The sequence below is a fragment of the Streptomyces sp. NPDC043427 genome (assembly GCF_056436655.1).
The window spans coordinates 90313-147476 of sequence record NZ_JBWKCC010000004.1; the positions used below are offsets into that span (position 1 = coordinate 90313).

The following is a 57164-nucleotide window of genomic DNA, read 5'->3' on the forward strand; positions in this document are numbered from 1 at the left end:
CTGTCGCAGGCGGCGGCGGGCGAGCAGCTGCCGACGCTGCCGGTGGTCCTGGCCTATGTGCGGGCCTGCGGCGGCGAGACGGCGCAGTGGGAGGCCCGGTGGAAGGAGGCGGTGGAGGAGTCAGCCGGTGACGGCTCTCGGGCCGACGACGGATCACGCGCGCCGTACCGGGGGCTAGCACGGTTCGAGACCGGTGACAGCGCCTTGTTCTTCGGCCGGGCCCAGCTCACCGCCGACCTGGTCGACGTGCTGCGCCGTCGGCGGTTCGCGGCGGTCTTCGGCCCCTCCGGAAGCGGCAAGTCCTCCCTGCTGCGGGCCGGCCTGATACCTGTCCTCCGGCAGGCCAAGGAGCCGGACCTGCGTCCGGCCGCGATCCGGATCCTGACACCGGGCGAACGTCCCGCCCGCACCCATGCGGCCCTCCTCACACCCGCGGTTCCCGGCCACGGCAGCACCGGGACGGACACGTTCGTGATCGTCGACCAGTTCGAGGAGGTCTTCACCCTCTGCCACGACGCGGCCGAGCGCGCCGACTTCATCGACCTGCTGCTGACGGCCCGCCAGCCCGAGAGCCGCCTGCGGGTGCTGTTGGCGGTGCGCGGCGACTTCTACGGCCGCTGCGCCGAGCACCGAGACCTGGCCGACGCGCTGCGCGACGCCAATCTGCTGGCCGGTGCGATGAGCCCGGCGGAATTGCGCGACGCCGTCGTCAAGCCGGCCACGGCCGCCGGGCTGACCGTGGAACGCGCCCTGACCACCCGGCTGGTCAAGGAGGTCGCCGACGCGTCGGGCGGGCTGCCGCTGCTGTCCCACGCGTTGCTGGAGACCTGGCGCCGCCGCCGCGGCAAGACCTTGACCATGGCGGGCTACGAGGCGGCCGGATGCCTGGACGGCGCGATCGCCAAGACCGCCGAGGAGGTCTACGGCCGGTTCGATGAAGACCAGGCGACGGCCGCCCGCCGGGTGCTGCTGCGCATGGTCGCCCCCGGCGACGGCACCCCCGACACCCGCCGTCCCGTCGATCGCGCGGAAGTGCCCGGCACCGGCCGGGACGACACTGCTCAGGTGCTGGAGGCACTCGCCGGAGCGCGGCTGCTCACCCTGGACGGCGACACGGTCGAGATGGCCCACGAGGCCCTGATCACGGCCTGGCCCCGGCTGCGCGGGTGGATCGAGGAGGACCGCGAGCGCCTGCGCGCGCACCGGAACCTGACCGAGGCGGCCCACGCTTGGCAGGAACTGGGACGCGACATGGGCGCCTTGTACCGGGGGAGCCGGCTCGCCGTCGCCCAGGAACACTTCGGCGGCGCACCGCGCGAGGACCTGACCGACTTGGAGCACGCCTTCCTCGACGCCAGCCGCGGCCACGAGCTGAAGGGCCGTCGCCGGTACCGGCTGATGCTCACGGCGGTCACGACCGCCCTGTGCCTCGCCCTCGTCGCCGCAGGCCTCGCCGTGCGGCAGTGGCAGAGCGCGGTCACCGCCCAGCACCTGGCCCAGTCCCGGCAACTGGCCGCCCAGTCCCGTGCACTGCTGGACACCGAACCCGACCTCGCCTCACTGCTCGCTGTCCACGCCTACCGCACCAGCCCGACCCGCGAAGCCGCCGCCGCTCTGTACGCCGCCGCGGCGCTGCCGCTGCGCAAGCGCCTGATCAGCGGCAGCAAACCCGTGTATTCCCTCGCTCTCAGCCCGGACGGACACACGCTCGCCAGCCACAGCGGAGACGGCACAGTACGGATCTGGAACCTGCCCGGAGGCCGGCTCCGGCACACGTTCACCGGCCGCGGCATCAGCGAAGTCGTGGCGTTCAGCCCCGACGGACGCACCCTCGCTGTCGCTACCGCCGGTGACACCGGCGGGTCGGTAGGCCTGTGGGATCCGGTCACCGGCGGGAAACTCAACGCCTTCGCCGTCCCCGACGGTTCGGTACGCGGGATGGACTTCAGCCCCGACGGCCGTACCGTGGCCGTCTCCTCCCCGGCGGCTGTACGGGTGTGGGACGTGGCCACCGGCCGCGGGCGGCACAGCTTCACCGGTTTCCCCGACCCGCAGAGGGTCGCCTTCGGCCCCGACGGACGTACCGTCGCCGCGGCAAGCCTCAGCGGACAGGTGCGGGTGTGGGACGTGGCCACCGGCCGCACACGGACCACCCACGACAGCCGAATCGAGGGCGATGCGGCGGATTCAAGCCCTGGCCGCCTCGATGGCGATGCGGTGGTTTTCAGCCCTGACGGCCGAACTTACGCGGTTGTCCGCGCCGACGGTCTGGTGCGGCTGCGGGAGGTCGCCACCGGCATCGTCCGGCGCACCATCAGGGGCGGCGGTCCCGTCGGGTTCAACGAGGTGGCCTTCGCCCCGGACGGGCGGACCCTCGCCATCCCGGGGCTCGGGGACACGGTGCGGGTGTGGGACACCGTCTCCGGCACAGCACGGGCCGCCGTGACCGCCGGTCACCACGGACGCGGGGCCATGAAGGTGGCCCTCGGCGCGGACGGCCGCATCCTGGTCACCAGCAGCAACCTGGACCCCACCATCCGCGTCCACAGCCTGTCCGCCGATCACCCGCAGACCACTTTGCCGGGCCGTGCCGACACGCCCGTCGCCGACATCGCATTCAGTCCGGACGGACGCACGGTGGCCACGGTTCACCAAGGGCCGCCCGGCCGTGGGTCGGTACAGCTCTGGGGTGTCAGGACCGGCGATCGTGAAGCCGCACTCGCGCTCGACACCGACCCGGCACCCCGGAGAAAGCAGCTGCCTTTCCCGGTTGTCCGCCTCGGGGCCGTGGGGTTCAGCCCGACCGGGCGCGCCCTGGCTGCCAGGACAGTCAAGAACCGGGTGATCGAGGTCCGGGATGTCGCCACGGGCCGCCTTCTCCGAAGCCGTGCCCTGGGCGGAATCGATACGGCGGTCTTCAGTCCCGACGGAACGCGGCTCGCCCTTGTCGGCTTGGAGGGATCGGTGCGGATCTGGCACCTTTCCACCGGCGCGCTGCACACCGCCCGCACCGGCCGCAGCCAGTCCGTCAGGGCGATGGCGTTCACCCCGGACGGCCGCACACTCGCCGTCGTGGACATCGAGGCCGGCGACGAACGGGTCACGCTGCTCGACGCCGCGACCGGCCGCACACAGCGCACCATCGAGCCGGGCGCCCGGAGCTCGCTCTCCCTCGCGTTCAGCCCGGACGGGCACACCCTGGCCACCGCGACCAGGAGTACCGGCTTCGTGAAGACGTGGGATGCGCGCACCGGTCAGTTCCTGGACAGCTTCGGTGTCAGTGGTGGGGTGGCGTCGCTGGCCTTCAGCTCCGATGGACGCACCCTGGCCACCAGCGGCGCCGGCGAAGTCCAGCTGTGGGACCTCGCCACCAGCCGGACCAGGATCACCGTGCCGACCGGCTCGCGCTCAGCTGTGGCGTTCAGCCCGGACGGACGCACCCTGGCCATCGGCACGGGCACCTCCGTCGGGCTGTGGAAGGTGGACCTGCCCGACCCGGCCCGCGCCATCAGCGACATCTGCGAGGCCGTCGACACCACGCTCACCCCTGTGGAACGGTCCCGTTACCTGCACGACCAGTCCGCTGAAACCGGCTGCCGGCCGACCGCGCGCTAGGCCCTCGCCGCATCACCACGCTTGGCAACCCCGGGTCGCGAAACCCGTGAGACTGAGCACGGTAGGTGTCGTCATCTTCCCGTCCCGACCTGGCCTTTCGTAAGACTGCGGTCGGCGACCGCTGAAACGCGGCTGACGTCATGCCCCACGAGCAGTCGGCGCTCTCCACGGTGATGCCGAGTACCTGGCGACGGGCGGCGGCACGATCTCGCCGGCTGCCAGGCCTTGCAAGTACTGCAGGCCCGTCAGTTCTCCTTTGAAGGCGAAGAGCGGCCCTGGTTCCCTCCAGGACAGGATGGTGGAACGTTCCGTGTCGGTGTTCTGCTGAGTCATGCCGTCCCTTGATCGAAGTCGGACCAAGCGTGCTTCGAATATCAAAGCACTGTCGCAGGCTGGACGCTGCCTCTTCGAAATCCGAAGCAGAAGGATTGGCGGAGGTTTCGCACCTGCCCCCCGGCGCTCGGCCGAGCCGCGGCAACCTCGTGACCCGGCGGCCTCGCCCCGCCTCCGATGCGAGTCGGGGCGTCAGTCCACGGAGTCCCTCTCCGGCGTCCCGGCGCCCACGGTGTCCGGATGTGAGACGCGGCTGGCGGACTGGTCGTCGGTGTGGTCCGCCCCTTGCGGGTCGATCGTGGCCGCCCAGCGTTCCGCCCAGCGGGCGAGGGGGTTCAGGGCGTGGCGCGCCTCCTGTCCCAGCGGGGTGAGCTCGTAGCGGCTGTCCGGTAGTTGGTGAATCACCTGGGCGTCCAGCAGTTCGGTCAGGCGCTGCCGCATCACGCTGGAGGACATGTCGTCGCACAGCTTCTGCAAGGGGCGGAATCCAAGCGGACCCGCGCGAAGCTCCCACAGGATGCGCAGACTCCACCGCCGCCCGAACAGATCGAGTGCGGCCATGAGGGGGCGGCCGGTGGTCGAGCCGCGAACAGGGTTGCCAGGTCTGGGTGTTGCCATGTGGGGATGTCCAGCTTTCCAGAGTTGATGCTTCGAATACCGACACGCTAGCATCGGCGACCGCTTCGGAAATCGAAACGAAGGAGGCTGTTGTGGCACCTGCCCCGACGACCTGGGTGAGAGGCGTTCCTGAAAGCCCGGGTCGACGGAGGCGAGACCGGCCGGGAGGACCGGTACATGCGCAAGGTGCCCCGAGTTCGACGTCGGCGCCGAGTCGCACGGACGGCTCACCGGAACCTGTTCGTGGCGGGGGACGGGTGACCGGTACGCGGGAGATCGAGTGCAGGATCCACCAGGTCCTGTGAACCGGCCCAGCGGAACTTCAGTGCTGCCTCGTCAGCGGTTGCCACCACCAAGCCAACGTCCACTCAGAGCTGGAGACCAGATGACCACGACCGAGTTTCCCTCGGCGGCAGCACGGGCCGCCGCCGCTGCCGCCCTGGCCGAGGACGCGTCAGGGAAGGACATCACCACCGTGTGGAGCGTTCCCGAGGACCTGGCGGCCACAGCCGAGATCCGCACCCGGCACAGCGGCGTCGCCGCCGGCCTCCCCGTGGTCGCCGAGGTCTTCGCGCAGGTCGACCCCGAGGTCAAGGTCGAGCCGGCCGTCGCCGACGGCGCCCGACTGGCCGACGGCCAGGTCCTGGTGCACCTGTCCGGTTCGGCGCGCAGCCTGATCACCGGGGAGCGTACGGCGCTGAACTTCCTGCAGCGCATGTGCGGCATCGCGACGCTGACCGACCGCTACGTCCAAGCTGTGGCAGGGACCAGGGCGCGCATCCTGGACACGCGCAAGACGGCGCCGGGCCTGCGCGCCCTGGACAAGTACGCGGTCACCGCCGGCGGCGGCCACAACCACCGCCTCGATCTCGCGGCGATGGTCCTGCTCAAGGAGAACCACATCGCCGCGGCGGGCGGGGTGACCGCCGCGATCGAGGCGGTCAGGCGCGGGATGGCGCGCACCGGGCAGACCGTGGAGAGCGACGTCGAGGTGCAGACCGTCACCCAGGCCGTCGAGGCCCTCGACGCCGGAGCCCGCTGGATCATGCTCGACAACATGCCGGTGGCCGACATCGAGCAGGTCGTGAAGGTCCGGGCCGGGCGGGCCGACGCTTCCCGGATCCTGCTGGAGGCCTCGGGCACCATCCGCCTGGACACAGTTCCCGCCATCGCCGGGACGGGCGTCGACCTCATCTCGGTCGGGGCGTTGACGCACAGCGCGCCCGCACTGGACCTGACCATGCTGCTGACCACCGGCCCGGTGCCATGTCCGAGGTAGCGGTCGTCGACGCGTGTCAGCGAGACGGCGCGGGTGGCAGCCCGACCGCCGTTCTGGATGACGCGCCGTTCACCGACGAGGAGCGATGCCGCATTCCCACGGAGTGGGGAACATCGCACGCCGTCTTCCTCCGCGCGACCGGAATCGAGCGTCGTCAGCCCGCGTACACACTGCGGTTCTTCACCGCCCGGGGCGAACTGCCCGCCTGCGGACACGGCACCGTCGCCGCCCTCGCCGTGCTCGCCGAACGCGAAGGCGGCGACCACGACTACCGCGCCGTCCTGCGTACGGCCCACCGCAGCTTCGACGGTCGGGCAAGCCGAAACGGTGACGGCCTGACCGCGTCGTTCGACCCGGGCCCGGTCAGCCTGCGCAGCGCCGGTGGACCCGAACTGAGGGCAGTCGCAGGCGGCCTCGGACTGACGGAGGACGCGGTCGCCGGCGACGCCTGCGTGGCGTCGAACGGACGGCCGAGGCTTCTGCTGCCCATCCGATCCCGCGCCGCACTGGCCGAACTCACGCCGGACTCAACCCTGTTGCGCGCAGCCTGTGACCGCTATGGTCTGCTGGGCTGCTACGCCTACTCGCCCCCGGACCGACACGGCCGAGCAGCAGCCCGGATGTTCGCCCCGTCGATCGGCGTCCCCGAGGACATCGCCAACGCCAACAGCACGGCCTGCCTGGCAGCGCATGCTGCCGGGTTCGGCACACACCGCCTCGCTGTCGACATGGGTGACCACCTCGGCAGCCCGTCCACCATCACAGCGACCGTCCACCGCGACCGCACGGGACACCGGATCCGAGTCGGCGGCCAGGCAGCGATCGCGCGCACGGTCATGCGATGAGGCCCGCGCGCTCAAGGCGAGGGTGCCTGTGCGCAGCAGGTCCAACTGCTCCGGTGAGAGCCCGGCCAGTTCTGGCGGCATCTGCGGCAGCGGCTCAGGGTTGATGGCCGATCACGCCGTACTGGTGCGACTCGTACCTACTTGTCGGCTCCTCTTCGTTCAAGTTCAGGCCGCCGCCCTTCCGGCGAGGCCGGTCATCGACTCGACCGGCTCTGGCTCGTCCTCGCCCGCCGACGCTCACCCGAGACCAATCCGATCGCAGCCCCAGCCGGTTGATCGAAGCCGTCCGACTTCGACGCCGTCTCCGTCGGCTCGCTGACCCACAGCGCGCCGGCCATGGATCTGAGCATGCTTCTGATCATCAATTCCGAACACAGGAGGTACCGTGGCCAAGGGCTACTGGGTCAGCGTCTACCGCACCATCGCAGACCCCGAGAAGGTGGCTGCCTACGACAAGCTGGCCGGTCCAGCCGTCAAGGCCGCGGGCGGGCGGACGCTCTCCCTCGGCAGCCGGGTCGTCGCACACGACGCCGGAATCGCCGAGCGCACCGTCCTGGTCGAGTTCGACAGCTTCGAACAGGCGGTCGCCGCACGCGAGAGTGCGGCCTACCAGGAGGCGCTGGCCGTACTTGCTGACGGCGTCGAGCGCGACTTCCGCATCATCGAAGGCCTCGACTGACGACCGATGCCGCGTCAGGGAGGAACACGACGCCGGCGCGATACCTGCTCCGACCGTCGGTGGACGAGGATCCGTCCACGCTCATCACGACACACCGTCACGGCGACCCGGTGCAGCCAACCCTCGGATGGCCTCCCGACGGCTGACCACCCCCAGCACGCGATCTCGACCGTCGACACGCTCCACTGATTCATCCACGACGCACACCCTGGCAGAGCCCACCGACAACGCCGTTTCTCGGCGACTCGCGGAGGCTGGCCCCAAAGCACCTGCACCAGGAGGCCGGAGGCGGATGACGACAGTTGTCCTGCAAATACGACACCTATCGTGCTCAGCCTCACCCGGGGGAGGGTGGTGTGGCGCACTATTGCAAGCAGGTGCTTGCAATAGTTAGCGACGATGGTGCAAGGTGGAGGCATGGCATCGCTCAACGTCGGCAATCTCGGTGAGTACCTGCGCGAACAGCGGCGCAACGCGCAGCTGTCGCTGCGGCAGCTCGCCGACGCCGCCGGGGTGTCCAATCCGTATCTGAGCCAGATCGAGCGCGGGCTGCGCAAGCCGAGCGCGGAGGTGCTGCAGCAGGTCGCCAAGGCCCTGCGCATCTCCGCCGAGACCCTGTACGTACGCGCCGGCATCCTCGACGCCGAGCGCGACCGCGACGAGGTCGAGACGCGCGCCGTCATCCTCGCCGACCCCACGCTGACCGAGCAGCAGAAGCAGGCGCTGCTCCAGATCTACGAGTCCTTCCGCAAGGAGAACGGATTCGAGGTCGTCGCCGTCCGCAGCGCGGAGAGCGACGGCGCGTCGGGCGGCCAGGACGGCGACGCCGCGATACGCGAAACCCGCACACCCGACGACGGCACCGCCGTACGCCGTACCCGCACGACCGACGGCAGCGACGCCGATCCGCAGCAGACGGCCAGTTGACCGGACCAGGGGACCGGCCGCCCGACTGCGGACCACCAAAACCCTCAGCCGAACGTGAATCCGGGAGGACCATCACCATGGCCATCACCGACGACCTGCGCAAGACCCTCACCGACCCGACCCCCCTCTACTTCGCCGCCGGCACCGCCGACCTGGCCCTCCAGCAGGCCAAGAAGGTGCCCGGCCTGGTGGAGCAGCTGCGCACCGAGGCCCCGGCCCGCTTCGAGGCCGTCCGCAGCACCGACCCGAAGGCCGTGCAGGAGAAGGCCGCCGCCCGCGCCAAGGAGGCGCAGGAGACCATCCAGTCCAAGGTCGGCGAGTTCATCGGCACCATCGACGTCGACCTGAAGAAGCTGGGCAGCAACCTCGACGCCGACCTGAAGAAGATCGGCGAGACCGCCCAGGACTTCGCCCTGCGCAGCGTCGGTGTCGCCGCCGAGTACGCGGTCAAGGCCCGGGAGACCTACGAGAAGGTCGCCGAGCACGGTGAGCAGGCCGTGCGCACCTGGCGTGGCGAGGCCGCCGACGAGATCGAGGAGCTCGCCATCGTCGTCGAGCCGGAGCCCGCGCCGAAGGCCGAGCAGAAGTCCGAGCCGAAGACCGAGGCGAAGCCCGCGCCGGCCGCGGTCAAGGCGGTGCCGAAGCCCGCCGAGGCCAAGGCCCAGCCGGCCCCGGCGAATAAGCCCGCCGCGCAGAAGGCCCCGGCCGCCCGCAAGACCACCGCGAAGAAGACCACGCCGCCGGCCAAGTGACGCCAACGCGTCGGATCAGTGGCGACGGGCCGGGCACTTCCCCAGTGTCCGGCCCGTTGTTCCGGGTAGTGGGCTTGCGGTTGCGGGTACGGTGACCGCGTAGTGACGAGCCGATACAGGTGGTGGACGTTGTGCTGATGCAGGGGTTCGCGGGGTTCATGTGGCTGCTGAGTGTGGCCCTGATCCTCTTCAGCGGCTTTGCCTTGATCGACGCCGCCACGCGCCGCGAGGACGCCTATCGCGCGGCCGACAAGAAGACCAAGCCGTTCTGGCTGATCATCCTCGGTCTCGCCTTCGTGGTGAACCTGATCTTCAACATCCTGTCGTTCCTGCCCATCATCGGACTGGTGGCGACCATCGTGTACATGGTCGATGTGCGCCCGGCCTTGCGAGGCCTCCCGGGCGGCGGCCGCAGCCGCAGAGGCTCGAGCAGCGACGGACCTTATGGGCCTTGGAACGGCGGTCGCTGAAGCGCCCTGAAAGGGGCGCGGGGCAGTACCGGTACACGGCTCCGCCGCGGGGCGTGACCAGCCACAACACACCAACAGCCGGCGCACAACACAATCAGCGACGGCGAGACTCCGTCTCAGCCCGCGCGCTCCAACATCAGCACGGCCACATCATCCGTCAGCTCTCCCCCGTTGAGCCGGCGCACCTCGTTCACCGCGGACCGCAGCAACTCCTCTCCCCGCAACCCCTCGGACAGCTGCCGGCGCACGAGTGACACCATGCCGTCCTGACCGAGCCGCTCCCGGCCCTCACCGATCCGGCCCTCGATCAGCCCGTCGGTGTACAGCATCAGGCTCCACTCCGAGCCCAGCTCCACCTGCATGCGCGGCCAGCGCGCACCCGGCAGCAGCCCCAGCGCGGGGCCGTTGTTGTCGTACGGCAACAGCTGGGCGGGCCGTCCGGGACGGGCGATCAGCGGAGCCGGATGGCCGGCCAGGCACAGGCCCGCACGGCGACCGTCCGGTGCGATGTCCACCGTGCACACCGTCGCGAAGATCTCTTCGTCGGAGCGCTCGTGCTCCAGGACCTGCTGAAGCGTCCCCAGCAGTTCGTCGCCGCACAGCCCCGCGAGCGTCAGCGCCCGCCACGCGATGCGCAGCTCCACACCGAGCGCGGCCTCGTCAGGACCGTGCCCGCAGACGTCGCCGATCATGGCGTGCACGGTGCCGTCGGGCGTGCGCACGGTGTCGTAGAAGTCACCGCCGAGCAGCGCGCGCGAGCGGCCGGGGCGGTAGCGGGCGGCGAAGCGGAGCGAGGAACCCTCCAGCAGGGGCGTGGGCAGCAGGCCCCGCTCCAGGCGACGGTTCTCCTGGGCGCGCACCCGGCCCTCGGCGAGCCGCCGCTCGGCGGAGTCGGAACGCTTGCGCTCCACCGCGTACCGGATCGCGCGGCTCAGCAGCCGTCCGTCCAGTTCGTCCCGGAAGAGGTAGTCCTGGGCGCCGACGCGCACCGCCTCGGCGCCGCGCTCGGCGTCGCCGGACGCGGTGAGGGCCAGCACGGCGTGGCGGGGCGCGAGCTCCAGTACGTGCCGGAGTACGGCGAGTTCGTCGTCGCCCGCGTCACGACCGGGCGCGGGCAGCGCGAGGTCGAGCAGGATGCAGTGGACGTCGTCGGTGAGCAGTCGCTCGGCCTCGGTGAGGTTGCGGGCGGTGCGCACGCGGATCGGTTTGCCGGCCGAGTCCAGCAGATCGGGCACGATCGGCGAGCCGCCGGGATCGTCCTCGATCAGCAGCAGTGTCAGGTTCGTCTGGGTGGCACCGTCGGCCACGTCTTCCTTGCTCGTGGCTTCTTCCTTGGAGGGAGCGACGCCTGCCGGCGCGGCCTGCGCCTGACCACACTCCACGGCCGGGATCGCTCTCTGCCGCGGTATTGGTACGGGCATTGTCCTGAGTTCCTTCCCTCCCCCCGAGGGCTGGCAAGGGCGAGGGACCTCGCCCCACCGACGGGGACCATAGCGGTAGAGAGTGCCGCAGCGGAATGGCGTGAGACACCCGGCTTCACGTCAGGCCACTGTCATATGCCGCTTTATGGAGCGCAGTTGGACAGGTAGGTCACCAGGGAGGGATGACGAAGGTCACGTCCACCCGGGGTTTGGTGGCCGATTTGCGTGGGCTAGGTCACGTGGTCCGGGTCTCATCTCCGCGCAATATGTAGCCAGATGGGTCGTATGGTCCGAATTGGCGCGGCTCGCATCCGGATGCCCCGGACCTCATGCGTCCGGCCGCACCACGCCCAGGATCGGCATCGAGCCCGCCCCCGCGATCGTCACGGTCCGCCCCGGCCGGGGGGCGTGGACCATGGCGCCGTCGCCGATGTACATCGCGACATGGCTGGCGTCGTCGAAGTAGATGATCAGGTCGCCGGGACGCATGTCCTTGACGTCGATGTGCCGCAACTGCCGCCACTGTTCCTGCGAGGTACGCGGGATGCCGTGGCCGGCCGCCGCCCATGCCTGTGAGGTCAGCCCGGAGCAGTCGTACGAATCCGGCCCCTCGGCGCCCCACACGTACGGCTTTCCTATCTGGGCCGTCGCGAACTGCACGGCCTTCTGGCCCTGCTCGGTCGCCGTGCCGCCGACCTCCTCGACGGCGCCCGAGTCCAGCCAGGCGTTCTGCGCCTTGTCGGCGGCCTCCTTCTCCAGCTGGGCCAGGCGTTCCTTCTCCTTCTTCTCCAGCTGGGACTCGAGCTTCTCGGCCGCCGAGATCTGCTTCTCGATCTCCTTCTGCGCCTCGGCCTTGGTCTTGCGGCTGGACTCCATCTTCTGCCACTGGGCGGAGGCGTCCGCGGAGTACTGCTCCATGTCCTGCTGGGTGCGGGTCAGTTCCGCGAGGAGCCCCTTCGTGGCGCGCTGCCCCTGCTGTACGCGGCCCGCGCCGTCCAGGAACGCCTGCGGGTTGTCGCTCAGCATCAGATGTGCCTCGTCGGGCAGTCCGCCCGTGCGGTACTGGGAGCGGGCCGCGGCGCCCGCGCGGTCCTTCAGCTCGTCCAGCCTCTCCCGGCCTTTGACGATCTTCTTGGCCAGCGCGACGATCTCGGCCGACTGCTTCTCGGCCTTCTCCTCGGCGGCGTTGTAGGCGTCGGTGGCCACGGCCGCGTCGTGGTAGAGCGCGTCCAGCCTCTCGCGGACGGCCTCGAGGTCCTTGCCGGGCTTGGGGGCCGGGGCCGGGGTGGTCGAGGGCGGTGTGGGGGTCGGCGACGGCGTGCCGGCCGGAGTCGGCGTACGGAGCGGGCTCGCGAACGCCATGCCGGGTGCCCCGAGCACGGTGACCGCGCAGACGGCGGTCACAGCCATCGCCAGAAGGCCGCGCTTGCCCCGTCCCATACCTCGTCCCCCAAACTGATTAACCGTCAGTAACATACGGCCGCCTGAGGGATCGTGCCATGGCACGGCGCAAAACGACAGGGGAAAGGCTTCCCTCGTTTCCCTCCCCGCTCCCTGCCCTTTTTCCTCCCCCGCGGGGCGATCTCCCCACCTGCTCCCCGCCTGTGTGACGAACGACTCACGGAGATCGTTCCCGGCAGGTCAGAGAGGGCGGGCAGCGTGCCGGCCGGCGTCAGGCGCGCGGCGCCAACGCCCCCCACGGCACCGTCACTTCCCCCTGCCGCCAGCGCACCGGCCCGTCCGTCACGGGCCAGTCGGCCGTGAGGTCCCGTACCGCCCTGATCCAGCGCTGGCGGGCACCGTACGAGGCGTAGGGCGCGGCGGCCGCCCAGGCGCGGTCGAAGTCGCGGAGGAAGGCGTGCACGGGTTCGCCGGGAACGTTGCGGTGGATGAGTGCCTTCGGCAGGCGCTCCGCGAGGTCCGAGGGCCGCTCCAGGGAGCCCAGCCGGGTCGCGAACGTCACCGTGCGCGGGCCCTCGGGGCCGAGCGCGACCCACACGTGCCGCCGCCCGATTTCGTCGCACGTCCCCTCGACCAGCAGCCCGCCCCGCGTCCCCCGTGCCGGGTCGGCCGGCGCGAGCCGCGCGCGCAGCCGCTCCCAGACCGCGGCGACCTCGTCCTCGTCGTACTGCCGCAGCACATTGGCGGCGCGCACGAGGTGCGGTCGTTCGGGGATCGGGATCTCGAAGCCGCCGTGCCGGAAGGCGAGCCCCTCGCGCGCGTACGGCCGCGCGGCCGCCACCCGGGCCGGTTCGATCTCGACGCCCACCACGCGCGCGTGCGGTGCGACCGAGCGCAGACGCGTGAGGAGTTCGACGGCGGTCCAGGGAGCCGCTCCGTACCCGAGGTCCACCGCGACGGGATCGCCGGCCCGCCTCAGCTCACCGCCGTGCGCCGCCGCGATCCAGCGGTCCATGCGACGCAGCCGGTTCGGATTGGTGGTCCCGCGCGTGACCGTGCCCACGGGGCGGGGGGCGGTGCGGGATGGCATGCGTATGAGGGTAGGCGGAGGAGGAGGGGAGTAAGCGGCGAAGCGCCACGTGACGCACGCCACGGCCTCTCGTGACACACCTCATGCTCGAACGGTTGAGCGAAGTCTGGTAATGCCCCGGCAAAAAATGCGACAGACGGAATGGCAACTGCTTCCTCCGGTGTTGCACCCCCTTGGAGGGCTGTCGGCCGGGTGTCGCCCACCCTCCTCCCGCCTGCCCGCAGCAAGGAGGAACGCCAGGTGAGCCACTACGCCAGCAGGCTCGGGCGTCGCTCCCCGGCGGCACCCTCGCGGCTGCGCCTGCACCGCCGCCCCCGCCGCGTCGCGATGCTCTCCGTGCACACCTCCCCCCTCCACCAGCCCGGCACCGGTGACGCCGGCGGCATGAACGTCTACATCGTGGAGCTCGCCCAGCGCCTCGCCGCCCTCAACATCGAGGTCGAGATCTTCACGCGGGCCACGACGGCCGCCCTCCCGCCTTCCGTGCAGATGGCCCCCGGCGTGCTCGTCCGCCACGTGGACGCGGGCCCCTACGAGGGCCTCGCCAAGGAGGAGCTCCCCGGCCAGCTGTGCGCCTTCACGCACGGCGTGATGCAGGCGTGGGCCGGCCACCGCCCCGGCTACTACGACCTCGTCCACTCCCACTACTGGCTCTCCGGCCACGTCGGCTGGCTCGCCGCCCAGCGCTGGGGCGCCCCCCTGGTGCACGCGATGCACACCATGGCCAAGGTCAAGAACGCCAACCTGGCCGACGGCGACACCCCCGAGCCCGCCGCCCGCGTCATCGGCGAGACCCAGATCGTGGACGCCGCCGACCGCCTCATCGCCAACACGGCGGAGGAGGCCGACGAACTCGTACGGCACTACCACGCGGACCCCGACAAGGTCGCCGTCGTCCATCCCGGCGTCAACCTCGACCGCTTCCGCCCCGCCGACGGCCGCGCCGCCGCCCGCGCCCGTCTGGACCTCCCGCAGGACGCCCTGGTCCCGCTCTTCGCGGGCCGCATCCAGCCCCTCAAGGCGCCCGACATCCTCCTGCGCGCGGTGGCGGTGCTGCTCGACGAGCGCCCCGAGCTGCGCTCCCGCATCGTCGTCCCCGTGGTCGGTGGCCCCAGCGGCAGCGGCCTCGCCAAGCCGGAGGGCCTGCAGAAGCTGGCCGCGCGCCTGGGCATCGCAGACGTCGTACGGTTCCGCCCGCCCGTCGGCCAGGACCAGCTGGCGGACTGGTTCCGCGCCGCGTCCCTCCTGGTCGTCCCCTCCTACAGCGAGTCGTTCGGCCTGGTCGCCATAGAGGCACAGGCGACCGGCACGCCGGTGCTCGCCGCCTCCGTCGGCGGCCTGCCGGTGGCCGTACGCGACGGGGAGACCGGCTTCCTCGTCCAGGGCCACGAACCCGCCGCCTACGCGCGCGTGCTGGCCGATTTCGCCGACCGCCCGGGGCTGGAGTCCCGTATGGGCGCGGCCGCCGCCCGGCACGCCCAGTCCTTCGGCTGGGACACCTCGGCCGCCGCCACCGCCGACGTCTACACGGCCGCGATCCAGGCCCACCGTCGTCGCGTACGCTCCCACCATGGGTGATGTCGAGAAGACCGCACAGCTCATCGAGGAGTTCCTGGCGGACGCCGAACTCGAGTGGGAGAGCCCCGGCCCCGGCACCTACGTCGTCCAGCTCCCCGGCACCCGCAAGCTGAAGACGACGGTCTCCCTCCTGGCGGGCCGCCACTCCCTCTCCTTGAACGCCTTCGTCATCCGCCACCCCGACGAGAACGAGGCGGGCGTCCACCGCTGGCTCCTGGAGCGCAACCTCAAGCTGTACGGCGTGAGTTACGCCGTCGACCACCTCGGCGACGTCTACGTCACCGCCAAGCTCCCCCTCTCCGCCGTGACCCCCGACGAGATCGACCGCCTCCTCGGCCAGGTCCTCGAAGCCGCCGACGGCGCCTTCAACACCCTCCTCGAACTCGGCTTCGCCACCGCCATCCGCAAGGAGTACGCATGGCGGGTGTCGCGCGGCGAATCGACCCGCAACCTGGACGCGTTCGCGCACCTGACGCGGCGGGCCGGGTCGGGGGAGTGAGGCGAGCGCCGACCGCCTGACCCCGGGCCGGCGGCCGGCCCGGGGTGCCTGACCTGATCAAGCGAGCCGGGTCACTCGGGACGGGACGGCTCGGGGTCGGGTCGGTCGGGCTTGTCGAGCTGATCGGCGAAGGCACGCAGCGCGTCGGCCAGTTCCTTCTTCGTGGGCAGCTGGTCGACCTTCCGGTCGAGTTCCGTGATGCGCCGGTTGATCTCGTCCAGGTCGGCCGGCGGGTTGCTGGGGTCGGGGGCGCCCGGGTCGTCCGACGGTGTCGGCGGGTCGCTCACATCGGTGGTCGGGCTGGGCCAGGGCTGGCTGGGGTTCGGGCTCGGCACGTCGCCGCTGCTTCCGTCGCCTCCGCCGCTGCTTCCGACGGTGCCGCCACTGCCGCCGTCGGGCTGGTCGCCCTGCGGTTCGCTGTACGAGGAGCTCGGTTCGGGCGACGGACTCCCGTTCGACGTGGCCGCGAGGGCCACGCCCACACTCAGGGCCACCAGGGCCGCCGCCCCCGCGACGGCGGCCGAGGCACGCCGGACCCGCAGGGTGCGCCGGGCGGACGAGGTGGGGGACTCCTGCGGTTCGTGTACGCCTTGTGAGTTCTGTGTCTCATCCATGAATACGACGCTATCCGCCGGTCCTCAGCGGACGTACGGCTTCCGCCGATCCCCGTACCTCCCCGGCGTCACCCCCACCACCTTCCGGAAGTGACGGGTGAGATGGGCCTGGTCGTAGAACCCGGCCGCCGCGGCCACCTCCGCCGGGGGCCGCCCGTCGAGCAGCAGCCGACGGGCCAGGTCGACGCGGCGGGCGGTGAGGTACTGGTGCGGTGCGATGCCGTACGCGCCGCTGAACGCCCGTACGAGATGGGCGGGATGGGCCTGGACGACATCGGCGGCCCGCTCCAGGGAGATGCCCTGGACGACGCACGCGTCCAGGAGTTCGCGCAGCCGGCGCGCGAGGGCGGGGTCGGGGCGCGGGGCCCCTACCGTGCGCCGGAAATGATCCCGCAGCCGTTCCCCGATCAGCGTCAGCCTGCTGTCCGCCTCCAGTTCGTCGCCGGGCCGGGCCAGCACCGCGTGCAACTGGCCCACCCGCCGCCGCAGTACGGGATCCCTCAGGTCGGGCGCGTCGACGGCGGGCCCGATGAGGTCGTCGGTGAGATGGGTGGCGTCGAGGTAGAGAACCCGCTTGCGGAAGCCGTGCGGGGTGGCGGGCGAGCCGTTGTGCGGGACGTGCGGCGGCAGCAGGGACACCGTGTCGTGCGGAGTGCCGTGCTCGTGCCGGTCGAGGTCGTACCGTACGGCGCCGTCGTCCACGATGAGCAGCGTCCACGCCTCGTGCACGTGCATCGGGTAGGCGTGCTCGGTGAAGTGGGCGTGGAAGACCTCCACGACACCCGGGATCCGGGGGCGCCAGGCGGAGACTTCCTGGTGAGCCGCTGGGTTGGCCGCCATGCAAAGAACGTACAAGACGGTGTCGTACGACGGTCGGCAGTCTCAGTGCATGAGCACGACTACGACCACGACTTCAACTGCGACCACGACCACGAGCACTGAACCGATCCGCTTCGACACCAAGATCGCCGTCCTGCTGAGGGAGGACCTGGAGCCCTGGCAGCGCCTGAACGTCACCGCGTTCCTCGTCAGCGGCCTCGGCACGGCGGCACCCGAGGTGATCGGGGAGCCGTACGAGGACGCAGACGGCGTCGGCTACCTGCCGATGTTCCGCCAGCCGGTGCTGGTCTTCGAGGGCACGAAGGAGACGCTGACAGCGGCCCACGCGCGCGTGCTGTCCCGTGCGCTGCCGCGCGCGGTCTTCACGAGCGACTTGTTCACGACAGGCAACGACCGGGACAACCGGGCGGCCGTACGGGCGGTGCCGACGGGGGAGCTGGACCTGGTGGGGATCTCGCTGTACGGGCCGCGCAACGCGGTGGACAAGGTGTTGAAGGGGGCGCGGATGCATCCCTGAGGCGGATGCCTGAGGGAGTACCGGCGTCATGGCGTCAGGTCATGCCGGGCTGATCTCGGGCTCGGCGGACGTCTTCGGCGCCGGGGTGGCGGGCTCCTCCGCGGGCAGCCGCCGCATCAGGGCCGCGTACCCGACCGCGGCCACCGTGCCGATGACGGCGCACAGTCCCCACAGCCACTCCGCTCCGAACCGGTCGATGACCAGGCCGGACATCAAGGGCGCTATGAGGGCGGCGAGGCTCCAGGAGAGCGTGTACATGCCCTGGTACCGCCCGCGACCCCGCACCGGCGACAGGCGGACGACGAGGCCGGTCTGTGTCGGCGCGTTGAGCATCTCGCCGAGCGTCCACACGCACACCGTGAGGGTGAAGACGCCGACAGACCCGGCGAAGGCGGTGAGCCCGAAGCCGTATCCGGCGAGCAGGGAGGAGACGACGAGCAGCCGCCTGGGGTCCCGGTGCTCGATGAACCGGGTCACCGGGATCTGCAGCGCGACGATCAGTACCCCGTTGACGGCGATGGCGATGCCGTAGTCGGCGGGCGTGAACCCGGCGTCGCCCATGGCCACGGGCAGACCGACCGACCCCTGCTGGAAGATCAACGCGACGAGGAAGGACAGACCGACGACGCCCATGAAGCGACCGTCGCGCAGGACTGTACCGAGACCGACGTCGTCGCCGGCCTCCTTGGCGCCGCTTTCGGGGACCGGCCGGGACTCGGGCACCTTCAGGAAGACCACGACCGCGCACAACGCCGTCATCCCGGCCTCGATCAGGAACCCGGCGAGATAGCTGAACTCGGCGATGAACCCGGCGGCCATGGAGGAGACGGCGAAGCCGAGGTTGATGGCCCAGTAGTTGAGCGAGAAGGCCCGCACCCGGTCCTCGGGCCGCACGATGTCGGCCATCATCGCCTGCACGGCCGGCCGCGAGGCGTTCGACGCCATGCCGACGAGGAAGGCGACGCCGGCGATGGCGACGGGGTCGTGCACGAACCCCAGCAGTGCGACGGAAGCGGCCGTGGAGGCCTGCGCGACGAGCAGCGTGGGCCGCCGCCCGAGCCGGTCGGCCATGACGCCCCCGCCGAGCGACGACACGACACCGCCCAGCCCGTGCAACGCGGCGACGAGACCGGCGTAGGACGCGGAGTACCCGCGGTCGAGCGTCAGGTAGAGCGCCATGAACGTGGCGACGAACGCACCGAGCCGGTTGACCAGCGTGCTGGTCCACAGCCACCAGAACTCACGGGGGAGCCCGGAGACGGTCTCGCGGGCGGCACGTCTCAGGGTGGCGACGGACATGGCGGATCCCCCCACGGGTGTCAGCGGGTAAGCAGCTCAGGCGGTGATCACAACTTACGAGAGCGATGTTGTCGGAGGCCACTCAATTAACGATTTCCGTCAACTGACGGCTCGTGGCCCGCTGTTAGTCCGCTCCTCATGTGCCGCTGGTCCGCCGCTGGTCCGCCCTTCGGGCAGCCGTACCGGGCCCCAAAGCCTTGGATTACGCTCATACGCATGGCCGACGCACCGTACAAGCTGATCCTCCTCCGCCACGGCGAGAGCGAATGGAACGCGAAGAACCTGTTCACCGGCTGGGTGGACGTCAACCTCAACGAGAAGGGCGAGAAGGAGGCAGTCCGAGGCGGTGAGCTGCTCAAAGACGCCGGCCTGCTGCCCGACGTCGTCCACACGTCCCTCCAGAAGCGCGCGATCCGCACCGCGCAGCTCGCCCTGGAGTCCGCGGACCGCCACTGGATCCCCGTCCACCGCAGCTGGCGCCTGAACGAGCGCCACTACGGCGCCCTCCAGGGCAAGGACAAGGCCCAGACCCTCGCGGAGTTCGGTGAGGAGCAGTTCATGCTGTGGCGCCGCTCCTACGACACCCCGCCCCCGCCCCTCGAGGACGGCACCGAGTTCTCCCAGTCGGACGACGCCCGCTACGCGACGATCCCCCCGGAGCTGCGCCCCCGCACGGAGTGCCTCAAGGACGTCGTCATCCGCATGCTCCCGTACTGGTACGACGGCATCGTCCCCGACCTCCTGACGGGCCGCACCGTCCTCGTGGCCGCCCACGGCAACTCCCTGCGCGCCCTCGTCAAGCACCTCGACGGCATCTCCGACGCCGACATCGCGGGCCTGAACATCCCGACGGGCATCCCGCTGTACTACGAGCTCGACGCGGACTTCAAGCCGGTGACGGCGGGCGGGAAGTACCTGGACCCGGAGGCGGCTGCGGCGGCTATCGAGGCGGTCAAGAACCAGGGCAAGAAGAAGTAACGCGACGCCGATACGCCCCCGACCTGCGAGTTTCTCGCGGGGCGGGGGCTTTTTGGTGGGGCTGGGCAGCGCGCTCCACCTGGACGCCAGGAACCACGCCCGCTCCACGGTGTGTGGGGCGACGGCAGACGGGATGGGAGCTGGGTGGAGGTTGTTCGCGAGGCTTGAGGAGGGGGGTGGATGCCACGGCCTTAAGCTCACAGTCCCGAGGCGAACCCGGGGACCTTTGTGCCCACCCCCCTTGACCGCGGACCTCAAGGGTTCTCCGACCGGTCTTGACGAGCAAGCTAGCAAGAGGCACTGACAGTGGCCGAGGTCGGCCTGGGTTCGTTCGTCGCGGAGCGGCCCGGTAAGGCTGACGCCGAGGAAGAGGCGTAGCAGGGCACCTTCAGCCCAGGGCCTTCGTCACCTCGTAGATGGTCGGCCGGTCCTTCGGAGCATGGCTGAGCATCGCGTCGAGCAACTCGCCCAGCTCTCCGGGCGCGTTCACAGGTCGGCGCTTGCCGCTCGCCAGGGCGGGTTGACGTGGTTTCAGGTTCACTGGTTCGGCCGCTGCCTGGTCGGTGACCCGACCTGCGCTCATGGCGCGGATCGGGGGCGTTTTCACGGCCTGGGCCCACTGTGGGCCCTCAATGCGCCGGGTCCCGCGGCGGCCCAAGTGCTTCACCGAGCGCCTTCCTGGCGCGGTCCCGGCTGCTGGGCATGAGGTGGGCGGCCTACGCCTTCAGCGTCAGTCCCGGATCGGCGTGCCCCAGGTATTCGCTGACGTACCTGGTGCTGCGCGGGGTGCGCGGCGTGTGAGACGCCGGATACGTGAAGTTTACGGCCGGGACGCAGGGGTGAGACCGGTCCGCCCCACCATCGCAATACCTGTCGCTCGACAGGTATACCTCTATGGATTCGGAGGTGCGGTGATGAGACGGTCCGGGTTCACCGCGACAAGCCTTGCCGGTGGCATCGCCAACGGTTCCGCTCCTGTCGGCTATCAGCAGGAACTGCGCCGTGGCGTGGGCAGTTTCGCGTCATTCGCCGCGGGCTTTTCGTTCGTGTCGATCCTCACCACGGTCTTTCAGTTGTTCGGCCTCGGTTTCGGTCTCGGCGGGGCGGCGTTCTTCTGGACGTGGCCGCTGGTGTTCGCGGGGCAGATGCTGGTCGCGCTGTGCTTCGCCGAACTCGCGGCGCGCTGGCCCATTTCCGGGGCGATCTACCAGTGGTCGAGCCGGCTGGCCGGTACCACGGTGGGCTGGTTCGTCGGCTGGGTCATGATCATCGGTCAGGTCCTCACCGTGGCGGCGGCCGCGATCGCCATGCAGGCGGTACTGCCGGGCATCTGGTCCGGGTTCCAGATCGTCGGGGGACCGGGCGCCGATCCGTCGGTCGTGTCACCGACCGGCGCGCACAACGCGGTCCTGCTGGGCTGTCTGCTGTTGGTGATCACCACGGTGGTGAACATCCTCGGCATCCGCCAGATGGCTGCCGCGAACAGCATCGGCGTCGCCGTCGAGATCGCCGGCGTGATCGCACTGGTGCTGGTGCTGTTCTTCCTGCCCGAGCGGGGTCCGCAGGTGGTGGCCCACACCACCGGCTGGACCGGTGGCGGCGGCTACTCCGGGGCCTTCCTGGCGTCTTCGCTGATGGCTGCGTACGTGATGGTCGGCTTCGATTCCGCGGGTGAGCTGGCGGAGGAGACCCACAGCCCGCGCCGGACCACTCCCCGGACCATTCTGCGTGCGCTGGTCACCTCGGGCGTCGGCGGCGCACTGCTGATCGTGTCCGGGCTGATGGCGGCGAGAAGCCTGACCGACGGGAACCTGGCGGCCGGCGGTCTTTCCTGGGTGCTCACGGACCGGCTCGGAGGGACTTTGGGAAGGCTGCTGCTGTGCTGTGTCGCGGTCGCGGTGTTCGCCTGCACGCTCGCCGTGCAGACTTCCGGCGCACGGATGATGTACTCCATGGCGCGCGAGGGCGCCCTGCCGTGCCACCGGTACCTCGGCAAGGTCTCGGCCCGCACCGGTACGCCGATCATCACGTCGATCGTGGTGGGTGCGGGCGCCTCGATCGCCCTCTTGGTCAATTTCCGCCAGTCGGCGATCTTCACCGCCCTCTCCAGCCTGTGCATCGCCATGCTGTACCTGGCCTATCTCGGGGTGACCCTGCCGCTGCTGATCGCCCGCCTCCGGCACCGGCGCACCGGCCGGCTGCCGGCCGGTGTCGACGAGACGGGCCGGCCGCTGTTCTCGCTGGGCCGCTGGGGCACCGTGGTCACGGCGCTCGCCGTGCTCTACCAGGTCGGCATGACGATCAACCTGCTGTGGCCCCGCGCAGAGATCTACGACCTCACGGGCGGTACGTGGTGGCTGCGGTGGAGCGCCTTGCTGTTCATCGGGCTCAGTCTCGCCTCCGGTGCCGCCTACTTCCTGGCCCGCGGGCTGCACCGCCGGATCGAGCTGAGGCACGTACCCCACACGCACATCGAGCCGCCCGTCGAAGCCGTCGCCGAGCCCGCCTGACGCTGCGGCGGCCGGGCGCGCACCCAGCGCACGAGACGGGACCGACAACACGCCCACGAAGGGGTTACGGGACATCCATGAGCACGGCCGAAGAGTCGCCGGCCACCGCGCCGCACGACCAGCACCCCACTGAGCAGCCCACCGGGCGGGCCCCCGCCCGTGTCCGTGATCTGCACCTGACCGAAAGTGTCCACAGCGCCCGGGACGACGCCCGTGCCCAGGGCGGGCAGGCCGGCGAGTGGATGCCGTACCTTCCCGCGTCCAGCAGCCCGTACTGCCCGCCGGAGGTGGATCCGGCCGCGCTGGTGTGGGCGGAGACGGTGGCCCCCGGCGGCTACACCCACAAGGTGCTCGCCCGCGGCACCCGGCTGCGCCTCGACGACCCCACGGGTGACGCCTGCGGCCACCTGCTGCTCTTCAACGCCCTGGAACCGGTCGAGCGGCTCAACGTCGCCGACACCCAGAAGATCCCGTGGCGGGCCTACCTGGGGGAGAACCACCCGCTGCTGTCCGGCGACGGACGGATCCTGGCCGTCGTCAGCGATGACTCCTCGGGCCGGCACGACGCCTTCTGCGGCACCACCACGGACGCCTGGAACGCGCGCAAGTACGGTGACGCCCGTCCTCACGGACCGTGTCCGTCCGGCCGGGGACTCTTCGTCAAGGCGGCCGCCAAGCACGGCCTGAGCCGGCGCGACCTGCCGCCGAGCGTCTCCTTCTTCCAGGGTGTGCACGTCGAGATGGACGGCACCCTTGCCTGGCGGGGCAGCTCGGGGGCGGGCACGTACGTCGAACTGGTCGCGGAGATGCCCCTGCTGGTGCTTCTCGCCAACGTGGCCCACCCGCTGGACCCGCGCCCCGACTACGTCGTCGGGCCGCTGCGGGTGCACGCCTGGCGGGGCAGCCCGACCGGCCCTGACGAGCCGCGGTTCACCGCCACGCCCGAGCTGCACCGGGCGTACCTCAACACCGTCGACTACTGCGAAGCCCGGGGGCTGTGACATGGCGATCACGCAGGCCGGCAACACCGTGACCACCCATCCGACAGCCTCGGGCGGCGCGGTCGCCTCCACCGTCCCGGTCGGCGCCGTTCACGCGGAAGGCTCCAAGCTGGACTGGGGAGTGAGCCTGGCCGAGGGAACTGTCGTCGTGGACGAGAAGGTCGCACCCAACGCGCCGTGGTCGGCGGTGGTGAGGAAGGGACACGTCCTGACCATCGTCGACGTCGGCGGCAACCAGTCCGCCGACTGTCTGCTCTACGACGCCGACGACCCCGAGGAGCGCTACAGCGTTCCCGACACCCTGGCCTGGCAGGGCAACGCCTACGTGCGCACCGGCACCGTGCTGCGCAGCAACGAGGGCCGGCCGCTGATGACCGTCGTCGGCAACGAGATCGATCGCCAGGACACCATCGGCGGCGCCTGCGGCAAGGAATCCAACACCCTGCGCTACGGCCACCATGTGATGTTCCATCACGGCTGCCGGGAGAACTTCCTCGCCGAGGCATCCACGCACGGCCTCGGGGCCCGGGACATCGTCTCCAACCTCAACTGGTTCATGAACGTGCCCGTCGAGGCGGACGGGGCGCTGGGCATCGTGGACGGCATGTCGGCGCCAGGGCGCCGGGTCGCGGTGCGCGCCGAGACGGATGTCCTGGTGATGGTGTCGAACTGCCCGCAGATGAACAACCCGTGCAACGACTTCAACCCGACCCCCCTTCGGATGATCGTCGTCGACCCGGGCAGCGCCGGCAGCCCGGCAAGCCTTGTGACGCAGAGCCCGCGGTCCGCATCCACCGCGGGGGGCGCCGCGTGATTCGCCCCACCGCTGTCCTCGTCGCCAACCGCGGGGAGATAGCCCGCCGCGTCATCCGCACCGCCCGGAAGATGGGCCTGGACACCGTCGCCGTCTACTCCGACGCCGACCGGGCCGCCCCGCACGTCCGCGAGGCCGATCACGCGGTCCGTCTCGGCCCGGCCCCCGCCCGCGATTCGTACCTGCGCGGCGATGCGATCATCGAAGCGGCACTCGCCCATGGCGCAGGCATCATCCACCCGGGCTACGGCTTCCTCTCGGAGAGCACCGCCTTCGCCCGTGCCGTCGAGGAGGCCGGCCTGCGCTTCGCGGGCCCGACCGCCGACCAGATCACCGCCTTCGGTGAGAAGCACACCGCACGGGCTCTGGCCGAGGCGGCCGGAGTCCCGTTGCTGGCCGGGACGGGGCTGCTCGGATGCGCCGAGGAGGCCGTCACCGCCGCCGAGTCGATCGGGCTGCCGGTGATGGTCAAGGCCACCGGCGGTGGCGGCGGCATCGGCATGCAGGCGTGCGCCACCACCGAGGACGTCCGCGAGGCCTTCGCCCGCGTCGCGGCGCTCGCCGAGTCCAACTTCGCGTCCGCCGGGGTGTTCCTGGAGCGCCTGGTACGCCCGGCCCGCCACGTCGAGGTGCAGGTCTTCGGCGACGGCACCGGCCGGATCGCCGTCTTCGGTGACCGCGACTGCTCGCTGCAGCGCCGCAACCAGAAGGTGATCGAGGAGGCCCCGGCCCCGGCCCTGCCCGGTCGTGTCCGCGCAACTCTGCACGACTCCTCGCGCCGGCTGCTCGCCTCGGTCGGCTACCGCGGCGCCGGGACCGTGGAGTTCGTCTACGACCCGGTGCGCGAGGAGGCCGCCTTCCTGGAGGTCAACACCCGCCTGCAGGTCGAGCATCCGGTGACCGAGGAGGCGTTCGGCGTCGACCTCGTCGCCCTCATGCTCACCCTGGCCCGCGACGGCCGGGTCGACGACGCGGTGTTCGAGCGGGAGTGGACGCCCACCGGACACGCCGTGGAGGCCCGGGTCTACGCCGAGGACCCCGACAAGAACGCGCAGCCGTCCTCCGGCCTGATCACCCGGGCGGTCTTCCCCGGCCAGGGCACCGACGAGATGCCCGGCGTCCGTGTCGACGGCTACGCCGAGACCGGCCTGGAGATCTCGCCGTACTACGACCCCCTGCTCGCCAAGGTGATCGCGCACGGCGTCACCCGCGACACCGCGTTCGACGCGCTCGGCGAAGCCCTGGCCGCCAGCCGGGTCGACGGCATCGTCACCAATGTGGGCCTGCTGCGCTCGCTGACCGCACGGGAGGAGGTGCGCCGGGCCGTACACCACACCAGCACCCTCGCCACCACCGCCGACCCCGAGCCGCGCGTGGACGTCCTGGCGCCGGGCGCGATGACCACCGTCCAGGACCTTCCGGGCAGGCTCGGCTACTGGCACGTCGGCGTGCCGCCGAGCGGACCCTTCGATCCGGTCTCCTTCGCCGAGGCCAACCTGGCCGTCGGCAACCCGGCCGGGGCACCCGCACTCGAGGTCACCGCGGGCGGGCTGACCCTGCGCTTCTCGGCCGCCACCGTCGTCGCCGTCACCGGCGCCCCCGTCCCGGTCACGGTGGACGGCACTGAAGCCGCGCTGTGGGAGCCGGTGCCGATCCCGGCCGGCGCCACCCTGCTCCTGGGCACATCCGCAGGTCCCGGCCTGCGCAACTATGTGGCCGTCCGGGGCGGCATCGACGTACCCGCATACCTGGGCAGCGCCTCCACCTTCACCCTCGGTGGCTTCGGCGGGCACGGCGGCCGGGCACTGCTCGCCGGAGACGTTCTGCGGCCCGGAGCCTTTGTGACCACCGGCGGCGGCCCGACCCCGGTCGAGCGCCGTCCCGCGATCACCTCGCACTGGCGGATCGGTGTCACCGAAGGACCGCACGCGGCACCGGAGTTCTTCACCCGCGAGGACATCGACACCCTCTACGCCACCGACTACAAGGTGCACCACAACTCCGCCCGCACCGGCATCCGCCTGATCGGGCCCAGACCGCGGTGGGCCCGCCAGGACGGCGGCGAGGCAGGGCTGCACCCCTCGAACATCCACGACACGCCGTACGCGGTCGGTGCGCTGGACTTCACCGGCGACACGCCGATCATCCTGGGACCCGACGGGCCGTCCCTCGGCGGATTCGTCTGCCCCGCGGTGGTCGCCAGCGGCGAGCTGTGGAAGCTCGGCCAGCTCCGCCCCGGCGACACCGTCCGGTTCGTGCCCGTCAGGGAGGCCGAGGCGGCCGCCCTCGACGCCCGTCGCGCCTCGCCCGCGCTGATCAGCAGCGGCGGAGACGGCGACGACGGCGTACTGGGCCGCCTGCAGGCCACGCAGGAACGGCCCGAGGTCACCTACCGCCGCGACGGCGACGACAACGTCCTGGTCGAGTACGGCCCCATGGTGCTCGACCTCGGCCTGCGGATGCGGGTGCACGCCCTCCAGGAGACCCTCGCCGCACACGCGCCCGACGGCGTCATCGACATCACCCCAGGCATCCGCTCGCTGCAGATCCACACCGACGCCCGCCGGCTGAAGGCCCGCGACGTGACCGCCCTCCTGCGTGAACTGGAGGACGAGGTACCGCCGACCAGCGAACTGGTGGTGCCCTCACGCACGGTGCGGTTGCCGCTCAGCTGGGACGACCCGGCGACCCGGCTGGCCATCGAGCGGTACATGGCCGGGGTGCGCGACGACGCCCCGTGGTGCCCGTGGAACATCGAGTTCATCCGCCGCGTCAACGGCCTGGAGACCGCCGACGACGTCTACCGCACCGTCTTCGACGCCTCCTACCTGGTGCTCGGCCTCGGGGACGTCTATCTCGGCGCCCCCGTCGCCACCCCGCTCGACCCACGGCATCGCCTGGTGACCACCAAGTACAACCCGGCCCGCACCTGGACCGCGGAGAACTCCGTCGGCATCGGCGGCGCCTACCTGTGCATCTACGGCATGGAGGGCCCCGGCGGCTACCAGTTCGTCGGCCGCACCGTGCAGATCTGGAACCGTTTCCGCAAGGGCGGCCTCTTCCAGGACTCCCCGTGGGCGCTGCGCTTCTTCGACCGCATCGAGTGGTACCCCGTCACGGCGGAGGAACTGCTCGAACTGCGTGCCGAGACCGACGCCGGCCGCGGTGCCTTCGACACCGAGGAGGGGACCTTCTCGATCGCCGAGTACAACGCCTTCCTGGCCGCCGAAGCCGACTCCATCGCCGCATTCCGCGAGCGGCAGAGCGCCGCCTTCGAGGAGGAGAAGGAACGCTGGCGGGCCGCCGGCGAGTTCGACCGGGTCGACGATCCCCGCCCCCCGGCCACTGACCCCGTCGCCCTCACCGTCCCGGACGGCACGGTCCCGGTCACCGCGCCGTTCACCGCGACCGTCTGGCAGACCGTCGCCGAGCCGGGCGCCGCTGTGGCCGAGGGCGACCCGATCCTCTGGCTGGAGGCGATGAAGATGGAGTCCAAGGTGAGCGCGCCCGCCGCAGGGACACTGCTGGAGATCTACGTCAAACCCGGTGAACAGGTAGCCCCCGGACAGATCCTCGCGGCGGTGAGGGCATGAGCGCCATGACACCCTCCGAACGCGTCGAGGCCGCCTACGACCGCATCCGGTCAGCCGACCGGCCCGAGATCTGGATCCACCTCAGGCCCCGCGACGAGGTGCTCGCCGAAGCGGCCGGGGTCGACCCGGCACTGCCGCTGGCCGGCCTGGTGGCAGCCGTCAAGGACAACATCGACGTCGCCGGCCTGCCCACGACCGCGGGCGCGCCGACCTACGCCTACCGGCCCGAGGCCGACGCCCCCGCGGTGGCACGGCTGCGCGCGGCCGGCGCCGTGGTGCTCGGCAAGACCAACCTGGACCAGTTCGCCACCGGCCTGGTCGGCACCCGCAGCCCCTACGGCGCGGTCCGTAACGCCTGGGACCCGGCCCGCATCTCCGGCGGCTCCTCCTCCGGTTCCGCCGTCGCGGTGGCGCTGGGCATGGCCGACATCGCGCTCGGCACGGACACGGCCGGCTCCGGGCGGGTGCCCGCCGCCCTCAACGGCATCGTCGGGGTCAAGCCCACCAAGGGCCTGGTGCCCGTGACCGGGGTGGTCCCCGCCTGCTACACCCTCGACTGCGTCACCGTCTTCGCCCGCGACCTGCGCCTGGCCCGCACCGCCGCGGAGATCGTCGAGGGCCCCGACCCCGCCGACCCGCTGTCCCGCACCGGCACCCAGCTTCCACCGCCACCCGCACGCCCCAGGGTCGCCGTCCCCGGCCCGCGGCACCTGGACGCCATGGCCGACGGCTGGCACACGGCCTTCGACACCGCGGTCGCCCGCCTGGCGAGCACGGGCGTGGAGATCATCGAAATCGACATCACCCCGCTGCTCCAGGCCGCGGAACTGCTCTACGGCGGCGCGTTCGTCGCAGAGCGGTACGCGGCCGTGGGCGGGCACCTGGAAAAGCACCGAGACCTGATCGGCACCGACCTCGACCCCACCGTCGCCTCCATCGTGCTGGCGGGCCGGGACAGGACCGCCGCCGACTGGGCCACCGACATCGCCCGGCTCGCCGCCCTCGGCGCTGCCGGACACGCGTTGCTCGACGGCTGCGCCGCACTCCTCACCCCGACCACCACCTGGCACCCCAGCCTGGAGGAGGTGGCGGCCGATCCGGTCGGCGCCAACGCCCGGATGGGACGCTTCACCAACTTCGCCAACCTGCTGGACTGCGCCTCGCTCGCCGTTCCCGCCGACTTCGTGGACGGCCTGCCCTTCGGCGTCATGCTCACCGGCCCGGCATTCTCCGACCGAGCCCTGGCCGCCCTGGCCGAGCGCCTCGCCAACCCCGGTCTCGACCTGTTCGTGGTCGGTGCCCACCTCACCGGCCAACCGCTCAACGCCCAACTGGTGCAGGCGGGCGGCACTCTGGTGGGCCCGGCACGCACCGCCGGTGGTTACCGGCTGCATGCCTTGGCCACCGAGCCGCCCAAGCCGGGCCTGGTCCGGACCGCCGCCCATGCCGGGCCGGACACTGGCACGGGAACGGGCGGTCATGGGGCAACAGGCGTCGAGGGCGAGATCTGGCGGCTGCCGGCCGCGGGGTTCGGGACCTTCACCGCCGCCGTTCCCGCACCGATGACCATCGGCACCGTGGAACTGGCCGACGGGCGACAGGTCAGGGGCTTCCTGGTGGAGCCGTACGCCGTCGAGGGCGCGCCCGACATCACCCGCTTCGGCGGCTGGCGAGCCTATCTGGCATCCGCGTGACAGGAAGTGGCCGAGGGGCTACCCGGGCGCCGGGTGCGGCCGGGTGCCCGTCGCCCGGGTGACAGGATGGGGGGATGACGACGACGCGTCCCCGCCAAGGCAGGCCCCGGCACACGCCGCCGTCCAAGCCCGGCACCTCGGCCCGGGAGCAGATCCTCGAGGCCGCCGGGGCGCTCTTCGTCGAACGCGGGATCGCCGCCACGAGCACCCGGATGATCGCCGAGCGGGTGGGCATCAGACAGGCCTCGCTCTACTACCACTTCGCCACCAAGGACGACATCCTCGTCGAGCTGCTGGCCACGTCCGTACGGCCCAGCCTGGAGATGATGGAGCGGATCCAGGCGCTGGCGCCCGAGCAGACGAGCGCGGCCGCGGCTCTCTACGCGATGGCAGTGATGGACGTGCGTACCCTGTCCAGCACTCCGTACAACATCGGCACGTTGTACCTGCTGCCCGAAGTGCAGGCCGAACAGCTCGACACCTTCCGTCAGGAGCGCGGCCGACTGCTGCAGAGCTACGGCACCCTCGGCACCCTGGCAGCAACCGAGGCCGTGGCCCGCAGCCTGCCCGCGGAACGGATCGGCGAGCTGCTCATCCAGCTGGTGGAAGTCGTCATTCAGATACGGCGTTCCCGGGCACCCGAAGCGGCCGACACGGACACCATCGCGTCCTCGTGCCTGAGGCTGTGCGGACTCGGCGAGCCGGCCGTGACCGCCGCCCGCGAGGAGGCAAGCATCCTGCTCAACCGCTTGACGGACATCGACCCCCACGAGTAATTCCCGGCACATCGCGGGCGATGCTCGCCCTGCGGTGGAACTGGTCAGGCTGTGCTCCCTTGGAGGGGCCGAGCGAGTCGGTCATCCAGGTTTCGTTGGTGTCGGCGAGCCGTAGCCATTGCTCCCGGCCGACGTTCTCCGGGCTGACCGGGCTCAGGCGGCCTGACACACCTCAACCGATCCGGTGTCCGTGCCGACGATTAGTGTTCGGCAACATCCGCAAGTCCGGAGGGGCAGTCATGGCTGAGGATCCGATCGACCTGATCCGCCTGGAGGGGCACGGCAACAGCGTCATTCTCCGGATCGCGGGGAAGGAGAAGCGGAAGCGTCCCACCGAGGCCGATGTCCTGGTCGGAGAGTTCCTGGTCGATACGCCCTTCGTCCGTGGCACCCTCAAGACCTGGGTCTTCCCCGAGGACCTGCGGCAGTGGCAGCAGGCCCTCGACTCGCTCGACGCGGGACAGGACATCGCCTGGCGCGAGGGGCAAAGCAGTCCGTGGCTGTTCATCGAACTCGACGAGGACGATGACCGGTGCGAGGTCACGATCAAGGATCCCTCAATGACCCTGACGACGGTGACGGTCACCGTCCCAGTGGTCGATGCCTGGTTCGACGACGCATACCGACGCCTTGACTTGGTCCGGGAGACATGGCCCATGACCGAGTGAACCATGGCCAATGAACGAGATCGCCAGCCTCATTGGGTCAGGGCTCGCAATGGCTTGGTAGTAGACGTGCCAGACCCGTGCCGGATCGTGCGGGGAATCACGGGGAACACCGGACAGCAGCCCGGCAAGTAATCGGACGCCGACAGCACTCTCGCCCAGGTCAGCCGGGCAACCGCCCGTAGATCCCCTCAGCTTCCCGGGTTGAAAGTCCAACCTCGCAGTCCAGCAGGTGCCGAGTGGCAGGCTGCCTGGTGTGAGGTGGGGTGAGAGAGATGGCTTGGAACTCGGGCTCCAGAGGGCTTCTTCGTATCGCGCAACGGAGCGCCGCGCGAAGGCATCGGCAACGCCGCACCCGTCGGCTCCGAGCGCTGGCTCCGGCGGACACCAGCCGAGGCAATCGGGGCGGGCTGGTGATAGCCAGCCTGCCTGGTCTGGCCGCCTTGGTGCGGGCTGTTTCAGCGCTGTCAGTGGAGCAGGGCATGATCCGGTGGATGCGTTACACAACGTGGACTTCAGATCGCATGTTCGTCTCTTATAGGCAGTACTACCTTCAGGGCGACGACTTTCTCAGCGAGTACGACGACACCGACACGGTCGGGCGGATCTACGCGGGAAACAGCCTGGCAGCCGGGGGCCCGGAACACCTCACGGTGCTCGCGGGCACGCACACCGGCTGGATACGCCTGACCACCCAGCACTGTGCGGATGAACCACTTCTGCCGGGCCAGGAGTGGGAGACCGTAGTGGACGTAAGCATCTGCAGCACGAGTGGCATCCTGCGGCTATTCCGGTGGGGCGGAGATGTCGTGGAGGATGCCGGGAACTTCGCCACGATCGGCGCGGGCTGGTACCGCGTCCGCGTCCAGGCACGCGGACGCGATGAAGGCGATGCACACGAAGGCGACACCCCTGTGGAAGAGCACTTTCTGAGCGTCTGGCCGGCACCGCCGCAACCCGACACCGTCCACCGCGCAAACGACACCTTCGCCCGCACGCACTACGACCCCACCCGGCCTCCCGGCCAACCCATTCAGCCCTGAGCACGTACCTGTACTGCGTGGAGCAAACAAAGGTGTACGTCGACACGTGAGGTCGTGACGGCTGCCCTCGGCCGCGCAATGCCGGAGGGATGAGGTGTCCCGATGGCGGAGGGCTGACCGTTGAGGAGCGGGTTCGGCGTGAGCGGGTCCGGTTGGCGGCGGCTGATCTGATCGAGGTGGGGGCCAGCGACCGGGAGGTGGCCCGGCGGTTTGGGGTGACTCGGATGTCGGCGAACCGCTGGCGTCGGGCGTTGGCTGCGGGTGGTCGGCAGTCGCTGGTCTCCAAGGGCCCCGGGGGTGCCCGGCGACGGCGTCGTCGTCGCTCACGCACACCACATTCGTAACGCTTGTGTAGCAAGCCCGAAGACCGCCTTTGGGTGCAAGGAGAAGGATCGGCTCAGGATGGGTTTCCTGCCGGGAGGCGTCGTCCGTCTCGTTTCGTAGAGGCGATCACCACGGAAGCGAGGGCGGTCACGACCAGACTCCCCATCATGACCAGCATCACGCCGACCATAAAGAGGCCGCTGGCGTCGTCCGACCAGTCGTAAAAGGCGGCAACGGTCAGGCCCATGGTGGTGCCGAGCACAGCGCCCACGATGTAGCGCCGTGATGCCGCCCAGTACACCGGTACGAGCAGGGTCAGCACCAGTCCGATCACCTGCCACGCCTCGTACGGGCCGGTCGTCGAACCATCAGGCTGCACGTCACGATGCTGGTCCCAGCCCAGCCAGGCAGCCCACACCGCTAGCGATACCCCAGCCAACACGAGTATCGCCAGCAGTTGGGAAACGGGTTTCAGTAGTCCTTGGCGCATGTCCCAAGAGTTTCGGAGCATCCCACCACCGACCAGGGCACAAGTACTCAGCTCTGCCCGAGTACATGCGCCATGGGCACATCGTGATCTCGACGACCAGTCCGTTCGCATCGCTGGCGAAACGCTGCGAGGTGCCACCGCGCTTGCCCCTCGTGCGACCAGCAAACACCCAGGGCCGGCCTTCAGTGCGGTTCTGTCGCTGGGCGGGTCAACAGCAGAGGACCTGTGCCACGGCCTTACGGAAGTCGCCGGTGGCGAGTGCCTTGACCGGGATCGTGAAGTACAGCGTTCCGGCGTCACCCCAGCCCCATCCGAGGTCGGGGTCCTCGGCGAGCTGGAGCAGATGGACTGCGGGGCCGTCGGCGTCGCGGGACGACACCTGGAGCGTGTGCGAGGTGTCCGGCCAACCGAAGGCGCAGTGGCTGCCGGCGGTGTTGCCGTCGAGATCTCCCATCTCACGGAGAATGAGCGACGCTGCTCCCCAGTGCTGGTCCCTGTCGAAGTCCACGTCCTCGTCCTCGACGTCCCAGCAATCCGGGAGCATGGTCACCTCGGCCGCGTGGACGGGCGTTGCTGGGTAGGTTCTCGCTGGGGCGGGTGCCGCAGTCTCGACTGCCAGTGCAGGGTCGGCGGGAATCACGCGGAATACCTCGGATCCGTACAAGTCCAGTTTTCTGAACTCTTCGTACGGCAGGTCTGGATCGAGGTAGAAGAAGTTGAGCAGGCCAGGCCGTATGGGCAGTTCATTGCCCAGCCATGTAGCAAGGGCGTCGGTGTCCAGTACGGCATGGAGGGACAATGGAACCCCGCTCTGCTCGGGCCAGAAAGTCCCCGGTTCGAGGAAGGCCGGCCCACCGAGTCGGCATTGACCAGCGGCCTGGACGCTTCCCGCGGATCGGACCAGCCGAAAGCCGCGACGGGCCATGGCGGCGAACTGCCGACCGGCCTTCTCCCCGAGCCGTTCAGTGCATGCGCGGCTCAAACTGGCAGGGTCGTCGAACTGCATGCCGGGATCTTCTCAACTCCGTCCGGTCTCGGCCACCGTTGAGCCGAGGACCGAGCTTCCTGAGCAGTTATGGCTGCTTTTTCTCCAAGACGTACGTGCTGCGTGAGTCCGGATCGCTGAAGAAGAAGTAGAGCTCGAGCGCTTTCTTGTCGGTGCGCTTCAGCTCGAACGTCCAGGTGTAGGTCTTGGGTGGCTGGGGGTGGTCCGTAGGCGGGTCAACCGGCTCGTTGCGTTCCGGCGCGCGATCCGTCACCGCGGTGCGTGAGGTGAGCGTCAGCTGGACGTGCTGGCCGTCGTTCCAGCCGGTGCGCTGGTCGGTCAGCTTCCAGGTTCCCGTGCCTGACAGGCGCCACCTGTCGTCGAAGTCCCATTCCTGTCCGTCCAGGAGGCGGATGTCGGCCTTCCCGTCGGGCCGGAGGATGACGTTCGTCCGGTCGTAGCCGAGCCATGACCCCGCCACTTCCGCCGGTTTCGCGTCGTGCAGTGCGGGCACGTCGTCGTACATGTGCGGACTGCATCCCGCGAGGGCGAGCAAGCAGGTGACGAGTACCGCGTTCCTGCCTTTGGCCAGGCCGGATGTGTAGGTTGGCACGGCCGTCCCCTCCCTGCACCCCGAGCGTGGCCCCCATGTTGGCAGTTGTTTTGAACATGTTCAACTCTTGGGCCGTGCCGTCGGGTGGGCAGGGCTACAGGTAGTCCTCCAGGCGGGCGACCGTGAAGCCCTGTTGCTGGATGTGGCGCAGCAGGTTCGCTGTCATCTCGGTCATCGTCCTGCCCTTGAGCTCGGACGGGCCGCGGAAGTGGGCCAGGATGATGTCGCCCGGGTGGAGCTTCTTGTCGGGGGACTGGTACTGCATGTTCTTGATCTGCATGGACTCGCGCCAGAGGACGATCGCCTCGGCGCCGCAGGAGGCCGCGGCGGTGCGGGTGTTCTCGTTCCAGTTGCCGTAGGGCGGACGGAACAGCCTCGGTGTGGTGCCGTATTCGTTCTTCAGCCTGGTCTGCTGGCCGCAGATCTCCTCCTTCTGGGCGGAGGCGCCCAGGATGGGGAGGTTCGGATGGGTCAGTGTGTGGTTCTGGACGGCGTTGCCGAGGGCTTGGAGCTTCTTGAAGTAGCCGTAGTCGGAGCGTATGGCGGCGTCCGTCAGGAACATCGTGAAGGGGATCTTCAGTTCCCGCATCATCGTCACGAACTTCGGATCCTTGTCCGCCCCGTCGTCGAAGGTGAGGAAGACGATCTTTTCCTTGGTGGGTATCTCGCTGATCACCGGCACCTGACCTCCGGCAGCCGGGAGTTTCACCGGCTTGGTGGCAGGTGGGGCGGGGGGAGCGGCCAGCGGCTTGATGCCCCACTTGTGGTAGGCGGCCGCGGTCTCGGCGCCCGCCCTCGCGTTCGCGTTGCCACGTGCAGCCTGTGTGGGCGCTGCGGAGCGGGACGACGCGGCGGGACGGGGGTCCGCCTGGGGCTCAGCCGTGCAGCCCGCCGCAAAGCCCGTCGAGAGAAGGGCGCAGGCCAGCGCCGCTCCCCTGATCCGCCTGTTCATCGTGGTCCCCCCGTGTCACCGCACGCCTCAGCCTGTCCATCTGCTTGATGTCGAACAGGCGTCCGGGGTTCCGCTCCGACACGAGGACCGGTCACCGGTTAGGGGTTAGGGCCTCTCGTTTGGATCATGCCGGGCTCGCGGGCCCCGGTCCCTGATCCGGCCTGATCCAAACGAAAGACCCTAGAGGGCTACGGGCTACGGGCCGCCGGTCAGCACTCACTTGCCAGGCCGGTCGCCGGTCGGGTTCAGGACGCGGTGCCCGTGGCCGAGAAGACGCTGCCGGTGCTCGCGGCTCCGTAGAACCACTTGGCGTCGGCCTTGTCCAGAGCGATCCAGCCGTCGGCGGTCTCGTACGTGCCGATGCCCTCCGTGTTGTAGGAGAGGATCGTGCCGACGTAGACCGGCTCGTTCTCGGCGTCGCGCAGTTCCACCGCGTATGCGATCTCCGCGTTGTAGCGGAGGCCGTCGGTTTTGTTGGTGACGGTCAGCGTCTTGTTGTCGTGCTTCTCGTACACGGTCAACGGCCCATTGAAGGTGGGGCTCCTGTCGAAGCCCGAGGCCATCGGCATGACCCTGTCCCCGACGATCAGCGTGCGCCGGCCGCGGTCGATCGTGCCGCTGACGGGCACCGCCTCGGCAGGGGGTGACGAGACAGATGAGGGGGTGGGGGGAGACGAAACCGCGGGTGGGGCGGGGGCAGCCGGGGCCTGATGCTGTGTGCCGTTCCCGGCGGAGTCCAGCGTCAGCGTCAGTGTGAAGGCCACCAGGGCCAGGGCCGCCGCACCCGCGGTGAGGGTGCCTGCCATGCGGCGGCGCGTCCGGCGCACCGCACGGCGGCGGACCTCGGCGCCGGTCAGGACCGGCGGAGACTCGTGTTCCGCGGCGAACTCGCGGAGCGCGCTGGAGAGTTCCGTGGACTGTTGAGTGGAGAGTTCATCCGACACGGCCGTCCTCCTTCCGAGCCGCCCCGCCCGACGCGCCACCCGCTGCGCCGCCCACTTCCGTTGCGCCGCCCACTGCCTCGTCCACAGCCAGATGCTTCGCCAGCGCCGCCCGCCCCCGGGACAACCTGGCCTTGACCGTCCCCACCGGCACACCCGTCTCGGAGGCTACCTGCTCGACACTCAAGTCGCACAGATGGTGCAGGACGATCGCCATCCGCTGAGCCTTGGGCAATTGGCGCAGCGCGGCGACAAGTGCCGTGCGGTCGGGGTCGGGTCCCGGCGTGGACTCGGGTGGCGGCGTACGGCGTACCAGTTCCAGCCAGCGCTTGGCCCGGCGCCAGCGGCTGACCGCCAGCCGCATGGCCACCGTGCGGATCCATGCCTCGGGTGCCCCGTCCGCGAGGAAGTTCCTGCGCTGGTTCCAGGCCCGTACGAACGCCTCCTGGACCACGTCCTGCGCCTCGCCGTGATCCCCGGTGAACGCGGAGAGTTGGCCGATCAGACGGGGAAACGCGGCCGTGTAGAAAGCGTCGAACTCGTCCTCGGTCATGCCCCCACCGGAGTCTTGGAAATCCCGTGCAACCTGACCGCCCCCGCCGTGCGTACAGCTCCCGTAGGCCGCTCCATCGAAACACGACCCACGGGAAAGACGATGAACACGAGTGTCAGGATCCACCGGCCCACCACCGCGGGCGGCAGAGCCGACGAACTGCCGCCCCACCATGACGACTTCACCGTATACGCCCATGCGGTCTGGCCCCGGCTGGTCACCACCGCGCACCTGCTCTCCGGCGACCTCCACGAGGCGACGGAGCTGGTGCGGAACACGCTGGTGGGGGTGTATGCGCGGTGGCGACGGATACCGCGGGACGACGTGGACTTCTATGTACGGCGATCCCTCGTCAAGGGGTATCTGCGCCGGGCGCGCCGCCCTGCTCGCCACCGGAAGGCCCTGCTCCCAGTGGCATGGGGGGCCCTGTCGGCACGGCAGCGGGTGGTGCTCGTGCTGCTGCACTGGGAGGGCCTGGGCGAGGTGGAGATCGCCCAGCTGCTCGGCTGCTCGGCCGGCGCGGTCAGGAGCCATGCCCAGCGTGGACTGGCGGTCTGCGGGGGCGGTGTCGCGCGGCTTCGCGGGCTGTTCGAGGAGGCCGCCGAGGGTCTTGAGGGTGCCCTGGGCGTCGTACCGTTCGCCGTGCCCCTCGGGACCATCGAACGGCGGGGCCGGGCCCTGCGCCGCCGCCGCATCGGCGCGGTCGCGGCCGCCTGTGCGCTGCTGCTCGCACCGCCGGCCGTCTTCGCGGCCGGGCGGATCGGAGGCGCCGGCGCTACGGACGGGTCGGGCGCCAGGGTGGTCGACGTGGCGTCGAGCCCGATACGGATCGTCGCACCCGGTGAGCGGGTGGAGGCCGTGCCGGGGGTGCAGGTCTGGCTGACCGCCGACGGCAAGCACTGGTCGACGCCGCAGCGGTCCAACCAGTTCCGCGGCCTGGCGGAGGACACCGCCGAGCACACCGCCGAGGGGACTGGCCTGGGCATCGGCGAGAGCACCGCGGAGAACACCGCCGAAGTCATCGCCGACGACGGCGTCGAGCGCGGGAAGCCGGGTGTCTCGGTGCAGCCGGAGCCGGTGAACAGCGCGTACTTCCTGTCGGGCATGTACCACGGCCTGTCCACCGACCCGAGTCGCGTCGAGGCCTCCGTCGGCGGCGCCTCGGTCACCGGCGCGGTCCTCACGCTGGCGGGCACTCCGGGCTGGGGCGTCTGGTACGTGCGCGTACCGCTGTCGGCGGCGGTACTGAAGGCGGGCGTCGCCGCGGGCGGTTTGACGGTCAAGGTGTACGACGCGGCCGGCAGGGTCGTCGCGCGGTCCGGCGCCGAGTGAAGCGCCCCATGCCCAGGAACCGCCCCCGCCCGTGGCGCCCGACCGACTCCGCTGAAAGGCCTCCCGTGCACGAATCACCTGCGGCTCAGGAAACGACCGCTCAGGAAACGACCGCCCAGGAAGCCTCCGCCCAGGAAACCTCCGTTCAGGAAACGAGCGGCGGTCGGACGCGGCGTTCGAGACGCGCCCTGCGCATCCCGCTCCGTCGCCGCCTCCGCCGTACCCGGGGCCGTCGCCTGCGCCGCCTGCTCATCGCTTTCCTGGTGCTGATCGCGGGGCTGTGCACGGCGGCGGTCGTCGCGTACCAGCTCACGGACATCCCCGAGCCGCACCCGGAGACCGTCATCCAGAGCACGGTCTTCACCGACGACAAGGGGTCCTATCTGGGCCGGCGCGGTCCCGTCGACCGCCAGGAGGTGTCGCTGTCGCAGGTCCCGCGGTACGTCCAGGACGCGGTGATCGCGGCCGAGAACCGCTCCTTCCGCACGGACAAGGGGGTCTCGCCGCGCGCCGTCGGCCGCGCGGTGCTGGCCTCGCTGACCGGCGGCGAGCGGCAGGGCGGGTCCACCATCACCCAGCAGTACGTGAAGAACGCGCTGCTGAGCCCGGAGCAGTCGGTGTCGCGCAAGGCACGCGAGGCGCTGATCGCGATCAAGCTCGATCGCACGCGCTCCAAGGACGAGATCCTCGAGGGCTATCTCAACACGGTGTACTTCGGCAGGGGATCCGCCGGCATCCAGGCGGCCGCGCGCAACTACTTCGACGTGGACACCCGGAACCTGACCGTCTCCCAGGGCGCCGCGCTGGCGTCCATCGTCAACATCCCCTCGTACTACGAGAAGGCGGGCTCCGACCCGAAGGTGACCGCTAAGCTCAGGGACCGCTGGGAGTGGGTGCTCGACGCGATGGCGGCGAGCGGCAGCATCACGGCGAAGCAGCGCGCCGAGGCCGCGTTTCCGCCGTTCCGCTTCTATCCGCCGGGCACGACCGAGGGGCAGCGGCAGTACATGATCGACGTGGCCGCGAAGGAGGCCGCTGACCGGCTCGGCATCACCGAGGACCAGCTGGCGCGCGGCGGCTACACCGTGCGGACCACCTTCGACCTGGCGCTCCAGGACGCCGCCACCGAGCAGGTGAAGGACCTCAAGGGCCGCAAGGGCACCCGGCTGCACACCGCCGTCGTGGCGATCAAGCCCGGGGACGGGGCGGTGCGGCTGCTGTACGGGGGGTCGGACTACGCCCGGCAGCCGTTCAACGACGCGGTGGCCGGCGCGGTGGAGGCGGGGGAGGCGCTGGAGCCCTTCGGCGAGGTTCGGCCCGGCGCCCCGCTGACCGCGCTGCGCAAGACCGCGGCGCCCACCCCGCTGAAGCTGGCCTCGGCGTACGCGACCGTGGCGGCGAACGGGGTGTACGCGGCCCCGTACACCGTCACGAAGATCACCCGGGACGGACGTACGGTCTACACCGCGCGCCCCGCCACCCGGCGCGCGCTGGACGAGAAGGAGGCGTTGGTGGTGAACGCGACGATGTACAGGTGGCCGCGGGCCGGGGAGTCCGTCACCGCGAGCGCCGCGCGGACCTTCTTCACGGCCGGGGCGGGCGGCGGGATCACCCGCCGGACCGTGTGGTCCACGGCGCTGGACTCCCGGCTCGCGCTGACGGTCGTCCTCTTCGCCGACCAGCCCGGAAAGAAGAACACGACGGTGCCCGCTCAGCTGCCGAACCAGCCGGCGCCGACGGACTCCGCGGAGGAGACCGCGGCGCAGATCTGGCGGCTGGCCACCACGGGGGCGGAAGAGGCCCCCACTCCGGTGCCGGTGCCGGTGGCGGAAGCGGGCGAGGCCGCTCCTAGCTGAGGAGTGCCGTCGTCGCCCGGCACTCAGGCCACCACCCCCAGTCCGCAGCAGCGGCCCTGAAGGCAGCGGGCGCGGGCAGTGCGGCCGTCGTCGGTCTCGGTCGACATCTCCATCTCGCCTCCGGCGACACCGCCGGCCGCGTCGAACAGGCCCGCGCCTGCGCAGCTTCTCCTGGGGCGTCCGCGGGCTACGCCCCCGGGACCACGGCTGAGCCCGCACCATCGGCTCGAAATCGCCGACTTGGCGGGTGCAGCGCCGCAATCGCGTTGCCTCCCGCCCCTCGTGGCGGCTAGCGTCGCTCGGGTGACTGCCGGGTCGGCCTTGGGCCATGTACGAGTTGGGGTCCCGGCCTTGGTGTGAGGGCGGGGCGGGCGCGAGCGCCACCGTTTTCTCCGTGTCGTGTCGTGTTCCAACAGCAGCTCATCGACCCGGAGATACCAGCATCATGCCTTCCGTCCAGTTGAACCACACCGCCGTCTACGCCAGCGACCGCCATCTGTCCGCCGAGTTCGTCGCCGCGATCCTCGGACTACGGGTCGGCGCTCCGTTCGGGCCGATCCTGCCCGTCGACCTCGGCAACGGCGTGACCCTCGACTACTACGAGAAGCGGGACGAGCCGATCCAGGCTCAGCACTACGCGTTCCTCGTCCCCGACACCGAGTTCGACGCGATGATCGGCCGCCTGGAGGCCGTCGGCGTCACCTACTACGCCGATCCCAGCCACACCGAACCCGGGCAGGTCAACCGGCTGTTCGGTGGCCGGGGCGCGTACTTCGACGACCCCGACGGTCACAACATGGAGATCATGACGCGGCCGTACATCCGCCCCTAGGGCCTTTCGTTTGGATCAGGTCGCAGGGAAGTGACGGGGGCTGTTCGACGCCGGTGAGCGGGGTCTGGTGCGTGCCTCTGCAAGGCGGAGGAGGGCGTCGATGCGGAGCATCGGCAACCGACGACAACGCGGCAGAGGTGCGTGCCAGACCCCGCGTCTGCGGCGTGATCCAGACGACAGGCCCTAGCTAGGGCCTGTTGTGAAAGTGCCGACGGGCCGGACCAAGTGATGCCCAGGTCCGGCCCGTGCTCTCGCCCCTATAGGTCGAGCTGGTACTGGAGTGTCGTGTGTGTGGGCACGTAGCCGAGGCTGTCGCTGATGTGTCTCATGTGCGTGTTGCTGTCGGCGGTGTCGGTCAGGAGGCCGCCGAGGTCTGGATAGCGCCCGTGGGCTTGTCGGATCGACTCGGCCTTCATCCATCGGCCTAGGCCGTGTCCGCGGTGTTCGGGCAGCACGCCGGTGCCGTAGTGCTGACCATCACCCGTGCCGTTGCCGGGGACGACGAGTTCTGTGAACCCGGCGATCGAGTCGTTGGAGGTGTCGATGGCAACGACCGTGTGCAGCTGGTCGCCGCGATCTTCAACGGCCTTCGCCGCGGCCCGGACCCGGTCCACGTCCCAGACCACAATGCCGTAGTCGGTGTCGTCCATGGGCATGTCGTCCATGGCCCGGCGTGAGGCGGCAAACGTCTGGGCGAGGTCGTCAGGGACGGTTCCCTGCCATGACGCCAGCCGGTAGCCGGGATGCGGACGCTCGATGATCTCGGCGAGGGCGGTGGCATCCACGCCGGCCAGTGGCAGGCGGGCGAACCTCAGGGTGAGCACCTTGCGGAAGCCGCGGGCCGGCAGGAAGTGATCGCCGGGTGATCCGGCCTCGGCCTGCGCGACAACGCAGCGTCGGGCGTTGTCCCGGGCGGCGGACACGGCAGCGTCGAGGAGCCGGGAGCCGACGCGCTTGCGCCGCTCCACGGGGTGGACGTGGAGGGTCAGTTCGGCCAGGTGCTCTTGTCCGCCATCGAACAGGCGCAGAAAGGCCGTCCCGACGGGGATGGAATCGGCGTCGGACGCCAGCCATGCAAGGCGTCGGCTGTGCGCCCCGTGAGCGGGGTCGGTCAGTGGGGTGATGCGGAGCGACAAGGTGTCTCCGTCGTGAGGAGGTGGCAAAGGGCAGTACGCGGGCTCAACTGCTGGGCACTCCTGCGCATGTGCTCCACACCTCCTCGTCGACAGTGCCGGTCCGGAACGACATGGACGGCTGGGCGAACTTAGCTGGCCCATCGCCTCCTCGGCAAAGGGTTAACTGAAGGCGGTGCGACCATGCCGCTCACAGCCACTCGTTGATGGCCGCGACCAGTACGGTTGCCTCATAGCGAACGGCGCAACGCTCGTGATCAATACACCTAGCACCCGCGGCTACACCGACAGCGGCACCGGATGCACCTCGTCGGCCATGTGGCCGGTGCGCTCGTGGATGCGCTGGACCGCCTCGGCCGAGGGGGCCTCGGAGAGGCAGTAGACGATGCCGGAGTCCGGGTCGGCCCAGGCGCGTTCGAAGTGCACGCTCTCATCGCCTTCTATGGCGAGATCGGCCTGGTGCGCCTCGCGCAGCTGCTCGGCCGTGATCCCGTTCATACCGTGGTGGACGTCCATGAACTTGGGCATGACGTCGCGCCTCCTTCCGCCGGTGCGCTCATCGGTCTCTGTTCCCTACTGCCTCCATCGTGCGCCCGTGCCACCGGCGGGGCGACCGCAGCAGGAAGGGCCCCGGCCGACGCGCCGGGGCCCTTCACCGTCGTACGAGATCTACGGCTTTTCCCCGTACGAGGATCTACCGCTTTCCCACGTACGAGATCTGCCACCTCACCCGCACTGACACGGGTTGCCCGACTGGCACCCGCACCCGCACCCCGAGCCGCAGCCGCACGCCGCGAGCAAGGGCAGGGCCCTCGTCTCGGTCGGCTGTTCGGTCTGGCGTTCCTGGGTGGGGTCGGGAGTGGTGCTGGGGGAATCGGCCATGGGTTCCTCCTTGACTGACGGCACCCCCGAGCTGGTGCCTGTGTCCATTGGACGCCCGCCACGCTGGGCGCATCAACGGCGCACTGAGGCTCTTGCGCGCCCCGGACAGCCACCTTTTCACCCCAGAAGGAGGCAGAGAAGGAACCAGCAGGACCAGCGGGCTTACAGCCCCTCCGCCCCCGCCACCGGCTGGATCTCCGGCTGTACGTCCGCCTGCAGCTCGTCCGCGTGCTCACCCGTCACCAGGAACACCACACGCTTGGCGACCGCCACCGCGTGGTCGGCGAACCGCTCGTAGTAGCGGCCGAGCAGCGTCACGTCGACGGCCGTCTCGATGCCGTGCTTCCAACGGTCGTCCATCAGGTGCTGGAAGAGCGTGCGGTGCAGCAGGTCCATCGCGTCGTCGTCCGTCTCCAGCTGGAGCGCCAGGTCGACGTCCTTCGTGATGATGACCTCCGCCGCCTTCGCCATCAGACGCTGCGCGAGCTGGCCCATCTCCAGGATGGTCGCGTGCAGGTCGTGCGGGATCGCACGCTCGGGGAAACGCAGTCGCGCCAGCTTCGCCACGTGCTGGGCCAGGTCGCCCGAACGCTCGAGGTCCGCCGACATGCGCAGCGAGGTGACCACGATCCGCAGGTCCGTCGCCACCGGCTGCTGCCGGGCCAGCAGCGCTATCGCCCGCGCCTCCAGGTCGTGCTGCAGATCGTCGACCTTCTTGTCGCCCTCGATCACTGTCTCGGCGAGCTTCAGGTCGGAGTCGAGGATGGACGTCGTGGCGCGCCCGATGGCCGACCCGACCAGCCGGGCCATCTCCACCAGACCGTCGCCGATCGAATCCAGTTCCTCGTGGTACGCGTCCCGCATCAGGGTTCCCTCTCGTACGTGTTCTTCGGGGGTTCCGGGGGCCGGGGCTCCGGCGCGAAACCGGCGGTGCGAACCCCACGCTCCCACGTTCTGGCCCGTACGCGTCTGTTTCCGCCACCCCAAATGAACCATTACTGGCTCCAAGGTGAACTCTGGGCGACGAGTGTTCGAGGTCGCAGCCGGATGGCTGTGGCCGGGCGGTATCCCATGCCTAACCTGGACGCATGGACGTGAACGCGGCGGTCGCCGCAGCGGCAGCGATCGCCGGGGTGCTCACCGGCGTGATCGCCATGCTGGCGTTCCGCTGGAGCGAGCGGGAGCAGGCGCGTCCGACGCGTACCTCCCTGCACACGGACCCGGTGCTTCCGCCCGGCGTGGACACCGTCCTGTCCGTGCTGCGCTCCTCGGCCGTCGTCCTCGACGAGGCCGACGCCGTCGTCAAGGCCAGCTCCGCCGCGTACGCCCTCGGACTGGTCCGCGGCGGCAAGCTCTCCGTCGAACCCATGCTCCAGATGGCCCGCGACACCCGGCGCGATGGGGAGATACGCCAGGTCGAACTGGACCTGGCCCGGCGTGGCACCGGCCGCGGCGAGGCACTCGCCGTCTCCGCACGCGTGGCACCCCTCGGCTCCCGGCTCGTCCTCCTGCTCGTCGAGGACCTCACCGAGGCCCGGCGCATCGAGGCCGTACGGCGCGACTTCGTCGCCAACGTCAGCCACGAGCTCAAGACCCCCGTCGGCGCGCTCTCCCTCCTGTCCGAGGCTGTCATGGACGCCTCCGACGAGCCGGAGGCCGTGCAGCGCTTCGCCGGACGCATGCAGATCGAGGCGACCCGCCTGACCAGCCTCGTGCAGGAGCTCATCGACCTCTCCCGGGTCCAGAACGACGACCCACTTGAGGACGCCGAGCCGGTGCGCGTCGACGAACTGGTCGCCGAGGCCATCGACCGCTGCCGGCACGCGGCGGGCACCAAGCAGATCACCATGGCCGCCTCGATCCGGCCCGCGCCACCCGCCCCGCCCGCGTCGCCCTCGGCCGAGGGCGACGACGGACGCCTCACGGGCACCGGCGAGCTGCACGTCTGGGGCCACCGCGGCCAGCTGGCCGCGGCTCTCGGCAACCTCGTCGAGAACGCCGTCAACTACTCGCCCGCCCGCACCCGCGTCGGCATAGCGGCCCGCAGGGTGCCCACGCCCGGCGGCGACCTGATCGAGATCGCCGTCACCGACCAGGGCATCGGCATCTCCGACAAGGACAAGGAGCGCATCTTCGAGCGCTTCTACCGCGTCGACCCGGCCCGCTCCCGCGCCACCGGCGGTACGGGCCTCGGGCTGGCGATCGTCAAGCACGTGGCCGCCTCGCACGGCGGGGAGGTCACGGTGTGGAGCTCAGAGGGACAGGGCTCCACGTTCACCCTGCGGCTGCCGGAGGCGGGCGCCGCCCGCGACCGGGCCCAGCAGCACCCCGACCTCGACTCCGACCTCGACGCCGACAACGACGACTACGACGAGGACACCCGGGACACCGGGGACATCGGGGCCGGGCGGTCCGCCGCACCGTCCCGGTCCCGGTCCCAGTCCCACGACTCACCCCCCGACTCAACCGCGTACGAAACGCTTTCCGCCCCGGAGGTCCTTCCGTGACCCGTGTGCTCGTCGTCGAGGACGAGGAGTCCTTCTCCGACGCCCTGTCGTACATGCTCCGCAAGGAGGGCTTCGAGGTCGCCGTCGCGACCACGGGCCCCGACGGACTCGACGAGTTCGAGCGCAACGGCGCCGACCTCGTCCTCCTCGACCTGATGCTGCCGGGGCTGCCCGGTACGGAGGTCTGCCGCCAGCTGCGCGGCCGCTCCAACGTCCCCGTGATCATGGTGACCGCCAAGGACAGCGAGATCGACAAGGTCGTCGGCCTGGAAATAGGGGCCGACGACTACGTCACCAAGCCGTTCTCCTCACGGGAACTGGTCGCGCGTATCCGCGCCGTGCTGCGCCGCCGCGGCGAGCCCGAGGAGGTCACCCCGGCCGCCCTCGAGGCGGGCCCGGTCCGCATGGACGTCGACAGACACGTCGTGACGGTCTCCGGCTCCAAGGTCGACCTCCCCCTCAAGGAGTTCGACCTCCTCGAGATGCTGCTGCGCAACGCCGGCCGCGTCCTCACCCGCATGCAGCTCATCGACCGCGTCTGGGGCGCCGACTACGTCGGCGACACCAAGACCCTCGACGTCCACGTCAAGCGCCTCCGCGCAAAGATCGAACCCGACCCCGGGGCGCCGCGGTACCTGGTGACGGTGCGGGGGCTCGGCTACAAGTTCGAGCCGTAGACGGGCCTTGGCGGCGAGCCGCCGGGCGGAGTCCGGCGCAGCGCTCCGAAGCCCGCGTAGCGGTGCGAGGAGTGCGTCGCGGATGGTGCTCGAACCCGACCCGGGGGCGCCGCGGTACCTGGTGACGGTGCGGGGGCTCGGCTACAAGTTCGAGCCGTAGGCCGTAGGCCGCACGCATACGAAGTAAGGGCGGGACCTCCGAAGAGGTCCCGCCCTTTCGCGTGTACGGCCGCTCAGTGGCCCGCCGCAGACTCCGTAGCCGTCGCGTTCGGGGACGCCGACCCGGAGGGCGAGCCGGACGGGGAGGGCGAGCCGCTGGTCGCGGGGGAGCCGCTCGGGGAGGGCGAGCCCGAGGGGGACGCGGAGGCGCCCGGAGCCGACGGGACCTCGCTCGGGCCCCACTTGGAGAAGTAGCTGTCGGACGGGACGACGAAGGCGCGCAGGCTCACGTCCCCGGTCTTGCTGAAGGTGAAGGTGACCTTCTGGGCGTTGCCGTCCGCGACGGCCTCACCGATGCCCGCCACCACGGCGGAGGCGTTGTTCGCGCCGCCGATGACGACCGAGCCGCCGGCCGGGATGCTCAGCTTGCCGTTGCCCTTGGCGGGCTTGATCTCGACGGGCTTGTCGACGCCGTCCACGGTGATCGAGTCCAGCGTCTGCGCGGTGCCGCCGCTGTTGAACACGGTGGCGGAGATCGCGGCGGGGCCGGTCGACTCCGGCTCGGACCGGGTGATGACGACCGCGTTCTGGATCTTGATGTCGCCGACGCTGGTGGCCGCGTTGTCCGGCTTGATCTCCAGCGTCTGGGAGTTGTTGCCGGCGCCGCAGGCGGCGAGCGAGGCGATCGAGAACGCGATGGCGGAAGCGGCGAGGGCGCCGCGTCGAAGGCTGCTGCTCACGGCGGCGGCAACTCCTTGAACGCACGGGGGCCGCTTCGTCCTTGTAAAGCAGCCCTAAGGGTCAGTCAGCGGCCCTTAGGTTACCGAGCCGTCCTCGCGCCGCCGCACCCGACCCTCCCCCGAGCCGTCGGCTTCCCTCATGCAGGCGGTCGTCCGACCATCACCACAGGCCACAAGTGACCCTGGAGTCACTTTGATCACTCAGACGGCCGACATTGTCATAAGGCCCCGGCTCGCAAATCTTCCGTGAACGAATGCGTGATCACCCGAAGAATTGATCACCGAGCGATCGTGATCAATTCTTGATTCGTCTCGTATCCCACTCCGCGCACCGAACGGAGTAGCGGAAGTCGAGCACTTGGAACCGGACATTTGGGGATGTTCGGCCGCCTGGAGGAGCCTCCGGATGTGTGTAACGTACGCGTTTCACCTCCACCGGACAGCACGTCCCACCTGCGAATACCTGCTTCCGATCGCCTCGCGCAGCACGTCCATGTTGCTGTTGTCAAGCCCCGAGATATGCCCTGACCTGCGAAAACGCCATTCAGTAGACGCCGTATCCGTGTTACTCTGGATAGCCACGGAAGGGGTACCTGTCACATGACGTTCAAGGTTGGCGACACCGTGGTCTATCCCCATCACGGGGCCGCGCTGATCGAGGCTATCGAAACTCGCCAGATCAAAGGCGTGGACAAGACCTACTTGGTGCTGAAGGTCGCCCAGGGTGACCTGACAGTGCGTGTGCCAGCGGACAATGCGGAGTTCGTCGGCGTGCGTGATGTGGTCGGTCAGGATGGGCTGGACCGGGTCTTCGAGGTGCTGCGCGCGCCATACGCCGAGGAGCCCACGAACTGGTCCCGTCGCTACAAGGCAAATCTTGAGAAGCTCGCCTCCGGCGATGTCATCAAGGTCGCGGAAGTCGTGCGTGACCTGTGGCGTCGTGAGCGCGAGCGCGGGCTGTCCGCGGGTGAGAAGCGCATGCTCGCCAAGGCCCGCCAGATCCTGGTGAGCGAGCTCGCCCTCGCGGAGAACACCAACGAGGACAAGGCCGAGGCGCTGCTCGACGAGGTCCTCGCGTCCTGACGCAGGCGCAAGCCAGCCTCTGCTCAGCACTCAGCACATCGAAATGCCGCGGTGCCCGATGACGTTTTTGCTGTCGCCGGGCGCTGCGGCATGTTCGCGCTCAGATGCCGTACGCCGAGGTGGGGCCCCCCGATACTTGGCGTGCCGGGCCCGGGCGGCTCTCTCGACCGGTGTCACGGAAGGGTCCGGTCAAGGCGTCGCGCCCGGCACTCCCCCGAGCCTGGCGAGCGCGGGGTACGCCCAGGCCATACCCAACTAGGCCGAGCACACAAACCTGACAGGAACCGATGTCTGACGATTCGCGACCTTCGCCCGCGCAAGCAGCCCCCACGGGCACCGGCGCGGCAGCCCGTACGAGCACCGGCCAGGCGGCCCGTTCGACCGCCCGCACCGCCGCAGTGATCCCGGCCGCCGGCCGGGGCGTACGGCTCGGCCCGGGCGCCCCCAAGGCGCTTCGCGCGCTGAACGGCACCCCCATGCTCGTCCACGCGGTCCGCGCGATGGCCGCCTCCCGGGCCGTCTCCCTCGTGGTGGTCGTCGCTCCGCCCGAGGGCGCCGCCGAGGTCAAGAGCCTGCTCGACGCGCACGCCCTGCCCGAGCGCACCGACTTCCTCGTCGTCCCCGGCGGCGACACCCGCCAGGAGTCCGTGAAGCTCGGCCTCGACGCACTGCCCCCCGACTACGACATCGTCCTCGTCCACGACGCCGCCCGCCCGCTCGTCCCCGTCGACACCGTGGACACCGTGATCGAGGCCGTACGCGAAGGCGCCCAGGCCGTCGTCCCCGCGCTGCCCCTCGCCGACACCGTCAAGGAGGTCGAGCCCGCCACCGTCGCCGGCGACCCCGAACCGGTCGTCGCCACACCCGAACGGGCCCGGCTGCGCGCCGTCCAGACACCCCAGGGCTTCGACCGCGCGACCCTGATCCACGCCCACGAGACGGTGACCGACGACGTCACCGACGACGCCGGCATGGTCGAACGGCTGGGGCTGCGGGTCGTGGTCGTACCGGGCCACGAGGAGGCCTTCAAGGTGACACGCCCCCTCGACCTCCTCCTCGCCGAGGCGGTCCTGACGCGCAGGAGGCTCACCGATGGCTTCTGAGGCGTCCGACTTCCCGCTGCCCCAGGTGGGCATCGGCACCGACATCCACGCCTTCGAGGACGGCCGCGAACTGTGGTGCGCGGGACTGAAATGGGAGGGCGAAGGCCCCGGCCTCGCCGGGCACTCCGACGCCGACGTCGTCGCCCACGCCGCCTGCAACGCGCTGTTCTCCGCAGCCGGGCTCGGCGACCTGGGACAGCACTTCGGCACCGGGCGGCCCGAGTGGTCCGGCGCCTCCGGCGTAACCCTGCTGACGGAGGCCGCCCGTATCGTCCGCGCGGCCGGATTCCGGATCGGGAACATCGCCGTCCAGGTCGTCGGACCCCGCCCGAAGATCGGCAAGCGCCGCGACGAGGCCCAGAAGATCCTCTCCGACGCGGCGGGCGCCCCCGTCTCGGTGTCCGGCGCCACCACGGACGGCCTCGGATTCCCCGGCCGCGGCGAGGGCCTGATGGCCGTCGCCACGGCGCTGGTAGCCCGTACGGACTGAGACCGCGGCATACAGGTCACAAAAACGCGCCCCTTGGCCGGAACCGACGCAAGGCACTTCCACCGGCCCACTACTCTGGAGTGGTGACTATTCGCCTGTACGACACCAGCGCCCGGCAGATCCGTGACTTCACCCCGCTCAAGCCGGGTTGCGTCTCGATCTACCTCTGTGGCGCCACCGTGCAGGCGGCACCGCACATCGGGCACATCCGCTCGGGCCTCAACTTCGACATCATGCGCCGATGGTTCGCCCACCGCGGCTACGACGTGACGTTCATCCGCAACGTCACCGACATCGACGACAAGATCATCGTCAAGTCGGCCGACCAGGGCCGCCCCTGGTGGGCCATCGGCTATGACAACGAGCGCGCGTTCAACGACGGCTACCAGGCACTGGGCTGCCTGCCCCCGACGTACGAACCCCGCGCCACCGGGCACGTCCCCGAGATGATCGAGATGATGCGCGGCCTCATCGAGCGCGGGCACGCCTACGAGGCCGACGGCAACGTGTACTTCGACGTGCGCTCCTTCCCGGAGTACCTGCGCCTGTCCAACCAGGAGCTCGACAACCTCCTCCAGCCGTCCGGCGAGGGCGAGACCGGCAAGCGCGACCCCCGCGACTTCGCCATGTGGAAGGCGGTCAAGCCCGGCGAGCCCAGCTGGGAGACGCCGTGGGGCAGGGGCCGGCCCGGCTGGCACCTCGAGTGCTCCGCCATGGCCCACAAGTACCTCGGCACCGCCTTCGACATCCACGGCGGCGGACTCGACCTGATCTTCCCGCACCACGAGAACGAGATCGCCCAGGCCAAGGCCTACGGCGACGAGTTCGCCGAGTACTGGGTGCACAACGCCTGGGTCACCATGAGCGGCGAGAAGATGTCCAAGTCGCTCGGCAACTCCGTCCTCGTCAGCGAGATGGTCAAGCAGTGGCGGCCCATCGTCCTGCGCTACTACCTCGGCACCCCGCACTACCGTTCCATGATCGAGTACAGCGAGGAGTCGCTGCGCGAGGCCGAGTCCGCGTTCGCCCGCATCGAGGGCTTCGTGCAGCGCGTCGTCGAGAAGGCCGGGGGAGTCGTCGAACCCGCCGCCGAAGTACCGCCCGCCTTCGCCGACGCCATGGACGACGACCTCGGCGTCCCCCAGGCCCTCGCCATCGTCCACACCACCGTCCGACAGGGCAACTCCGCCCTCGCCGCCGACGACAAGGAAGCCGCCGTCGCCCGCCTCGCCGAGGTGCGCGCCATGCTCGGCGTCCTCGGACTCGACCCCCTCGACCCGCACTGGGCCGGCGAGATCGACCGCGGCGACGACCTCCACGGCGTCGTCGACAGCCTCGTACGCCTCGTGCTCGACCAGCGCGAAGCCGCCCGCACCCGCAAGGACTGGGCCACCGCGGACGCCATCCGCGACCAGCTCAACCAGTCCGGACTCGTCATCGAGGACAGCCCCCAGGGGCCCCGGTGGAGCCTCGGCCCACGCTGAGCCCGAGCCCGGAATCTTGATCGATTGTGCCGCCCGGGCAGCCGGGCGGCACACTTCATAGACGTACGTATCCGACGCACCACAGAGACAGGTAGGTCATGGCCGCGAACAACCGTCGCATGTCCGGCAAGAAGGGCGCGCAGGTCGGCAGTGGCGGCCAGCGACGCCGAGGCCTCGAGGGCAAGGGCCCCACGCCCCCCGCCGAGATGCGCAAGGGACACAAGAAGAACCGCATCGCCACCTCCAAGGCGAAGCAGACCGCGCGCCGCCCCGCGCCACGCGGCCGAGGCGGGAAGTCCACATCCGAACTCGTCGTCGGCCGCAACCCCGTCTTCGAGGCGCTGCGCGAGGGCGTACCCGCCACCACGCTCTACGTCCAGCAGTTCATCGACAACGACGAGCGTGTGCGCGAAGCACTCCAGCTCGCGGCCGAACGCGGCGGCATCAACCTCATGGAGGCCCCCCGCCCCGAGCTCGACCGCATGACCAACGGCCTCAACCACCAGGGCCTCGTCCTGCAGGTCCCGCCCTACGAGTACGCCCACCCCGAGGACCTCCTCGACGCCGCCCACGACGAGGGCACCGACGCGCTCATCGTCGCCCTCGACGGCGTCACCGACCCGCGCAACCTCGGGGCCGTCGTCCGCTCCGTCTCCGCCTTCGGCGGCCACGGCGTCGTCGTCCCCGAGCGGCGCGCGGCCGGCATGACCGCCGGCGCCTGGAAGACCTCCGCCGGCACGGCCGCCCGTACGCCCGTCGCCCGCGCCACCAACCTCACGCGCGCCCTGGAGGCCTACCAGAAGGCCGGCGTCACCGTCGTCGGTCTCGCCGCCGACGGAGAGGCCGAACTCGGCGACCTGGAAGCCCTGGAGGGCCCCGTCGTCATCGTCGTCGGCAGCGAGGGCAAGGGCCTGTCCCGCCTCGTCGGCGAAACCTGCGACTTCCGCGTCCGCATCCCGATGCCCGGCGGCGCCGAGTCCCTCAACGCGGGTGTGGCGGCGGGGATCGTGCTGTACGAAGCCTCTCGTCGGCGGGCCTGAACGCACGTCCGTAGATTCACCGGAACGGGTCAATTCCGGCGAGGAGGGCAACCTTGACGGGGTCCGGACAGATCCGCCGAGTCAAGACAGTGTCCTAACGACACGTCACTCGGTTAGATGAGTGTGGACACCAGAACACCCCGCACACCCACGGGGGACCGCTCGTCGGGATACGACGACGCTCCCGCGCTGAGCATGGTGAAGGTGCCGAGCGATCCGGCGCAGGTCATCGTCAATCACGCGAGCTTCCGCGTGCAGTTGGGCGCATCGACCCGGCGCGGCGGACCATCCCAGCGGATCGCACGGCACCTGAGCGCCACCCAGGACACCGCCCGCATGCCCGTCGTCGGCACGACGAGCAGAGCGGGCGCGGCCGACAGCACGCGCCGCCGCCCCGTCGTCTGGAGCGGCAGGTCCGCCCCCGACGACACCGGCGCCCACCGGCTGCTCCAAGCCGTGCGGGCCGGCAGCGTCAGCCATGACCAACCCACCACCGACGCCGGAGCCACCCAGGTCATCCCCCGCGTCGACACCCACGGCGGCTACCCCGACGACGGCTACGCCGACCTCGACCAGACCGTCGCAACCCCCGTCGTCGGCGCCCAACGCACCTACGGCTCCGGCGACACCTCGCTCCTGCCGAACATGCGCACCACCGGCAGCGCCTACGGCGAACCCCCCTACACCGCCTCGCAGTTCGACACCCGCGAGGAAACCGACGAGGCGGACACCCGCCCCCGGCCGCACGGCAGACGCCAGAGCGACGACCCCGCCCGGCACGCCTACTACCCCGGCCGCCGTATGAACCTCGGCGTGGTCCTGCTCCCGCTGCGGGTCCTGCTCGGCTTCATCTCCATCTACGCCGGCATGAGCAAACTGTGCGACCCCGTCTACTTCGACGGCGGCAAACGCGGCTCCATGGTGAAGTGGCTCAACACCCTCCACCCCTGGGAAGTCGCCGAACCCCTCCGCCAGTTCGCCTTCCACCACCCCGTCGGCTCCGGCCTCGTCCTCGCCTTCCTCCAGGTCATCGTCGGCGTCCTCACCGTCCTGGGCTGCTGGCAGCGCGTCGCCGCCATCGGCGGAGCCCTGCTCTCCGCCGCCCTCATCGTCACCGTCAGCTGGAAGACCGTCCCGGTCTACGAGACCCCCGACTTCATCTACCTCGCCGCCTGGTCCCCCCTGATCATCGCCGGCGCCCCCGTCTACTCCATCGACGGCCGCCTCGCCGCCGGAGCCTGGCGCCGCCTCGGCCCCCGCTCCGACCTCTGGGAACTCCGCCGCTACGTCCTGCGCCGCGGCGCCCTCGTCACCACCGTCGTCACCGGCCTCACTCTCCTCGTCGGCTCTCTCCTCGGCGGCGCCGTCCGTGACGCCGACCGCATCGTCGTCCCCCGCCCCGGCGAAGCCCCCCGCAACGAACAGCCCGGCTCCCCGCTCCCACAGGACCCCGCCGAGCGCGAACAGCGCCAGAGCCCGTCCGCGTCCACCTCACCCACCCAGGGCGCCACCGCGGGCACCACGCCTTCCGACGCCGCCACCACCCCTGGCGCCACCCGCGACACCGGCACCGCCACCGGCGGCACCCCCAGCGAAACCCAGGGCACCACCGGCCAGGCCCCGCCCCAGCAGACCACCCCCGCCGGTCAGGCCCCCAGCACCACCTCCGGCCCCACCTCCGGAGGCACCGCCACCGGCGGCCCGTCGGGCGGCTCCAGCGGCTCCGGCGGCAGCTCCTCCTCGGGCCAGTCCGGCCTCGTAGGCGGCCTGTTGGGGTAACCGAGCCGGTGGGCGGGATGCTGGGCACGCCTGCCGGCTGAACACCCCGGCCCACACGACGAAGGGTCCCGCACGATGATGTGCGGGACCCTTCGACGTACGGTGCGTGCGGCGCGCCCCTTCAAGGACGCGGCCCTCAACGCCCCAAAGCAGCCAGCTCCTTCGCCGCCTCCGTCAAATCCTTCGCCGTGTCGATCGCACGCCAATACGCGCCCTGCGGAAGCGGAAAGCCGGCCAGTCGCCGCTCACGGGCCAGATGCGGAAACGTCGTCCGCTCATGGTCCCCCCGCTCCGGCAGAAGCCCCGAGAACTCGGGGGAGAAGACATACACACCCGCGTTGATCTCGAACGTCGACGGCGGCGCCTCGATGAAGTCCGTGATGTGCCCGAACCCGTCCGTCTTCACCGCACCCCACGGAATGCGCGGCCGTGCCAACGCCAGGGTCGCGACCGCATCGCGCTCGGTGTGGAAGTCCGCCATCTCGCGCAGCGAGAAACGCGTCCAGATGTCGCCGTTGGTGGCGTACCAGGGCCGGTCCGGATGCGGAAGATGCCCGGCCGCGTACTTCAGACCACCACCGCGGCCCAGCGGCTCCGTCTCGACGACCGTCGAGACCGACACCGGCAGCTCGGCCGCCTCGAGCCACTTCTGCAGGACACCGGCGAGATGACCGCACGAGACCACCACATCGGTCACGCCCTCCTCGGCGAGCCAGGTGATCTGATGACCGATGATCGGCGTCCCCGTACCGGGGATCTCGACCATCGGCTTGGGCCGGTCGTCAGTGTAGGGACGCAGCCGCGACCCCTGGCCACCGGCCAGGATCACGGCTTGCGTGGGGCGGGACGCCACGTGCGGATCGGTCATGACCGAACTGTACGTGGCGCCCCGCCCGGGACTGCGCCTGTACGCGTGCTCAGACGTGCGCGGCCGCCACCCCCGTCGCGAAGGACGTGTCACAGACCGGCCGGGCGAACGACTGCGCCCGAGTCGGCCCGTACACACGGACCGCGGCCCGGCCGAGGGCACGGGCGATGGAGACGCAGTGCTCGGCCAGCGACGGACGCTCGTTCACCGCTTCCTGGAGGTGGGTCAGAGCGACACCCGGGTCCTTCTCCTGCAACTCGGTCAGGAGCTGGTCGCGCAGCACGTCCTCAGGGGCGCGCGGGGCGGAGCGGGAGGTGCGGTCCGGGGCGGAGACGTCGGAGGCGGTGAGCACCGAGTCCGAGGGGTTCCCCGACCAGTTGACCCGGGTGACCGCGAGGGTCCCCGAGAGCACCAGGACGACGGGCAGGACGAGGGCGAGGGAGCGGCCGATCCGGCGGGCGGGGCCCCGGCCGCGTCGCGGCAGCTGAGTGGTGGAGTGCTTCACGGAGTGCTTCACGCGAGTGAGGGTAGCGCCCGGTAGTGTTTCGAAGACATTCAGTCACCGATACGGGTGATGAGAGCGTCCCTCTTTCTAGGTACGGGGTTGACGCACGCCGCTCGAAATGACCGGTCTGCCGGGGTATTTGTCGCGCAACGGAAAAGGCCCCGCAGCAGCCTGCGGGGCCCTCTTCGTCAACCCGGGTGAATTCACCCGGGGTTGTACCGCTCGAAGCGTGACGCGTCAGTCGGAGAGACGCGCGCCCGTGGACGTCGAGAACACGTGGGTCTCACCGGCGCGCGGCACGACGTGCAGCGTGCTGCCCTTCTCCGGCACGTCACGGCCGCTGACACGGACGACGAGGTCCTTGGAGTCGGCGCCGACCTTGGCGGTGCCGTAGACGTACGCGTCGGCACCCAGCTCCTCGACCACGTTCACGGTCACCGCGAGGCCCAGCTCCGCGTCGGCACCGGCCACGTCGAAGTGCTCAGGGCGGACACCGACCGTGACGGTCTTGTCGGTGGCGGCGGAGAGCGCGTCACGCTGCACCGGAACGACCGACTTGCCGAACTTCACACCGCCGTCGGCGATCGGGACCTCGACCAGGTTCATGGCCGGGGAACCGATGAAGCCGGCGACGAAGAGGTTCGCGGGCTTGTCGTACATGTTGCGCGGGGTGTCGATCTGCTGGAGCAGACCGTCCTTGAGGACCGCCACACGGTCGCCCATCGTCATGGCCTCGACCTGGTCGTGGGTGACGTAGACGGTGGTGATGCCGAGACGGCGCTGCAGCGACGCGATCTGCGTACGCGTCGAGACACGGAGCTTGGCGTCCAGGTTGGACAGCGGCTCGTCCATGAGGAACACCTGCGGCTCACGCACGATCGCGCGACCCATGGCGACACGCTGACGCTGACCACCGGAGAGCGCCTTCGGCTTGCGGTCCAGGTACTCGGTCAGGTCGAGGATCTTCGCGGCCTCCTCGACCTTCTGCCGGATCTCCGCCTTGTTCACACCGGCGATCTTGAGCGCGAAGCCCATGTTGTCGGCGACCGTCATGTGCGGGTACAGCGCGTAGTTCTGGAACACCATGGCGATGTCCCGGTCCTTCGGCGGCAGGTGCGTGACGTCACGGTCACCGATACGGATCGCGCCGGCGTTCACGTCCTCGAGCCCGGCGAGCATGCGGAGCGAGGTCGACTTACCGCAGCCGGACGGGCCGACCAGAACGAGGAACTCCCCGTCCTCGATCTCGATGTCGAGCGCGTCTACGGCGGGCTTCGTGGAACCCGGGTAGACCCGGGTCGCCTTGTCGAACGAGACAGTGGCCATGGTGAATGGGCCCCCTTCTACCGGCAGGAACGTGCCGGACGATCCGTTGTAGGAAGGTGGTGAGCCTCGGCGGACAGCCCGCCGTGGTGTAGTCCACACACGTGAACTGGGTCAGGACGGTACCTGGCGATCGCGCGTGTGTCAGTAGTTGTGGGGCTGTGAACTTCGCGGAAATTTTCGAGAGGGGCAGAGCAACGCACTTTTGACCTGCATCGCTTCCTGCTTCATCACACACCGCCACCCGCACAGGGCCCTGGCGAGCCTTGTCCGAACGGTCTTACACGCGCTCCACAGGCATTCCGGCCGACGGCCCGTCGGCCCGAAACGCACTAGGGCCTCTCGTTTGGATCATGCCGGGCTCGCGGGGTCCGGCCTGATCCAACCGAAAGACCCTAGCCGCCTACGCAGCCGACAAACACTTCTCCAGCTCCGACGCCTTGATCATCACCGGTGCCTTCTTCCCCGGCGGCAGACCGGCCGCCACCAGCCAGTACAGCCGCATCCCCTCGTCTCGGAGATTCACGGCCGCGTTCACATCCCGGTCATGGACCACACCGCATTCGGCGCATGTCCACTGCCGGACCGAGACATCCATATGCGGCCCCTTCACGTGACATGCCGAGCATCGCCGGGTCGACGGGAAGAAGCGGTCGACGATC

General features: G+C 70.3%; 51 protein-coding genes and 4 pseudogenes (2 of these 55 only partly in view). 31 read left to right on the forward strand and 24 right to left on the reverse strand.

Annotation, left to right across the window (positions count from 1 at the left end):
* Positions 1 to 3615, forward strand: partial view of an nSTAND1 domain-containing NTPase gene (locus AC067M_RS10055; RefSeq protein ID WP_478696533.1) — the 3' portion only. Its footprint begins 144 nt before the window's first position; 3615 of the gene's 3759 nt are visible here — the last part of the coding sequence; the start codon falls outside the window, past its left edge; the stop codon is at positions 3613 to 3615.
* 525 nt (positions 3616 to 4140) lie between these two features.
* Here AC067M_RS10055 and AC067M_RS10060 read toward each other — a convergent pair.
* Positions 4141 to 4509, reverse strand: a complete 369-nt coding sequence (locus AC067M_RS10060) for a winged helix-turn-helix transcriptional regulator (protein WP_478696534.1) — start codon at positions 4507 to 4509, stop codon at positions 4141 to 4143.
* A gap of 442 nt (positions 4510 to 4951) precedes the next feature.
* Here AC067M_RS10060 and nadC point away from each other — a divergent pair, with 442 nt between their 5' ends.
* The 3 genes from nadC to AC067M_RS10075 all read left to right on the forward strand — a co-directional run bounded on the left by nadC (position 4952) and on the right by AC067M_RS10075 (position 7369).
* A complete protein-coding gene (nadC, locus tag AC067M_RS10065) occupies positions 4952 to 5845 on the forward strand; it encodes a carboxylating nicotinate-nucleotide diphosphorylase (RefSeq protein ID WP_478696535.1) in 894 nt (297 codons plus the stop codon).
* Positions 5833 to 6690: a PhzF family phenazine biosynthesis protein gene (locus AC067M_RS10070; protein WP_478696536.1), complete on the forward strand. Its 858-nt coding sequence runs from the start codon at positions 5833 to 5835 to the stop codon at positions 6688 to 6690. Before nadC ends, AC067M_RS10070 begins: the two co-directional genes overlap by 13 nt.
* Positions 6691 to 7075: 385 nt before the next feature.
* The gene (locus AC067M_RS10075; protein ID WP_478696537.1) at positions 7076 to 7369 is read left to right on the forward strand and encodes a DUF1330 domain-containing protein; all 294 of its coding nucleotides are present in this window, start codon (positions 7076 to 7078) and stop codon (positions 7367 to 7369) included.
* 35 nt (positions 7370 to 7404) lie between these two features.
* On the opposite strand, the pseudogene AC067M_RS10080 reads toward AC067M_RS10075, so the two are convergent.
* Positions 7405 to 7555: pseudogene (locus AC067M_RS10080) on the reverse strand (NTP pyrophosphohydrolase); the annotation flags it as partial.
* A 231-nt stretch (positions 7556 to 7786) separates the two neighbouring features.
* Here AC067M_RS10080 and AC067M_RS10085 point away from each other — a divergent pair.
* From AC067M_RS10085 to AC067M_RS10095, 3 genes are all read left to right on the forward strand, one after another.
* A complete protein-coding gene (locus tag AC067M_RS10085; protein ID WP_478696538.1) occupies positions 7787 to 8296 on the forward strand; it encodes a helix-turn-helix domain-containing protein in 510 nt (169 codons plus the stop codon).
* A 77-nt stretch (positions 8297 to 8373) separates the two neighbouring features.
* Positions 8374 to 9048 carry a hypothetical protein gene (locus tag AC067M_RS10090; protein ID WP_478696539.1) on the forward strand — a complete coding sequence of 225 codons (675 nt, stop codon included), beginning with the start codon at positions 8374 to 8376 and terminating at the stop codon, positions 9046 to 9048.
* A gap of 137 nt (positions 9049 to 9185) precedes the next feature.
* Positions 9186 to 9518, forward strand: coding sequence for a DUF2516 family protein (locus AC067M_RS10095; RefSeq protein ID WP_478696866.1), 333 nt, complete (start codon positions 9186 to 9188; stop codon positions 9516 to 9518).
* A 116-nt stretch (positions 9519 to 9634) separates the two neighbouring features.
* Here AC067M_RS10095 and AC067M_RS10100 read toward each other — a convergent pair whose 3' ends face one another.
* The 3 genes from AC067M_RS10100 to AC067M_RS10110 all read right to left on the reverse strand — a co-directional run bounded on the left by AC067M_RS10100 (position 9635) and on the right by AC067M_RS10110 (position 13430).
* Positions 9635 to 10939 carry a PP2C family protein-serine/threonine phosphatase gene (locus AC067M_RS10100; RefSeq protein ID WP_478696540.1) on the reverse strand — a complete coding sequence of 435 codons (1305 nt, stop codon included), beginning with the start codon at positions 10937 to 10939 and terminating at the stop codon, positions 9635 to 9637.
* Positions 10940 to 11266: 327 nt separating this feature from the next.
* Positions 11267 to 12379 carry a C40 family peptidase gene (locus AC067M_RS10105; RefSeq protein WP_478696541.1) on the reverse strand — a complete coding sequence of 371 codons (1113 nt, stop codon included), beginning with the start codon at positions 12377 to 12379 and terminating at the stop codon, positions 11267 to 11269.
* A 232-nt stretch (positions 12380 to 12611) separates the two neighbouring features.
* Complete coding sequence (locus AC067M_RS10110; protein WP_478696542.1) at positions 12612 to 13430, reverse strand: class I SAM-dependent methyltransferase; 819 nt, start codon at positions 13428 to 13430, stop codon at positions 12612 to 12614.
* 240 nt (positions 13431 to 13670) lie between these two features.
* Here AC067M_RS10110 and mshA point away from each other — a divergent pair, with 240 nt between their 5' ends.
* Positions 13671 to 15008: a D-inositol-3-phosphate glycosyltransferase gene (mshA, locus tag AC067M_RS10115; RefSeq protein ID WP_478696543.1), complete on the forward strand. Its 1338-nt coding sequence runs from the start codon at positions 13671 to 13673 to the stop codon at positions 15006 to 15008.
* Complete coding sequence (locus AC067M_RS10120) at positions 15001 to 15507, forward strand: type III secretion system chaperone family protein (RefSeq protein WP_478696544.1); 507 nt, start codon at positions 15001 to 15003, stop codon at positions 15505 to 15507. The genes mshA and AC067M_RS10120 overlap by 8 nt, the downstream gene beginning before the upstream one ends.
* A 71-nt stretch (positions 15508 to 15578) precedes the next feature.
* Here AC067M_RS10120 and AC067M_RS10125 read toward each other — a convergent pair whose 3' ends face one another.
* Entirely contained in the window at positions 15579 to 16121 is a 543-nt protein-coding gene (locus AC067M_RS10125; protein ID WP_478696545.1) for a hypothetical protein, read from the reverse strand.
* Between the two features lie 24 nt (positions 16122 to 16145).
* Entirely contained in the window at positions 16146 to 16961 is an 816-nt protein-coding gene (locus tag AC067M_RS10130) for a helix-turn-helix transcriptional regulator (RefSeq protein ID WP_478696546.1), read from the reverse strand.
* Between the two features lie 49 nt (positions 16962 to 17010).
* Between AC067M_RS10130 and AC067M_RS10135 the strand changes: the two genes are divergently transcribed.
* Positions 17011 to 17478, forward strand: a complete 468-nt coding sequence (locus tag AC067M_RS10135; RefSeq protein WP_478696547.1) for a DUF2000 family protein — start codon at positions 17011 to 17013, stop codon at positions 17476 to 17478.
* A gap of 39 nt (positions 17479 to 17517) precedes the next feature.
* On the opposite strand, the gene AC067M_RS10140 is transcribed toward AC067M_RS10135, so the two are convergent.
* A complete protein-coding gene (locus AC067M_RS10140; protein WP_478696548.1) occupies positions 17518 to 18777 on the reverse strand; it encodes an MDR family MFS transporter in 1260 nt (419 codons plus the stop codon).
* A 216-nt stretch (positions 18778 to 18993) separates the two neighbouring features.
* On the opposite strand from AC067M_RS10140, the gene AC067M_RS10145 reads away from it, so the two are divergent.
* A complete protein-coding gene (locus tag AC067M_RS10145; RefSeq protein WP_478696549.1) occupies positions 18994 to 19755 on the forward strand; it encodes a phosphoglyceromutase in 762 nt (253 codons plus the stop codon).
* Positions 19756 to 20143: 388 nt separating this feature from the next.
* Here AC067M_RS10145 and AC067M_RS10150 read toward each other — a convergent pair.
* Positions 20144 to 20272: pseudogene (locus tag AC067M_RS10150) on the reverse strand (protein kinase family protein); the annotation flags it as partial.
* 280 nt (positions 20273 to 20552) lie between these two features.
* Here AC067M_RS10150 and AC067M_RS10155 point away from each other — a divergent pair.
* The 9 genes and pseudogenes from AC067M_RS10155 to AC067M_RS10195 form a co-directional block, all read left to right on the forward strand.
* Positions 20553 to 22265, forward strand: coding sequence for an amino acid permease (locus AC067M_RS10155; RefSeq protein WP_478696550.1), 1713 nt, complete (start codon positions 20553 to 20555; stop codon positions 22263 to 22265).
* Between the two features lie 77 nt (positions 22266 to 22342).
* Positions 22343 to 23266, forward strand: a complete 924-nt coding sequence (locus tag AC067M_RS10160; RefSeq protein ID WP_478696551.1) for an urea amidolyase associated protein UAAP1 — start codon at positions 22343 to 22345, stop codon at positions 23264 to 23266.
* A gap of 1 nt (position 23267) precedes the next feature.
* Complete coding sequence (locus AC067M_RS10165) at positions 23268 to 24080, forward strand: urea amidolyase associated protein UAAP2 (protein ID WP_478696552.1); 813 nt, start codon at positions 23268 to 23270, stop codon at positions 24078 to 24080.
* Complete coding sequence (gene uca / locus AC067M_RS10170) at positions 24077 to 27673, forward strand: urea carboxylase (RefSeq protein ID WP_478696553.1); 3597 nt, start codon at positions 24077 to 24079, stop codon at positions 27671 to 27673. Before AC067M_RS10165 ends, uca begins: the two co-directional genes overlap by 4 nt.
* Before the next feature lie 5 nt (positions 27674 to 27678).
* Positions 27679 to 29367, forward strand: coding sequence for an allophanate hydrolase (locus tag AC067M_RS10175; protein WP_478696867.1), 1689 nt, complete (start codon positions 27679 to 27681; stop codon positions 29365 to 29367).
* A 74-nt stretch (positions 29368 to 29441) separates the two neighbouring features.
* Positions 29442 to 30143: a TetR/AcrR family transcriptional regulator gene (locus AC067M_RS10180; protein WP_478696554.1), complete on the forward strand. Its 702-nt coding sequence runs from the start codon at positions 29442 to 29444 to the stop codon at positions 30141 to 30143.
* Positions 30144 to 30382: 239 nt separating this feature from the next.
* A complete protein-coding gene (locus AC067M_RS10185) occupies positions 30383 to 30811 on the forward strand; it encodes a DUF5959 family protein (protein WP_478696555.1) in 429 nt (142 codons plus the stop codon).
* A 410-nt stretch (positions 30812 to 31221) separates the two neighbouring features.
* The gene (locus tag AC067M_RS10190) at positions 31222 to 31851 is read left to right on the forward strand and encodes a hypothetical protein (protein WP_478696556.1); all 630 of its coding nucleotides are present in this window, start codon (positions 31222 to 31224) and stop codon (positions 31849 to 31851) included.
* Positions 31852 to 31940: 89 nt separating this feature from the next.
* A pseudogene (locus AC067M_RS10195) lies at positions 31941 to 32156 on the forward strand (helix-turn-helix domain-containing protein); the annotation flags it as partial.
* Between the two features lie 92 nt (positions 32157 to 32248).
* Here AC067M_RS10195 and AC067M_RS10200 read toward each other — a convergent pair.
* The 6 genes from AC067M_RS10200 to AC067M_RS10225 all read right to left on the reverse strand — a co-directional run bounded on the left by AC067M_RS10200 (position 32249) and on the right by AC067M_RS10225 (position 36709).
* Positions 32249 to 32665 carry a hypothetical protein gene (locus AC067M_RS10200; RefSeq protein WP_478696557.1) on the reverse strand — a complete coding sequence of 139 codons (417 nt, stop codon included), beginning with the start codon at positions 32663 to 32665 and terminating at the stop codon, positions 32249 to 32251.
* Positions 32666 to 32873: 208 nt separating this feature from the next.
* Complete coding sequence (locus AC067M_RS10205; protein ID WP_478696558.1) at positions 32874 to 33671, reverse strand: DUF1963 domain-containing protein; 798 nt, start codon at positions 33669 to 33671, stop codon at positions 32874 to 32876.
* 67 nt (positions 33672 to 33738) lie between these two features.
* Complete coding sequence (locus tag AC067M_RS10210; RefSeq protein ID WP_478696559.1) at positions 33739 to 34263, reverse strand: hypothetical protein; 525 nt, start codon at positions 34261 to 34263, stop codon at positions 33739 to 33741.
* 94 nt (positions 34264 to 34357) lie between these two features.
* Positions 34358 to 35215, reverse strand: coding sequence for a polysaccharide deacetylase family protein (locus AC067M_RS10215; RefSeq protein ID WP_478696560.1), 858 nt, complete (start codon positions 35213 to 35215; stop codon positions 34358 to 34360).
* 245 nt (positions 35216 to 35460) lie between these two features.
* Complete coding sequence (locus AC067M_RS10220; protein ID WP_478696561.1) at positions 35461 to 36159, reverse strand: L,D-transpeptidase; 699 nt, start codon at positions 36157 to 36159, stop codon at positions 35461 to 35463.
* A complete protein-coding gene (locus AC067M_RS10225; protein ID WP_478696562.1) occupies positions 36149 to 36709 on the reverse strand; it encodes a SigE family RNA polymerase sigma factor in 561 nt (186 codons plus the stop codon). The genes AC067M_RS10220 and AC067M_RS10225 overlap by 11 nt, the downstream gene beginning before the upstream one ends.
* 102 nt (positions 36710 to 36811) lie before the next feature.
* On the opposite strand from AC067M_RS10225, the gene AC067M_RS10230 reads away from it, so the two are divergent.
* From AC067M_RS10230 to AC067M_RS10240, 3 genes are all read left to right on the forward strand, one after another.
* On the forward strand, positions 36812 to 38041 hold the full coding sequence (locus tag AC067M_RS10230) for a sigma factor-like helix-turn-helix DNA-binding protein (RefSeq protein WP_478696563.1): 1230 nt from the start codon (positions 36812 to 36814) through the stop codon (positions 38039 to 38041).
* Positions 38042 to 38229: 188 nt separating this feature from the next.
* The gene (locus tag AC067M_RS10235) at positions 38230 to 39897 is read left to right on the forward strand and encodes a transglycosylase domain-containing protein (protein WP_478696868.1); all 1668 of its coding nucleotides are present in this window, start codon (positions 38230 to 38232) and stop codon (positions 39895 to 39897) included.
* A 445-nt stretch (positions 39898 to 40342) separates the two neighbouring features.
* Positions 40343 to 40729: a VOC family protein gene (locus AC067M_RS10240; RefSeq protein WP_478696564.1), complete on the forward strand. Its 387-nt coding sequence runs from the start codon at positions 40343 to 40345 to the stop codon at positions 40727 to 40729.
* A gap of 257 nt (positions 40730 to 40986) precedes the next feature.
* Here the strand turns inward: AC067M_RS10240 and AC067M_RS10245 are convergent, their stop codons facing one another.
* The 3 genes from AC067M_RS10245 to phoU all read right to left on the reverse strand — a co-directional run bounded on the left by AC067M_RS10245 (position 40987) and on the right by phoU (position 43608).
* Complete coding sequence (locus AC067M_RS10245; protein WP_478696565.1) at positions 40987 to 41865, reverse strand: GNAT family N-acetyltransferase; 879 nt, start codon at positions 41863 to 41865, stop codon at positions 40987 to 40989.
* A gap of 276 nt (positions 41866 to 42141) precedes the next feature.
* The gene (locus AC067M_RS10250) at positions 42142 to 42390 is read right to left on the reverse strand and encodes an SCO4226 family nickel-binding protein (RefSeq protein ID WP_478696566.1); all 249 of its coding nucleotides are present in this window, start codon (positions 42388 to 42390) and stop codon (positions 42142 to 42144) included.
* Positions 42391 to 42906: 516 nt separating this feature from the next.
* Positions 42907 to 43608 carry a phosphate signaling complex protein PhoU gene (phoU, locus tag AC067M_RS10255; protein WP_478696567.1) on the reverse strand — a complete coding sequence of 234 codons (702 nt, stop codon included), beginning with the start codon at positions 43606 to 43608 and terminating at the stop codon, positions 42907 to 42909.
* A 224-nt stretch (positions 43609 to 43832) separates the two neighbouring features.
* On the opposite strand from phoU, the gene phoR reads away from it, so the two are divergent.
* Together phoR and phoP are read left to right on the forward strand one after the other, a co-directional pair.
* Positions 43833 to 45251, forward strand: a complete 1419-nt coding sequence (gene phoR, locus AC067M_RS10260) for a two-component system sensor histidine kinase PhoR (RefSeq protein ID WP_478696568.1) — start codon at positions 43833 to 43835, stop codon at positions 45249 to 45251.
* A 5-nt stretch (positions 45252 to 45256) separates the two neighbouring features.
* A complete protein-coding gene (phoP, locus tag AC067M_RS10265) occupies positions 45257 to 45928 on the forward strand; it encodes a two-component system response regulator PhoP (RefSeq protein WP_004000192.1) in 672 nt (223 codons plus the stop codon).
* A gap of 233 nt (positions 45929 to 46161) precedes the next feature.
* Here the strand turns inward: phoP and AC067M_RS10270 are convergent, their stop codons facing one another.
* Positions 46162 to 46827 (reverse strand): copper chaperone PCu(A)C domain-containing protein, encoded by a 666-nt coding sequence (locus tag AC067M_RS10270; RefSeq protein WP_478696569.1) that lies wholly within the window; start codon positions 46825 to 46827, stop codon positions 46162 to 46164.
* Between the two features lie 600 nt (positions 46828 to 47427).
* Here AC067M_RS10270 and AC067M_RS10275 point away from each other — a divergent pair.
* From AC067M_RS10275 to AC067M_RS10300, 6 genes are all read left to right on the forward strand, one after another.
* Entirely contained in the window at positions 47428 to 47910 is a 483-nt protein-coding gene (locus AC067M_RS10275; RefSeq protein WP_003953493.1) for a CarD family transcriptional regulator, read from the forward strand.
* Between the two features lie 287 nt (positions 47911 to 48197).
* A complete protein-coding gene (ispD, locus tag AC067M_RS10280; protein ID WP_478696570.1) occupies positions 48198 to 49013 on the forward strand; it encodes a 2-C-methyl-D-erythritol 4-phosphate cytidylyltransferase in 816 nt (271 codons plus the stop codon).
* Positions 49003 to 49503: a 2-C-methyl-D-erythritol 2,4-cyclodiphosphate synthase gene (gene ispF / locus AC067M_RS10285; RefSeq protein ID WP_478696571.1), complete on the forward strand. Its 501-nt coding sequence runs from the start codon at positions 49003 to 49005 to the stop codon at positions 49501 to 49503. The genes ispD and ispF overlap by 11 nt, the downstream gene beginning before the upstream one ends.
* An 83-nt stretch (positions 49504 to 49586) precedes the next feature.
* Positions 49587 to 50987, forward strand: coding sequence for a cysteine--tRNA ligase (gene cysS / locus AC067M_RS10290; protein WP_478696572.1), 1401 nt, complete (start codon positions 49587 to 49589; stop codon positions 50985 to 50987).
* 98 nt (positions 50988 to 51085) lie between these two features.
* The gene (gene rlmB / locus AC067M_RS10295) at positions 51086 to 52027 is read left to right on the forward strand and encodes a 23S rRNA (guanosine(2251)-2'-O)-methyltransferase RlmB (protein WP_478696573.1); all 942 of its coding nucleotides are present in this window, start codon (positions 51086 to 51088) and stop codon (positions 52025 to 52027) included.
* Between the two features lie 117 nt (positions 52028 to 52144).
* A complete protein-coding gene (locus tag AC067M_RS10300) occupies positions 52145 to 53806 on the forward strand; it encodes a DoxX family protein (protein ID WP_478696574.1) in 1662 nt (553 codons plus the stop codon).
* A 136-nt stretch (positions 53807 to 53942) separates the two neighbouring features.
* Here the strand turns inward: AC067M_RS10300 and AC067M_RS10305 are convergent, their stop codons facing one another.
* The 5 genes and pseudogenes from AC067M_RS10305 to AC067M_RS10325 form a co-directional block, all read right to left on the reverse strand.
* The gene (locus tag AC067M_RS10305; protein ID WP_478696575.1) at positions 53943 to 54674 is read right to left on the reverse strand and encodes a nucleotidyltransferase family protein; all 732 of its coding nucleotides are present in this window, start codon (positions 54672 to 54674) and stop codon (positions 53943 to 53945) included.
* 49 nt (positions 54675 to 54723) lie between these two features.
* On the reverse strand, positions 54724 to 55179 hold the full coding sequence (locus AC067M_RS10310; RefSeq protein ID WP_478696869.1) for a hypothetical protein: 456 nt from the start codon (positions 55177 to 55179) through the stop codon (positions 54724 to 54726).
* Between the two features lie 237 nt (positions 55180 to 55416).
* Positions 55417 to 56505, reverse strand: coding sequence for an ABC transporter ATP-binding protein (locus AC067M_RS10315; protein WP_478696576.1), 1089 nt, complete (start codon positions 56503 to 56505; stop codon positions 55417 to 55419).
* Between the two features lie 400 nt (positions 56506 to 56905).
* Complete coding sequence (locus AC067M_RS10320; RefSeq protein WP_478696577.1) at positions 56906 to 57028, reverse strand: hypothetical protein; 123 nt, start codon at positions 57026 to 57028, stop codon at positions 56906 to 56908.
* Positions 57029 to 57164, reverse strand: a pseudogene (locus AC067M_RS10325) (zinc ribbon domain-containing protein) (its annotated part continues 191 nt past the right edge of the window); the annotation flags it as partial.

Bases quoted from the DNA above. Each gene is read 5' to 3' on its own strand.
- AC067M_RS10060 (WP_478696534.1), bottom strand. From the start codon at position 4,509: ATGGCCGCACTCGATCTGTTCGGGCGGCGGTGGAGTCTGCGCATCCTG.
- nadC (WP_478696535.1), top strand. From the start codon at position 4,952: ATGACCACGACCGAGTTTCCCTCGGCGGCAGCACGGGCCGCCGCCGCT.
- AC067M_RS10070 (WP_478696536.1), top strand. From the start codon at position 5,833: ATGTCCGAGGTAGCGGTCGTCGACGCGTGTCAGCGAGACGGCGCGGGT.
- AC067M_RS10085 (WP_478696538.1), top strand. From the start codon at position 7,787: ATGGCATCGCTCAACGTCGGCAATCTCGGTGAGTACCTGCGCGAACAG.
- AC067M_RS10090 (WP_478696539.1), top strand. From the start codon at position 8,374: ATGGCCATCACCGACGACCTGCGCAAGACCCTCACCGACCCGACCCCC.
- AC067M_RS10095 (WP_478696866.1), top strand. From the start codon at position 9,186: ATGCAGGGGTTCGCGGGGTTCATGTGGCTGCTGAGTGTGGCCCTGATC.
- AC067M_RS10100 (WP_478696540.1), bottom strand. From the start codon at position 10,939: ATGCCCGTACCAATACCGCGGCAGAGAGCGATCCCGGCCGTGGAGTGT.
- AC067M_RS10105 (WP_478696541.1), bottom strand. From the start codon at position 12,379: ATGGGACGGGGCAAGCGCGGCCTTCTGGCGATGGCTGTGACCGCCGTC.
- AC067M_RS10110 (WP_478696542.1), bottom strand. From the start codon at position 13,430: ATGCCATCCCGCACCGCCCCCCGCCCCGTGGGCACGGTCACGCGCGGG.
- AC067M_RS10120 (WP_478696544.1), top strand. From the start codon at position 15,001: ATGGGTGATGTCGAGAAGACCGCACAGCTCATCGAGGAGTTCCTGGCG.
- AC067M_RS10125 (WP_478696545.1), bottom strand. From the start codon at position 16,121: ATGGATGAGACACAGAACTCACAAGGCGTACACGAACCGCAGGAGTCC.
- AC067M_RS10130 (WP_478696546.1), bottom strand. From the start codon at position 16,961: ATGGCGGCCAACCCAGCGGCTCACCAGGAAGTCTCCGCCTGGCGCCCC.
- AC067M_RS10135 (WP_478696547.1), top strand. From the start codon at position 17,011: ATGAGCACGACTACGACCACGACTTCAACTGCGACCACGACCACGAGC.
- AC067M_RS10140 (WP_478696548.1), bottom strand. From the start codon at position 18,777: ATGTCCGTCGCCACCCTGAGACGTGCCGCCCGCGAGACCGTCTCCGGG.
- AC067M_RS10145 (WP_478696549.1), top strand. From the start codon at position 18,994: ATGGCCGACGCACCGTACAAGCTGATCCTCCTCCGCCACGGCGAGAGC.
- AC067M_RS10160 (WP_478696551.1), top strand. From the start codon at position 22,343: ATGAGCACGGCCGAAGAGTCGCCGGCCACCGCGCCGCACGACCAGCAC.
- AC067M_RS10165 (WP_478696552.1), top strand. From the start codon at position 23,268: ATGGCGATCACGCAGGCCGGCAACACCGTGACCACCCATCCGACAGCC.
- AC067M_RS10175 (WP_478696867.1), top strand. From the start codon at position 27,679: ATGACACCCTCCGAACGCGTCGAGGCCGCCTACGACCGCATCCGGTCA.
- AC067M_RS10180 (WP_478696554.1), top strand. From the start codon at position 29,442: ATGACGACGACGCGTCCCCGCCAAGGCAGGCCCCGGCACACGCCGCCG.
- AC067M_RS10185 (WP_478696555.1), top strand. From the start codon at position 30,383: ATGGCTGAGGATCCGATCGACCTGATCCGCCTGGAGGGGCACGGCAAC.
- AC067M_RS10200 (WP_478696557.1), bottom strand. From the start codon at position 32,665: ATGCGCCAAGGACTACTGAAACCCGTTTCCCAACTGCTGGCGATACTC.
- AC067M_RS10205 (WP_478696558.1), bottom strand. From the start codon at position 33,671: ATGCAGTTCGACGACCCTGCCAGTTTGAGCCGCGCATGCACTGAACGG.
- AC067M_RS10215 (WP_478696560.1), bottom strand. From the start codon at position 35,215: ATGAACAGGCGGATCAGGGGAGCGGCGCTGGCCTGCGCCCTTCTCTCG.
- AC067M_RS10225 (WP_478696562.1), bottom strand. From the start codon at position 36,709: ATGACCGAGGACGAGTTCGACGCTTTCTACACGGCCGCGTTTCCCCGT.
- AC067M_RS10230 (WP_478696563.1), top strand. From the start codon at position 36,812: ATGAACACGAGTGTCAGGATCCACCGGCCCACCACCGCGGGCGGCAGA.
- AC067M_RS10240 (WP_478696564.1), top strand. From the start codon at position 40,343: ATGCCTTCCGTCCAGTTGAACCACACCGCCGTCTACGCCAGCGACCGC.
- AC067M_RS10250 (WP_478696566.1), bottom strand. From the start codon at position 42,390: ATGCCCAAGTTCATGGACGTCCACCACGGTATGAACGGGATCACGGCC.
- phoU (WP_478696567.1), bottom strand. From the start codon at position 43,608: ATGCGGGACGCGTACCACGAGGAACTGGATTCGATCGGCGACGGTCTG.
- phoR (WP_478696568.1), top strand. From the start codon at position 43,833: ATGGACGTGAACGCGGCGGTCGCCGCAGCGGCAGCGATCGCCGGGGTG.
- AC067M_RS10275 (WP_003953493.1), top strand. From the start codon at position 47,428: ATGACGTTCAAGGTTGGCGACACCGTGGTCTATCCCCATCACGGGGCC.
- ispD (WP_478696570.1), top strand. From the start codon at position 48,198: ATGTCTGACGATTCGCGACCTTCGCCCGCGCAAGCAGCCCCCACGGGC.
- ispF (WP_478696571.1), top strand. From the start codon at position 49,003: ATGGCTTCTGAGGCGTCCGACTTCCCGCTGCCCCAGGTGGGCATCGGC.
- rlmB (WP_478696573.1), top strand. From the start codon at position 51,086: ATGGCCGCGAACAACCGTCGCATGTCCGGCAAGAAGGGCGCGCAGGTC.
- AC067M_RS10300 (WP_478696574.1), top strand. From the start codon at position 52,145: ATGAGTGTGGACACCAGAACACCCCGCACACCCACGGGGGACCGCTCG.
- AC067M_RS10305 (WP_478696575.1), bottom strand. From the start codon at position 54,674: ATGACCGATCCGCACGTGGCGTCCCGCCCCACGCAAGCCGTGATCCTG.
- AC067M_RS10315 (WP_478696576.1), bottom strand. From the start codon at position 56,505: ATGGCCACTGTCTCGTTCGACAAGGCGACCCGGGTCTACCCGGGTTCC.